General features: G+C 56.2%; 56 protein-coding genes and 1 tRNA gene (2 of these 57 running past the window's edge). 18 read left to right on the plus strand and 39 right to left on the minus strand.

The window, feature by feature from the left end; translation table 11 throughout:
* Positions 1-1,109: the 5' portion of a murein transglycosylase gene (gene sltY / locus ABLU96_RS17485; RefSeq protein ID WP_064406223.1), read on the minus strand. 829 nt of this gene lie to the left of the window's left edge; the window shows 1,109 of its 1,938 coding nt (coding positions 1-1,109); the start codon lies at positions 1,107-1,109; its stop codon lies beyond the left edge, outside the window.
* Positions 1,110-1,382: 273 nt separating this feature from the next.
* On the opposite strand from sltY, the gene ettA reads away from it, so the two are divergent.
* Positions 1,383-3,050, plus strand: coding sequence for an energy-dependent translational throttle protein EttA (gene ettA / locus ABLU96_RS17490; RefSeq protein ID WP_014227837.1), 1,668 nt, complete (start codon positions 1,383-1,385; stop codon positions 3,048-3,050).
* A gap of 108 nt (positions 3,051-3,158) precedes the next feature.
* Here ettA and nadR read toward each other — a convergent pair whose 3' ends face one another.
* Genes nadR through serB form a run of 3 tightly spaced genes read right to left on the minus strand, consistent with a single transcriptional unit; the run spans position 3,159 to position 6,776 of the window.
* Entirely contained in the window at positions 3,159-4,391 is a 1,233-nt protein-coding gene (gene nadR, locus ABLU96_RS17495; protein ID WP_004098414.1) for a multifunctional transcriptional regulator/nicotinamide-nucleotide adenylyltransferase/ribosylnicotinamide kinase NadR, read from the minus strand.
* Between the two features lie 21 nt (positions 4,392-4,412).
* The gene (radA, locus tag ABLU96_RS17500) at positions 4,413-5,795 is read right to left on the minus strand and encodes a DNA repair protein RadA (RefSeq protein WP_004098408.1); all 1,383 of its coding nucleotides are present in this window, start codon (positions 5,793-5,795) and stop codon (positions 4,413-4,415) included.
* A 9-nt stretch (positions 5,796-5,804) separates the two neighbouring features.
* A complete protein-coding gene (gene serB / locus ABLU96_RS17505) occupies positions 5,805-6,776 on the minus strand; it encodes a phosphoserine phosphatase (protein WP_014227836.1) in 972 nt (323 codons plus the stop codon).
* Positions 6,777-6,880: 104 nt separating this feature from the next.
* On the opposite strand from serB, the gene ABLU96_RS17510 reads away from it, so the two are divergent.
* Together ABLU96_RS17510 and lplA are read left to right on the plus strand one after the other, a co-directional pair.
* Positions 6,881-7,522, plus strand: coding sequence for a YtjB family periplasmic protein (locus tag ABLU96_RS17510; RefSeq protein WP_014227835.1), 642 nt, complete (start codon positions 6,881-6,883; stop codon positions 7,520-7,522).
* A gap of 10 nt (positions 7,523-7,532) precedes the next feature.
* Positions 7,533-8,549: a lipoate--protein ligase LplA gene (gene lplA, locus ABLU96_RS17515; RefSeq protein WP_014227834.1), complete on the plus strand. Its 1,017-nt coding sequence runs from the start codon at positions 7,533-7,535 to the stop codon at positions 8,547-8,549.
* 49 nt (positions 8,550-8,598) lie between these two features.
* On the opposite strand, the gene deoD is transcribed toward lplA, so the two are convergent.
* From deoD to ABLU96_RS17580, 13 genes are all read right to left on the minus strand, one after another.
* Positions 8,599-9,321, minus strand: a complete 723-nt coding sequence (gene deoD, locus ABLU96_RS17520; protein ID WP_004098401.1) for a purine-nucleoside phosphorylase — start codon at positions 9,319-9,321, stop codon at positions 8,599-8,601.
* Positions 9,322-9,414: 93 nt separating this feature from the next.
* Positions 9,415-10,638 carry a phosphopentomutase gene (gene deoB / locus ABLU96_RS17525; protein ID WP_014837353.1) on the minus strand — a complete coding sequence of 408 codons (1,224 nt, stop codon included), beginning with the start codon at positions 10,636-10,638 and terminating at the stop codon, positions 9,415-9,417.
* Positions 10,639-10,690: 52 nt separating this feature from the next.
* Positions 10,691-12,013: a thymidine phosphorylase gene (gene deoA, locus ABLU96_RS17530; protein WP_014227832.1), complete on the minus strand. Its 1,323-nt coding sequence runs from the start codon at positions 12,011-12,013 to the stop codon at positions 10,691-10,693.
* Positions 12,014-12,091: 78 nt separating this feature from the next.
* Positions 12,092-12,871, minus strand: a complete 780-nt coding sequence (gene deoC / locus ABLU96_RS17535) for a deoxyribose-phosphate aldolase (protein ID WP_014837351.1) — start codon at positions 12,869-12,871, stop codon at positions 12,092-12,094.
* 416 nt (positions 12,872-13,287) lie between these two features.
* Positions 13,288-14,565, minus strand: coding sequence for a NupC/NupG family nucleoside CNT transporter (locus tag ABLU96_RS17540; RefSeq protein WP_014837350.1), 1,278 nt, complete (start codon positions 14,563-14,565; stop codon positions 13,288-13,290).
* 146 nt (positions 14,566-14,711) lie between these two features.
* Positions 14,712-15,491 (minus strand): metal-dependent hydrolase, encoded by a 780-nt coding sequence (locus tag ABLU96_RS17545; protein WP_064406226.1) that lies wholly within the window; start codon positions 15,489-15,491, stop codon positions 14,712-14,714.
* Complete coding sequence (locus ABLU96_RS17550) at positions 15,488-16,561, minus strand: patatin family protein (RefSeq protein ID WP_004128693.1); 1,074 nt, start codon at positions 16,559-16,561, stop codon at positions 15,488-15,490. Before ABLU96_RS17550 ends, ABLU96_RS17545 begins: the two co-directional genes overlap by 4 nt.
* 129 nt (positions 16,562-16,690) lie before the next feature.
* Complete coding sequence (locus ABLU96_RS17555) at positions 16,691-16,852, minus strand: DUF1328 domain-containing protein (RefSeq protein WP_003856556.1); 162 nt, start codon at positions 16,850-16,852, stop codon at positions 16,691-16,693.
* A gap of 124 nt (positions 16,853-16,976) precedes the next feature.
* Positions 16,977-17,588: a molecular chaperone OsmY gene (gene osmY, locus ABLU96_RS17560; protein ID WP_064406228.1), complete on the minus strand. Its 612-nt coding sequence runs from the start codon at positions 17,586-17,588 to the stop codon at positions 16,977-16,979.
* Between the two features lie 217 nt (positions 17,589-17,805).
* On the minus strand, positions 17,806-19,395 hold the full coding sequence (prfC, locus tag ABLU96_RS17565; protein WP_064406231.1) for a peptide chain release factor 3: 1,590 nt from the start codon (positions 19,393-19,395) through the stop codon (positions 17,806-17,808).
* Positions 19,396-19,487: 92 nt separating this feature from the next.
* Positions 19,488-20,165 (minus strand): pyrimidine 5'-nucleotidase, encoded by a 678-nt coding sequence (yjjG, locus tag ABLU96_RS17570; protein WP_004098385.1) that lies wholly within the window; start codon positions 20,163-20,165, stop codon positions 19,488-19,490.
* A gap of 14 nt (positions 20,166-20,179) precedes the next feature.
* A complete protein-coding gene (gene rimI, locus ABLU96_RS17575; RefSeq protein WP_004098383.1) occupies positions 20,180-20,626 on the minus strand; it encodes a ribosomal protein S18-alanine N-acetyltransferase in 447 nt (148 codons plus the stop codon).
* Positions 20,595-21,008 carry a DNA polymerase III subunit psi gene (locus ABLU96_RS17580; RefSeq protein WP_014227827.1) on the minus strand — a complete coding sequence of 138 codons (414 nt, stop codon included), beginning with the start codon at positions 21,006-21,008 and terminating at the stop codon, positions 20,595-20,597. The genes rimI and ABLU96_RS17580 overlap by 32 nt, the downstream gene beginning before the upstream one ends.
* A 158-nt stretch (positions 21,009-21,166) precedes the next feature.
* On the opposite strand from ABLU96_RS17580, the gene rsmC reads away from it, so the two are divergent.
* Together rsmC and ABLU96_RS17590 are read left to right on the plus strand one after the other, a co-directional pair.
* Positions 21,167-22,195 (plus strand): 16S rRNA (guanine(1207)-N(2))-methyltransferase RsmC, encoded by a 1,029-nt coding sequence (gene rsmC, locus ABLU96_RS17585; RefSeq protein WP_064406233.1) that lies wholly within the window; start codon positions 21,167-21,169, stop codon positions 22,193-22,195.
* A gap of 168 nt (positions 22,196-22,363) precedes the next feature.
* A tRNA-Leu gene (locus ABLU96_RS17590) sits at positions 22,364-22,450 on the plus strand.
* Between the two features lie 19 nt (positions 22,451-22,469).
* Here ABLU96_RS17590 and ABLU96_RS17595 read toward each other — a convergent pair.
* A complete protein-coding gene (locus ABLU96_RS17595) occupies positions 22,470-22,709 on the minus strand; it encodes a DUF1435 domain-containing protein (protein WP_033836844.1) in 240 nt (79 codons plus the stop codon).
* A gap of 264 nt (positions 22,710-22,973) precedes the next feature.
* Between ABLU96_RS17595 and ABLU96_RS17600 the strand changes: the two genes are divergently transcribed.
* Together ABLU96_RS17600 and fhuF are read left to right on the plus strand one after the other, a co-directional pair.
* Positions 22,974-24,020, plus strand: a complete 1,047-nt coding sequence (locus ABLU96_RS17600) for a GGDEF domain-containing protein (RefSeq protein ID WP_014227824.1) — start codon at positions 22,974-22,976, stop codon at positions 24,018-24,020.
* A 108-nt stretch (positions 24,021-24,128) separates the two neighbouring features.
* Positions 24,129-24,917 carry a siderophore-iron reductase FhuF gene (gene fhuF / locus ABLU96_RS17605; RefSeq protein ID WP_025106870.1) on the plus strand — a complete coding sequence of 263 codons (789 nt, stop codon included), beginning with the start codon at positions 24,129-24,131 and terminating at the stop codon, positions 24,915-24,917.
* A gap of 46 nt (positions 24,918-24,963) precedes the next feature.
* Here the strand turns inward: fhuF and ABLU96_RS17610 are convergent, their stop codons facing one another.
* A complete protein-coding gene (locus ABLU96_RS17610) occupies positions 24,964-26,307 on the minus strand; it encodes a PTS sugar transporter subunit IIC (RefSeq protein WP_025106871.1) in 1,344 nt (447 codons plus the stop codon).
* Positions 26,308-26,647: 340 nt separating this feature from the next.
* Here ABLU96_RS17610 and ABLU96_RS17615 point away from each other — a divergent pair, with 340 nt between their 5' ends.
* Positions 26,648-27,106 (plus strand): YbaK/EbsC family protein, encoded by a 459-nt coding sequence (locus ABLU96_RS17615; protein ID WP_014227821.1) that lies wholly within the window; start codon positions 26,648-26,650, stop codon positions 27,104-27,106.
* A 13-nt stretch (positions 27,107-27,119) separates the two neighbouring features.
* On the opposite strand, the gene bglJ is transcribed toward ABLU96_RS17615, so the two are convergent.
* The 4 genes from bglJ to pobA all read right to left on the minus strand — a co-directional run bounded on the left by bglJ (position 27,120) and on the right by pobA (position 30,838).
* On the minus strand, positions 27,120-27,800 hold the full coding sequence (bglJ, locus tag ABLU96_RS17620; protein WP_025106872.1) for a DNA-binding transcriptional activator BglJ: 681 nt from the start codon (positions 27,798-27,800) through the stop codon (positions 27,120-27,122).
* Positions 27,761-28,483, minus strand: a complete 723-nt coding sequence (locus ABLU96_RS17625; RefSeq protein WP_014227819.1) for a LuxR C-terminal-related transcriptional regulator — start codon at positions 28,481-28,483, stop codon at positions 27,761-27,763. The genes bglJ and ABLU96_RS17625 overlap by 40 nt, the downstream gene beginning before the upstream one ends.
* A 278-nt stretch (positions 28,484-28,761) precedes the next feature.
* On the minus strand, positions 28,762-29,631 hold the full coding sequence (locus ABLU96_RS17630; RefSeq protein WP_064406235.1) for a helix-turn-helix domain-containing protein: 870 nt from the start codon (positions 29,629-29,631) through the stop codon (positions 28,762-28,764).
* Positions 29,632-29,653: 22 nt separating this feature from the next.
* A complete protein-coding gene (gene pobA / locus ABLU96_RS17635) occupies positions 29,654-30,838 on the minus strand; it encodes a 4-hydroxybenzoate 3-monooxygenase (protein ID WP_032747826.1) in 1,185 nt (394 codons plus the stop codon).
* Positions 30,839-31,121: 283 nt separating this feature from the next.
* On the opposite strand from pobA, the gene ABLU96_RS17640 reads away from it, so the two are divergent.
* From ABLU96_RS17640 to opgB, 6 genes are all read left to right on the plus strand, one after another.
* A complete protein-coding gene (locus tag ABLU96_RS17640; protein ID WP_048262650.1) occupies positions 31,122-31,898 on the plus strand; it encodes a threonine/serine exporter ThrE family protein in 777 nt (258 codons plus the stop codon).
* Entirely contained in the window at positions 31,889-32,362 is a 474-nt protein-coding gene (locus ABLU96_RS17645; protein ID WP_004098364.1) for a threonine/serine exporter, read from the plus strand. The genes ABLU96_RS17640 and ABLU96_RS17645 overlap by 10 nt, the downstream gene beginning before the upstream one ends.
* A 108-nt stretch (positions 32,363-32,470) precedes the next feature.
* Positions 32,471-33,010 carry a primosomal protein DnaT gene (dnaT, locus tag ABLU96_RS17650; protein ID WP_009652817.1) on the plus strand — a complete coding sequence of 180 codons (540 nt, stop codon included), beginning with the start codon at positions 32,471-32,473 and terminating at the stop codon, positions 33,008-33,010.
* Between the two features lie 2 nt (positions 33,011-33,012).
* Positions 33,013-33,750: a DNA replication protein DnaC gene (gene dnaC, locus ABLU96_RS17655; protein WP_014227813.1), complete on the plus strand. Its 738-nt coding sequence runs from the start codon at positions 33,013-33,015 to the stop codon at positions 33,748-33,750.
* 65 nt (positions 33,751-33,815) lie between these two features.
* Positions 33,816-34,310 carry a DUF2501 domain-containing protein gene (locus ABLU96_RS17660; protein WP_014227812.1) on the plus strand — a complete coding sequence of 165 codons (495 nt, stop codon included), beginning with the start codon at positions 33,816-33,818 and terminating at the stop codon, positions 34,308-34,310.
* A 257-nt stretch (positions 34,311-34,567) separates the two neighbouring features.
* The gene (gene opgB / locus ABLU96_RS17665; protein ID WP_064406237.1) at positions 34,568-36,859 is read left to right on the plus strand and encodes a phosphatidylglycerol--membrane-oligosaccharide glycerophosphotransferase; all 2,292 of its coding nucleotides are present in this window, start codon (positions 34,568-34,570) and stop codon (positions 36,857-36,859) included.
* A gap of 53 nt (positions 36,860-36,912) precedes the next feature.
* On the opposite strand, the gene ABLU96_RS17670 is transcribed toward opgB, so the two are convergent.
* The 10 genes from ABLU96_RS17670 to ABLU96_RS17715 form a co-directional block, all read right to left on the minus strand.
* Complete coding sequence (locus tag ABLU96_RS17670; protein WP_025106877.1) at positions 36,913-37,863, minus strand: Rpn family recombination-promoting nuclease/putative transposase; 951 nt, start codon at positions 37,861-37,863, stop codon at positions 36,913-36,915.
* 139 nt (positions 37,864-38,002) lie between these two features.
* Positions 38,003-39,013, minus strand: a complete 1,011-nt coding sequence (locus ABLU96_RS17675; RefSeq protein ID WP_047724575.1) for an SIS domain-containing protein — start codon at positions 39,011-39,013, stop codon at positions 38,003-38,005.
* 17 nt (positions 39,014-39,030) lie between these two features.
* Complete coding sequence (locus tag ABLU96_RS17680) at positions 39,031-40,092, minus strand: SIS domain-containing protein (protein WP_064406239.1); 1,062 nt, start codon at positions 40,090-40,092, stop codon at positions 39,031-39,033.
* A 12-nt stretch (positions 40,093-40,104) separates the two neighbouring features.
* A complete protein-coding gene (locus ABLU96_RS17685; protein ID WP_014227807.1) occupies positions 40,105-40,956 on the minus strand; it encodes a PTS system mannose/fructose/sorbose family transporter subunit IID in 852 nt (283 codons plus the stop codon).
* Positions 40,934-41,713 carry a PTS mannose/fructose/sorbose/N-acetylgalactosamine transporter subunit IIC gene (locus ABLU96_RS17690; protein ID WP_025106880.1) on the minus strand — a complete coding sequence of 260 codons (780 nt, stop codon included), beginning with the start codon at positions 41,711-41,713 and terminating at the stop codon, positions 40,934-40,936. The genes ABLU96_RS17685 and ABLU96_RS17690 overlap by 23 nt, the downstream gene beginning before the upstream one ends.
* 18 nt (positions 41,714-41,731) lie before the next feature.
* Positions 41,732-42,202, minus strand: a complete 471-nt coding sequence (locus ABLU96_RS17695) for a PTS sugar transporter subunit IIB (RefSeq protein ID WP_025106881.1) — start codon at positions 42,200-42,202, stop codon at positions 41,732-41,734.
* A 14-nt stretch (positions 42,203-42,216) separates the two neighbouring features.
* Positions 42,217-42,639 carry a PTS sugar transporter subunit IIA gene (locus ABLU96_RS17700; RefSeq protein WP_025106882.1) on the minus strand — a complete coding sequence of 141 codons (423 nt, stop codon included), beginning with the start codon at positions 42,637-42,639 and terminating at the stop codon, positions 42,217-42,219.
* Between the two features lie 99 nt (positions 42,640-42,738).
* Positions 42,739-45,504, minus strand: coding sequence for a sigma-54-dependent transcriptional regulator (locus ABLU96_RS17705; RefSeq protein WP_049083206.1), 2,766 nt, complete (start codon positions 45,502-45,504; stop codon positions 42,739-42,741).
* A gap of 343 nt (positions 45,505-45,847) precedes the next feature.
* Entirely contained in the window at positions 45,848-47,293 is a 1,446-nt protein-coding gene (locus tag ABLU96_RS17710; RefSeq protein ID WP_064406240.1) for a tagaturonate reductase, read from the minus strand.
* Between the two features lie 11 nt (positions 47,294-47,304).
* A complete protein-coding gene (locus ABLU96_RS17715) occupies positions 47,305-48,327 on the minus strand; it encodes a zinc-binding alcohol dehydrogenase family protein (RefSeq protein ID WP_025106885.1) in 1,023 nt (340 codons plus the stop codon).
* Positions 48,328-48,466: 139 nt separating this feature from the next.
* Here ABLU96_RS17715 and ABLU96_RS17720 point away from each other — a divergent pair, with 139 nt between their 5' ends.
* Positions 48,467-49,381 (plus strand): GntR family transcriptional regulator, encoded by a 915-nt coding sequence (locus ABLU96_RS17720; RefSeq protein ID WP_025106886.1) that lies wholly within the window; start codon positions 48,467-48,469, stop codon positions 49,379-49,381.
* A 179-nt stretch (positions 49,382-49,560) separates the two neighbouring features.
* Positions 49,561-50,922 carry an MFS transporter gene (locus tag ABLU96_RS17725; RefSeq protein WP_064406243.1) on the plus strand — a complete coding sequence of 454 codons (1,362 nt, stop codon included), beginning with the start codon at positions 49,561-49,563 and terminating at the stop codon, positions 50,920-50,922.
* A gap of 3 nt (positions 50,923-50,925) precedes the next feature.
* On the opposite strand, the gene ABLU96_RS17730 is transcribed toward ABLU96_RS17725, so the two are convergent.
* Entirely contained in the window at positions 50,926-51,756 is an 831-nt protein-coding gene (locus ABLU96_RS17730) for a GNAT family N-acetyltransferase (protein ID WP_348862672.1), read from the minus strand.
* Positions 51,757-51,788: 32 nt separating this feature from the next.
* Between ABLU96_RS17730 and ABLU96_RS17735 the strand changes: the two genes are divergently transcribed.
* Entirely contained in the window at positions 51,789-52,322 is a 534-nt protein-coding gene (locus ABLU96_RS17735; RefSeq protein ID WP_029946908.1) for a GNAT family N-acetyltransferase, read from the plus strand.
* 70 nt (positions 52,323-52,392) lie between these two features.
* Positions 52,393-53,256, plus strand: a complete 864-nt coding sequence (locus tag ABLU96_RS17740; protein WP_014227796.1) for a MurR/RpiR family transcriptional regulator — start codon at positions 52,393-52,395, stop codon at positions 53,254-53,256.
* On the opposite strand, the gene ABLU96_RS17745 is transcribed toward ABLU96_RS17740, so the two are convergent.
* The 5 genes from ABLU96_RS17745 to ABLU96_RS17765 all read right to left on the minus strand — a co-directional run.
* Positions 53,253-53,855 (minus strand): 2-dehydro-3-deoxy-6-phosphogalactonate aldolase, encoded by a 603-nt coding sequence (locus ABLU96_RS17745; protein WP_032747798.1) that lies wholly within the window; start codon positions 53,853-53,855, stop codon positions 53,253-53,255. The genes ABLU96_RS17740 and ABLU96_RS17745 overlap by 4 nt on opposite strands.
* A complete protein-coding gene (locus ABLU96_RS17750) occupies positions 53,842-54,714 on the minus strand; it encodes a 2-dehydro-3-deoxygalactonokinase (RefSeq protein WP_064406263.1) in 873 nt (290 codons plus the stop codon). Before ABLU96_RS17750 ends, ABLU96_RS17745 begins: the two co-directional genes overlap by 14 nt.
* 10 nt (positions 54,715-54,724) lie before the next feature.
* Positions 54,725-56,212, minus strand: coding sequence for a sodium:solute symporter family protein (locus ABLU96_RS17755; protein ID WP_348862674.1), 1,488 nt, complete (start codon positions 56,210-56,212; stop codon positions 54,725-54,727).
* Between the two features lie 184 nt (positions 56,213-56,396).
* The gene (locus tag ABLU96_RS17760; RefSeq protein ID WP_004098320.1) at positions 56,397-56,789 is read right to left on the minus strand and encodes a RidA family protein; all 393 of its coding nucleotides are present in this window, start codon (positions 56,787-56,789) and stop codon (positions 56,397-56,399) included.
* A 10-nt stretch (positions 56,790-56,799) separates the two neighbouring features.
* Positions 56,800-56,880: the 3' end of a D-aminoacylase gene (locus ABLU96_RS17765; RefSeq protein WP_025106893.1), read on the minus strand. It continues 1,359 nt past the right edge of the window; only the last 81 of its 1,440 coding nucleotides appear in the window; its start codon lies beyond the right edge, outside the window; its stop codon occupies positions 56,800-56,802.

Below are 56,880 nucleotides of genomic sequence, written 5' to 3' on the forward strand. Positions count from 1 at the left end.
CGGAGAATATCTTTCGCTTCGTCATCGCGCCCGCGCTCCAGCAGCAGATCGGCCTGCCAGTAGCGCCATTCGTCCTTCTCTTTCGCCTCCATCGGCAAGCGCGCCAGCCAGGTGTTCAGGCCCCGGCGGTCCCCAAGGCCCAGCGCCATACGAACCCGGCGCTCCACCAGCGAGGTGGATTGCGAACGCATGATGGCATCGTCGCGCCAGATGGCCTGCTCTTCGGTCACGTCGCTGCCCATCAGGCGCCAGGCGACGATGTCCCGCAGCTCCTGAATCTGATCTTCATTGAGCTGCTGCGCCTGCGCTAATGAGGGGATCATCAGGCGCGCATTTTCCACATCCTGCCGCGCAACGCTGGCAAACGCGACCGCCGCCATCTGGCGGGTAAAATCCGTCGCGCCGGTTGTCCGGGCGAACGTCATCACGCTATTGGGATCGTTAGCCAGCGCGATGACCGCCGTCGAAATCGTTTGATAATCGGCAGGCATCTGCTGGGCCAGGACCCGCACCAGGCTGGTATTGCCCGCTTTCATCGCCAGGCGAATGCGTTCAAGGTAGGCCAGCGGATCCTGCTGGCCGGAGGCGCGCCAGGCGCCAAACAGCTGGTCACAGGCGTTTGGCTGACTTTTGCCGCTCAGCCACAGCGCTTTGGCGCCGTCCCAGGCCTCCTGAGCCTGGCCGACGTTCCACTTCGCATAGTAGTAATTGCACTGCGCCTCGGTGCCGGTCGGCTTATCCGGGCTGAAGGCCAGCAGGCCGCGCCAGTCGCTACGGCGCGCCAGTTCATTGACGAACCGTGATTTCAGCGAGCGCGCGGGAGGCAGCGTCGGGTTGGCGGCGATAAAGTTGGTCACCACCAGCGCCGGCTGGTTCATCAGATCGTCGGTAATCTGCCGGTACTGGAGATAAGGATAGAGCGGATAGGTCGTCAGGGTGGGCATCAGCTGATTGACGACGTCCATTTGTCGACTGTCCCACGCCTGTTTAATTTGAGCATAGCGGCTGCGCTGTTCATCCAGTGAATCCGCATGCGCCAGTTGGCTTAACGTCAGCAGACTTACGCTGGCGGCCAGAAGACGCCACGTCACAGTTTTGGCTTTTTCCACAAGCTCTTCCTCTATTCAGATACACCACAGCAGCATCATGCCGCGGGCAAAAATTTCAGGTATTACGTAGATATGCTAATCAGACAACGCGAATCGCGCCACGTCCCGGACATTTTTTTACGCTTTTGTGAATCCCATCGCCTCGCTGGGATTAAAGCGCGAAAAAGGCTACACTTCGCCTTTGAAAACTATTCACTACCCTACTCAAAATCATTCTGGCTGCATCAAGCGAGCCTGAGGGATGAAGAGTATATAAAAGAGGCGAAGTCCAACGTGGCTCAATTCGTTTATACCATGCATCGTGTCGGCAAAGTGGTTCCGCCGAAACGTCATATTCTGAAAAATATCTCCCTGAGCTTTTTCCCTGGCGCAAAAATCGGCGTTCTCGGTCTGAACGGCGCCGGTAAGTCTACCCTGCTGCGCATCATGGCCGGCATCGATACCGATATCGAAGGCGAAGCCCGTCCGCAGCCGGGCCTGAAAATCGGCTATCTGCCGCAGGAGCCGCAGCTCAATCCGGAGCAGACCGTACGTGAGTCGGTTGAAGAAGCGGTGGCCGAAGTGGTCAACGCCCTGAAAGGTCTGGATGAGGTGTACGCCAAATACGCGGAGCCGGATGCCGACTTCGACAAGCTCGCCGCTCAGCAGGGCAAGTTCGAAGAGATTATCCAGGCGCACGATGGCCATAACCTGAACGTCCAGCTTGAGCGCGCGGCGGATGCCCTGCGTCTGCCGGACTGGGACGCGAAAATCGCCAACCTGTCCGGCGGTGAGCGCCGCCGCGTCGCGCTGTGCCGCCTGCTGCTGGAAAAACCAGACATGCTGCTGCTCGACGAACCGACTAACCACCTGGATGCAGAGTCCGTCGCGTGGCTGGAACGCTTCCTGCACGATTTCGAAGGCACCGTCGTGGCGATTACCCACGACCGCTACTTCCTCGATAACGTCGCCGGCTGGATCCTTGAGCTTGACCGCGGCGAAGGTATTCCGTGGGAAGGCAACTACTCCTCCTGGCTGGAGCAGAAAGATCAGCGTCTGGCGCAGGAAGCTTCTCAGGAAGCGGCGCGCCGTAAGTCAATCGAGAAAGAGCTGGAGTGGGTCCGTCAGGGCGCGAAAGGCCGTCAGTCTAAGGGCAAAGCCCGTCTGGCGCGCTTTGAAGAGCTTAACAACGTCGAGTACCAGAAGCGTAACGAGACTAACGAACTGTTTATTCCGCCAGGCGCACGTCTGGGCGATAAAGTGGTTGAAGTCAGCAACCTGCGTAAGTCCTACGGCGACCGTCTGCTGATTGACGACCTGAGCTTCTCGGTACCGAAAGGCGCTATCGTCGGCATCATCGGCCCGAACGGCGCGGGTAAATCCACCCTGTTCCGCATGATGTCCGGTCAGGAACAGCCTGATGCCGGTTCAATCACCCTGGGTGAAACCGTCAAGCTGGCCTCCGTCGATCAGTTCCGCGACGCGATGGACAACAGCAAAACCGTATGGGAAGAAGTTTCCGGCGGGCTGGATATCATGAAGATTGGCAACACCGAGATGCCGAGCCGCGCCTACGTGGGCCGCTTTAACTTCAAAGGCGTTGACCAGGGCAAGCGCGTTGGCGAGCTGTCCGGCGGTGAGCGCGGTCGTCTGCACCTGGCGAAGCTGCTGCAGGTGGGCGGTAACGTCCTGCTGCTCGATGAGCCCACCAACGACCTGGATATCGAAACCCTGCGCGCGCTGGAAAACGCCCTGCTGGAGTTCCCGGGCTGCGCGATGGTTATCTCGCACGACCGCTGGTTCCTCGACCGCATCGCGACCCACATTCTGGACTACCAGGATGAAGGTAAGGTGGAATTCTTCGAAGGTAACTTTACCGAATACGAAGAGTACAAGAAACGCACCCTCGGCGCCGATGCGCTGGAGCCGAAGCGTATTAAGTACAAACGTATCGCGAAGTAAAAGCAAAAGGGCAACGCAGGTTGCCCTTTTTCGTGTTTGCCCCCTCTCCCGCCGGGAAAGGGCTGTAGCCAGGCGCAGGCATTCATGCGGCATCAGGCCGCAGAAGGCCTATCCCTGCTCGCCCATCATCTCTTTCACCAGCTCCACGCAGCGCAGGAAGCGGGCATCGTAGTCGGCCTCTTTCACATGCACAAAATCTATCTCGTTTTCCTTGAGCAACGACACCAGCAGCGTCTGAAACTCTTTGCGGTCCACCGAGCTGCCAAGGCTACGCAAACCATCGGCCACCCACGGCGTGTTGTTTTCCAGCAGAATGACCAGGTCAAAACGATACTCGTCGATCAGCGCCTGCACAAAGGGGTGTTCCCGCCCTTCGTACTTGAGACAGAACGCCTGGGTGCTGACAAAGTCCGTGTCGATGAACGCCACCTTGTTGGCATACTTCACAGCGAAATCAATATATTGCGCGTGGCCGAGGGCAATCTTGTCGTAGTCGGAATATTGCAGCGCCATCTCATCGCCGCCGAGGTGCGAAAAGACGTAGTCGCGGCCATACTCCCAGGCGCTGGTGGTATTAAAGATATTGGATAGCTTATTCACCAGCGTCGACTTACCGCTCGATTCACCGCCCAGGATCGCCACCGTGCGCACGAAAAACGGCTTCACTTCGGTAGGAATATATTCCCAATAGCGGAACGGGTTTTCACGAATCTGCCCGCCGCTGATGTTCATAAAGGTGCGTTTAGGATCGATGAGTACGGTTTCAATTCCCAGATGATCCAGATACTGCGGCGCGTCGCCCTCTTCCGAGGTGTAGATCCAGTTAGGCTCAATGCCCTTCTCGTTCATAAAGGCGCGGATCCCGCGGCTCCAGACGTCCCAGCCGTGCGGATAAGGTTCCATCCCCTCTTCATTGAAGGCGTGGATGCGGATATTTTTCTGGTACTTGAAGGTCTGCAGCAGCCAGCGCAGGCGATCGGGCACGGTCGGCTGCTGCGACATCGCGCTCTTTTCAAACAGCTCGCGGTCGCGGGGATCGTCGTAGCCCATAATGATGTGCAGCTCATCGACCTGGCTACAGGCGCGCTGAATCAAATAGATATGTCCGGTATGCAGCGGGTAAAACTTACCAAATACCACGCCAACGCTTTTTTGCCGACGCGGAAACTCCAGCCCGAGAAACCGGTGCAGCGCTTCCAGCTTCTGCGCGCTGGGGCTTTTAATTTTCGCGTTCAGCAGCTGGCTCAGATAGCCTTTTGTCATCCCACTGGCGTCAGCTACCTGCTGTAGCGTACACCCCTTCTGCTTTATGGCGCTTTTTAAATAGTCAAATGACGACATCGCGAGTCTCCTTTTAACTTATTATAAGTCGTCAAAGACGCTAAGTGCGTCCGCAAGCTTTTTCACGCCAAAGATTTGCATCCCTTCCGGCACTTTTTTCGGCACATTGGCTGCCGGAACAATCGCCCGACGAAAACCATGCTTAGCCGCTTCTGAAATACGCTCCTGGCCGCTCGGCACCGGGCGAATTTCGCCTGCCAGACCCACTTCGCCGAAAACCACCAGGTCCTGGGGCAGCGGACGGTCGCGCAGGCTGGAAACCATCGCCAGCAGCAGCGCCAGATCGGCGCTGGTTTCGGTGACCTTCACGCCACCAACCACATTGACGAAGACGTCCTGGTCGGCCATCTGCAGACCGCCGTGACGATGCAGGACCGCCAGCAGGATCGCCAGACGGTTCTGCTCCAGCCCCACCGCCACGCGGCGCGGGTTGGACATCATCGAGTGATCGACCAGCGCCTGGATCTCCACCAGCAGCGGTCGCGTGCCTTCCCAGACCACCATCACCGAACTGCCGGAAGTCACTTCGTCACCGCGGCTCAGAAAGATAGCCGAGGGGTTGCTCACTTCACGTAGCCCCTGCTCGGTCATGGCGAATACGCCCAGCTCGTTGACCGCGCCGAAGCGGTTTTTATGACTGCGCAGGGTGCGGAAACGAGAATCGGCGTCGCCGTCGAGCAGCACGGAGCAGTCGATACAGTGCTCCAGCACTTTCGGCCCGGCCAGCGAGCCGTCTTTGGTCACGTGGCCGACCATGACGATAGCCACGCCGCGCGTCTTGGCAAAGCGCGTTAAATAGGCCGCCGTTTCGCGCACCTGGGCCACGCTGCCCGGCGACGACTGCACGTCGGCCATATGCATTACCTGGATGGAGTCGATAACCATCAGCTGCGGCTTTTCTTCATCGGCAATCTGGCAAATCTGCTCAATGCTGGTTTCTGACAGCATATTGAGGTTAGCCGTCGGCAGGCCTAAACGGTGAGCGCGCATCGCCACCTGCTGAAGCGACTCTTCCCCGGTGACGTAGAGCGTTTTCATACCTTCGGCGAGCTTACACAGGGTTTGCAGCAGCAGCGTCGACTTACCCGCGCCGGGGTTGCCGCCGATCAGAATCGCGCTCCCCGGCACCACGCCGCCGCCGAGCACGCGGTCAAACTCTTTAAAGCCGGTCGAAAAGCGCGGCAGCGCTTCGAGGCTAATATCGGAGAGCTTCTGCACTTTCGATACGCCGGCATTACCGGCATATCCTGACAGACGTTCGTTTCTTGCCACCTGGGGCGAAGCGGCAATGCGCATCTCGGTTATGGTATTCCAGGCATGACAGGCGCTGCACTGCCCCTGCCAGCGCGGATAATCCGCACCGCATTCATTACAGACAAATGCGCGTTTTGGAGCTTTCGCCACGTTAACCTCTTACTTTTGATTCATGCTGCCGGAGAGAATACAGAATACCCCCATCAGGTCAGCGTGGCGGATTGTCACTTCCGCCAGTTCATTAACTTTGGGCTTAGCATGATAGGCGATGCCGAGCCCTGCCGCTTTAATCATCGGCAGATCGTTTGCGCCATCGCCAATGGCGACGGTTTGCGCCGGCGGGATCTCATACTTTTCCGCCAGTTTACGCAGCGTATTGGCTTTATATTTCGCATCGACGATATCGCCGATAACGTTGCCGGTCAGCTTACCGTCCATGATCTCCAGTTCGTTGGCGACCACCGCGTCGAGATGCAGCTTGTCGCGCAGATACTCGGCAAAGAAGGTGAAGCCGCCGGAGGCGATCGCCACTTTCCAGCCGAGCGTTTCCAGCTTCAGCACCAGCTGGGTCAGGCCCGGCATCAGCGGCAGCGTTTCCCGCACCTGCAGCAGAATATTGGCATCGGCATCTTTCAGCGTCGCCACCCGCTGGCGCAGGCTGGCGGTAAAATCAAGTTCGCCGCGCATCGCGCGCTCGGTCACTTCAGAGACCAGCTCGCCGGTACCGGCCAGTTTGGCGATTTCATCAATGCACTCAATCTGAATCGCCGTCGAGTCCATATCCATGACCAGCAGCCCCGGCGTACGTAAATGCGGGATTTTACCCAGCGGCGCAACGTCAAAACCGGCCTCATGGGCCAGACGGGTCGCTCGTAGCGTCAAAGAACCAGCCAGCCGAATCACCTGATAGTCGTCGACCGCCCAGGAGGCAACAATCACCAGGGCCGCCCCCAGTTCGCGCTGCCACTCGGTCAGGCGACGCTTGTTAAGACCGCGACCATACAGCAGCCAGCCGCTGCGTCCGGCATGATAATCCAACGGCATGACCTCATCACCGCTCAGGGAAAGCGGCAATCCAGGCCACTGGGAAACATCTTCAGGCAGGTCGCACCAGGTCAAACTGTTTGGCATCACGGCTCCACATAACTTCATTCAGGCGAGGAAAATAACGCATGAGGCTACCTTGTAACCAGCGCTTCTGGCAACATTAAGCTGCAAATTTTCAAAGGTGGAATATGGTACGCGCAAAACTTAAATTCCGGCTGCATCGCGCGGTGATTGTTCTGATCTGTCTCGCGCTCCTCGTCGCCCTGATGCAGGGGGCCTCATGGTTCAGCCAGAACAGCCAGAAGCAGCGCAATCCGCAGCTGGAAGAACTGGCCCGCACGCTCGCCCAGCAGGTCACGCTCAACCTGGCGCCGCTGATGCGTAGCGAAACGCCCGACGAAAAGCGGATTAGCCAGCTACTGGATCAGCTTACCCATAAAAGCCGGATCCTCGACGCCGGCGTATATGACGAACAGGGCGACCTGGTGGCGCGTTCCGGCGAAAGCGTCGAGGTACGCGATCGGCTGGCGCTGGACGGTAAAAAAGCCGGCGGCTACTTCAACCAGCAAATCGTCGAACCTGTTCAGGGTAAAAACGGCCCGCTCGGCTACCTGCGCCTGACGCTGGATACCCATACCCTGGCCACCGAAGCGCAGCAGGTCGATAATACCACCAATATCCTGCGTCTGATGCTGCTGCTATCTCTGGCCATCGGCGTCGTCCTGACGCGCACCCTGCTGCAGGGTAAACGTACCCGCTGGCAGCAATCGCCTTTCCTGCTCACCGCCAATAAGCCGGTGCAGGATGAAGATAAAGATGAATCAGAATAAGGAAATCGCCATGTCAACGCTGCGCCTGCTGCTCTCCGACTCTTACGACCCCTGGTTCAATCTGGCGGTTGAGGAGTCTATTTTTCGCCAGATGCCCGCGACTCAACGGGTGCTGTTTCTGTGGCGCAATGCCGATACGGTGGTCATTGGCCGCGCGCAGAACCCGTGGAAAGAGTGCAACACCCGACGTATGGAAGAAGATAACGTGCGCCTGGCCCGTCGCAGCAGCGGCGGCGGCGCGGTATTCCACGATCTGGGCAATACCTGCTTTACCTTTATGGCCGGCAAACCGGAGTACGATAAAACCGTTTCCACAAATATCGTGCTGACGGCGCTGAATGCGCTGGGCGTAGCGGCGGAAGCCTCGGGCCGCAACGATCTGGTGGTCAAAACCGCCGAAGGCGACCGCAAGGTCTCCGGTTCCGCCTATCGCGAAACGATGGATCGCGGCTTTCACCACGGTACGCTGCTGCTGAACGCCGATTTAAGCCGCCTGGCCAACTACCTCAATCCCGATAAGAAGAAGCTGCAGGCCAAAGGCATTACCTCCGTGCGCGGACGGGTAGCCAATCTGGTCGAGCTGCTGCCGGGCATTACCCATCAGCAGGTTTGCGAAGCGATTCAGGAGGCGTTCTTCGCCCATTACGGCGAGCGCGTGGAGGCCGAAGTGATCTCTCCGGAGAAAATGCCGGACCTGCCGAATTTTGCCGCGACCTTTGCCCGCCAGAGCAGCTGGGAGTGGAACTTTGGCCAGGCTCCGGCCTTCAGCCATCTGCTGGATGAACGTTTTACCTGGGGCGGCGTAGAGCTCCATTTCGACGTCGAAAAAGGCCATATCACGCGCACGCAGATTTTTACCGATAGCCTCAACCCGGCGCCGCTGGAAGCGCTGGCCGCCAGGCTGCAGGGATGCCTCTACCGCGCGGATATGCTGCAGCAGGAGTGCGATGCATTACTCGTGGATTTCCCGGAGCAGGAGAAAGCGCTGCGGGAGCTCTCGGCATGGATTGCCGGCGCGGTACGCTAACGTGCGGTCACCCCGGCCCTCTCCCATAGGGAGAGGGCGGAAGAGATGATTACTCTTTATCGCCCAGCAGAACGGATTCCAGCGCGATTTTAATCATGTCGTTGAAGGTCGTCTGACGTTCAGCGGAGCTGGTCTGCTCGTGGGTACGGATGTGGTCGGAGACCGTGCAGATGGTCAGCGCTTTCGCACCAAATTCCGCCGCGACGCCGTAGATGCCAGCCGCTTCCATTTCCACGCCCAGAATGCCGTATTTTTCCATCACGTCGAACATTTCGCCGCCGTCCGGCGCATAGAACAGGTCAGCGGAGAAAATGTTGCCCACGCGAGCGTCAACGCCCAGCGCTTTTGCCGCGTCAACCGCGTTACGCACCATGCCAAAGTCGGCAATCGCCGCAAAGTCGTGGTCCTTAAAACGCATACGGTTAACTTTAGAGTCGGTGCAGGCACCCATGCCGATAACCACGTCGCGCAGCTTAACGTCCATACGCACCGCGCCGCAGGAGCCGACGCGAATGATTTTTTTGACGCCGAAGTCGGTGATCAGCTCTTTTGCGTAAATAGAGCAGGACGGGATCCCCATGCCGTGACCCATAACGGAAATTTTGCGGCCTTTGTAGGTACCGGTGAAGCCCAGCATACCGCGCACGTTATTCACTTCGCGGACATCTTCAAGGAACGTTTCTGCAATGTGCTTCGCGCGCAGCGGGTCGCCAGGCATCAGCACAACGTCAGCGAAATCGCCCATTTCTGCGTTAATGTGTGGAGTAGCCATCGTTAAATCCTTCTGAATGTTTTACCTGATGGCGGCTATGCCTAATCAGGTCGACAAAAAAGGCCCGGCGAGCGAGGCTCACCGGGCAAATAATCACAGCATGTTTTTGCCGTATTCCATCGGAGACGTACCGAAGTACGTTGCCAGGGTCTGGCCGATATCGGCGAAGGTTTCGCGGTGACCCAGCGAACCCGGCTTCACTTTCGGGCCATAGATCAGCACCGGAATGTGCTCGCGGGTATGGTCGGTACCGGTCCAGGTCGGGTCGCAGCCGTGGTCGGCGGTCAGGATCAGAATGTCATCTTCCCCGACCAGTTCCATCAGCTCCGGCAGACGGCGATCGAACAGCTCCAGCCCTGCGGCATAGCCTGCAACGTCGCGGCGGTGGCCCCAGGAAGAGTCGAAGTCCACGAAGTTGGTGAAGACGATGGTCTCGTCTCCCGCTTCTTTCATCTCTTTGATGGTGGCGTCAAACAGCGCATCCAGGCCGGTCGCCTTCACCTTTTTGGTTATACCGCAGTTGGCGTAGATATCGGCGATTTTACCCACCGATACAACCTGGCCCTTTTTCTCGTCGACCAGCTTCTGCAGCACCGTCGGCGCCGGCGGCTCAACGGCCAAATCGTGGCGGTTACCGGTGCGCTGGAAGTTGCCGGCTTTGTCGCCGATAAACGGACGCGCGATAACGCGACCGATGTTGTAGCCGCCTTCGGTCAGCTCTTCACGCGCGATTTCACACAGCTCGTACAGCTTATCGAGACCAAAGGTCTCTTCATGGCAGGCAATCTGGAATACCGAGTCAGCGGAGGTATAGAAAATCGGCTTGCCGGTTTTCATATGCTCTTCGCCCAGCTGGTCGAGGATAACGGTACCGGAAGAGTGGCAGTTGCCGAGGTAGCCCGGCAGGTTTGCGCGCTTAACCAGTTTATCCAGAAGTTCCTGCGGGAAGCTGTTTTCATGCTCGGGGAAGTAGCCCCAGTCAAACAGAACCGGCACGCCGGCGATTTCCCAGTGGCCTGACGGGGTGTCTTTACCGGAAGAGAGCTCATGCGCCCATGCGTAGGCGCCGATAACGTCCGCGCTGCCGTCCATACCGGCGGCAATTTTACCGGTAGAACCCTCATGGGCTTTAACCAGCCCCAGACGGGTCAGATTCGGTAGATTGAGCGGGCCTTTGCGGCCGTTGTCAGCCTCGCCTTTGGCACAGGCTTCTGCAATATGGCCCATGGTGTCTGAACCGACGTCGCCAAAGCGATCGGCGTCTTCAGTCGCACCGATGCCGAATGAGTCCAGCACCATAATAAATGCACGTTTCATATTATTCTCCGTACCTTTTGCGCTGCAAAAAAGCGATCAGATCAGTATATAACTATTCGGTGATACGACGATAGACCGTCGGCGTCATTTCAGGCGCTTTATCGTCAAGTTTAATGGCCGCTTTCACGGCTTTGGCCGCTTCCTGCCAGCTGTTTTCATCTTTAGCATGGATAACCGCCAGCGGCTGCTGCGCGTCGATACGCGCGCCGAGGCGAACCACGTCGGTGAAACCGACGCTGTAATCAATCAGATCCGATGCCTGACGGCGACCGCCGCCCATTGATACCACCGCCATGCCCAGCGCGCGGGTGTCCATTTCGGCGACAAACCCTTCGCCTTCGGCATAGACGGCTTTGCTCAACATCGCGGCCGGCAGATACTTATCGTAGTTTTCCACGAAGTCGTTCGGCCCTTTTTGCGCCGCCACCATCCGGCCAAAGACTTCTGCGGCTTTACCGTTATCCAGCACCGCCTGTAGCTTCGCCCGCGCGTCGGCGTCATTCTGCGCCAGCTTGCCGGAAATCAGCATCTCGACGCACAGCGCCATCGTCACCTCAAGCAGCCGCGGATTGCGGTACTCGCCGGTGAGGAACTGCACGGCTTCACGCACTTCCACCGCATTACCGGCGCTGGAAGCCAGCACCTGGTTCATATCGGTTAACAGCGCGGTCGTCCGCACGCCGGCGCCGTTGGATACCCCGACGATCGCTTCGGCCAGCGCGGCGGAAAGCTCATAAGTAGGCATAAAGGCGCCGCTGCCGACTTTGACATCCATCACCAGCGCGTCCAGGCCTTCCGCCAGCTTCTTGGCGAGAATGGAGGCGGTGATCAGCGGGATAGAGTCCACCGTTGCGGTGATATCGCGCGTGGCGTAAAAACGTTTGTCCGCCGGCGCCAGAGAGCTGGTCTGCCCGATAATCGCGACGCCGACATCTTTAATGATTTCACGGAAGCGGCTATCGTCCGGGAAAATATCGAACCCAGGAATCGCTTCCAGCTTGTCGAGCGTACCGCCGGTGTGCCCGAGACCGCGCCCCGAGATCATCGGGACATAGCCGCCGCAGGCCGCGACCATCGGCCCCAGCATCAGCGAGGTCACATCGCCTACGCCGCCGGTAGAGTGTTTATCGACGATCGGGCCATTGAGGTTAAGACTCTTCCAGTCGAGAACGGTCCCTGAATCCCGCATCGCCATGGTCAGCGAAACGCGTTCCGGCATAGACATATCGTGGAAAAAAATGGTCATCGCCAGCGCGGCGATCTGCCCTTCTGAGATGGTGTTGTCGCGGATGCCGTTGATGAAAAAACGAATCTCTTCATCGCTCAGCGCATGACCATCACGTTTTTTACGAATAATTTCTTGTGCGAGAAACAAGATAACCTCCCGAGGAAAGAGTCAAAGACCAACCACAGGCCGGACAGCATCCGGCCTTGAGGTCAGGCAAATTACGTATTAGTAGCTGCTGGCGCTCTTACCATCGCCGTGACCCAGCGCTTTCAGCAGGCTTGCCAGCAGGCTGGAAGCGCCAAAGCGGTAGTGACGAGAGTCGGCCCAGTCGGCACCGAACAGTTCATCGGCAATAGCGAGGAACTTTTGCGCGTCTTCTGCGCTACGCACGCCGCCCGCCGGTTTGAAGCCGACGCTCTGCTGAACGCCCATATCGCGGATGACTTCCAGCATGATGCGCGCGCTTTCCGGGGTCGCATTGACCGGAACTTTACCGGTAGACGTTTTGATAAAATCGGCACCGGCTTTGATGGCGATTTCAGATGCTTTACGAATCAGCGCTTCTTCTTTCAGCTCACCGGTTTCGATAATCACTTTCAGCAGCACGTTTGCCGCCGCGCAGGCTTCTTTACAGGCTTTCACCAGGTCAAAACCCACCTGTTCGTTGCCGGCAATCAGCGCGCGGTAAGGGAATACGACGTCAACTTCGTCTGCGCCGTAAGCTATCGCCGCGCGGGTTTCCGCCAGCGCAATAGCAATATCATCGTTACCGTGCGGGAAATTGGTCACCGTCGCGATCCGGATATCCGGAGTACCCTGCTCGTTCAGCGTTTTACGCGCGATCGGGATAAAGCGCGGGTAGATGCATACTGCGGCAGTATTCCCTACCGGTGTTTTGGCCTGGTGGCACAGCGCGATCACTTTTTCATTGGTGTCGTCATCGTTCAGGGTGGTCAGGTCCATCAGTTTCAACGCGCGCAGGCTGCTTGCCGTTAAATCAGTCATTTCATACTCCGACGGCGTATTGCCGTATTAAAGTTTGTTCACCTTGCGAGTCTGTTACTATTGTAACATCCCCTCGCCGTTACACTTCGATATACATCACAGTTAATGAAAACTAATTACTAATTTGCATTACTGTAGAGTGATATGAATCACATAACAAATCCCTGTGCATGCCCCCCGAAGGCCAGACTCTCTTCAAGCATAATCAGGAATCTCAGCGTCGAGGCAATGTTATTATTGTAACATACCCACGCGGTAAACCTCGATATCAGCGCGGACATTTTGTGCGAAAAAATGCCAGATGCATCATGAGTGATTGATAAACAGATAATTATTAAATGATAGGATTTTAACACACAGATGAGAGATCCCCGCGGCGGCGGTGCCGCGGGGTAGGGTCGTGATTAACGACGGCGCTATAGCGCGAGGAAGACGCCCGCTATCGTGGCGCTCATCAGGTTAGACAGCGTCCCCGCCGCCACGGCCCGCATGCCCAGCTGGGCAATTTCCTGGCGACGATTAGGCGCCATGCCGCCCAGTCCGCCAATCAGAATCGCAATGGATGACAGATTGGCAAAACCGCACAGGGCAAACGAGATGATGGCCTTGGTGTGGGTTGAAATCACCTGCAAACCGGCGGCTGCGACCTCGGCGTCGGCTTTCAGGTATTCACCGAAATTCATGTAGGCCACAAACTCGTTGATAATCAGCTTCTGGCCGATAAACGAGCCGGCAACGGTGGCCTCATTCCACGGAACGCCAATCACCCACGCCAGCGGTGAGAAGACCCAGCCGAGGATCATTTGCAGCGACAGGTCCGGATGGTTAAACCAGCCGCCCACGCCGGAGAGAATACCGTTAACCAGGGCAATCAGCGCGATAAACGCCAGCAGCATCGCCCCGACGTTAAGCGCCAGCTGCATCCCGGAAGCCGCGCCGGACGCGGCGGCATCCAGCACGTTCGCCGGCGCCTGCGGATCGGCGTCGTTTTTGTCCATCGCCGGGTTGTCCCGGGGCTGCTCGGTTTCGGGCACGATAATCTTCGCGAACAGCAGGCCGCCCGGCGCCGCCATAAACGAAGCGGCAATCAGGTATTCCAGCGGTACGCCCATCTGCGCGTAACCGGCCAGAACGGAGCCCGCAACCGAGGCCAGGCCCCCGCACATCACGGCGAAGAGCTCGGAACGGGTCATGGTGGCGATATATGGACGCACCACCAGCGGCGCTTCGGTCTGGCCAACGAAGATGTTCGCCGTGGCAGAGAGCGATTCCGTGCGCGAGGTTTTCAGTACCGCGCGCAGCGCCCCGCCGAGAATGCGGATAACAAACTGCATGATGCCGAGGTAATAAAGCACGGCGATCAGCGATGAGAAGAAGACGATGACCGGCAGGACGCGCAGGGCAAAAACAAACCCGCCGCCGCCGAAGACTTCAAACATCTTGTCGGAAACCAGCCCGCCAAAGATAAAGCCGATCCCTTCATTGCCGTAAGCAATCACGTTGGCAACGCCGTTCGACATGGCCAGCAGCGCGGTGCGCCCGGCCGGCACGTAGAGAATTAACGCGCCGATCCCCACCTGGATAATCCAGGCGCCGAGGACGGTACGCAGGTTGATGGCTTTTCGATTACTGGAGAGGAGCACAGCGATGGCTAACAGCACCACCATGCCGATAAGTCCCATGATAATTTGCATACAGAGTCCCTGTGTATTGAGAGTTCAGCCTTAAAACCCCGCGATTATAACGGCATGAAACCATCATGCTCATTTCAGCTCACACATTTTAAGCAAAACAATGAGATAAAAAGGCAGGAATGAGACACAGGTCACTCAGCAAAGCGCTACGGAAGCGCAAAAAGCGCATTTGTATTATCAATCAGGGTATTCGCTATCTCTTCCGCGGGCTCAGAGCGTAGCTCGCATAAGGTGGAGAAGACGCGAGCCACCCGTTCTGGCCTGTTCGGCTGCCCCTGGAAACCGTTCAACGGCATATCCGGCGCATCGGTCTCCAGCAGCAGCGCCGAAAGCGGCAGCTGCGCGATCACATCGCGGGTCTTACTGGCGCGCGGATAGGTAATGGTGCCGCCAACGCCAATCTTGTAGCCCAGTTGCACAAACCGCTCCGCCTGCTGAAGGCTACCGGCAAAACCGTGCACTACGCCGGTTCGCGGTAAAGCGTGCTTTTTCAGCAGCATCGCCAGCTTGTCGTGAGTGCGTCTGGAGTGGAGGATCGCCGGCAAATCGTAGCGTTTCGCCAGCCGCATCTGCGCCTCAAATACAGAAACCTGACGCGCAAACTGCGGATCTTCCCGATAGAGATCGAGACCGATTTCCCCAACCGCGACCAGCTTAGCGTCGCGTTTCGCCAGGCAGGCTTCAAGCCGTTCAAGACTCTCTGCGCTATGCCGTTCAATCGCTATCGGGTGGAGGCCTAAGGCGGCGTAGAGCGCATCATATTTCTCCGCCAGCGCTAACACGCGGGCAAAGTTATCCGCTTCTGTCGCAGGTACCACGATCTGCGTCACGCCAGCCTCCGCCGCCCGGGCAATGCTGGCGCTTTCGTCGCCGATGAAAGGGGGAAAATCGAAATGGCAGTGGGTATCAATAAATCGTATGGTCACGCCAGGTCCTCATTTTCAAAGCTGGCATCATTGGCCTGCACCGCCGCGATGACCGGCGCCTGAGGGATCTCATTGGCCACCGGCGCTGGCGGAATAACGACCGTTTTCGGTACCGCAATACGCGGCGCATGGCGCAGCAGCGGCGGTCTGTCGGCCAGCAGTTTACCGACGGTAGCGAGAAAGTAGCGCCCGCACTGGCGTCCGGTCTTGTAGTCCTCCAGCAACGCCGGAAGACGGCTGCCTAACGCCATACTCTTCAACGGCTTCTGCGGATAAATTTCCAGGATTCTCAGCTTACCCGGCGGTTTTTCAATGAACTCTTGCGTGGAGCGATAGGTGGTTTCGTGATGCTGCACCAGATTCACAAACGGCTGCAGACTACTTTCGCCAAGCCAGCGCTCCATCCGTTTAAACCACTGCGGCGTGTAGTACATCTGGGACGGAACGGTGCGGATCACTACGATGGTTTGCGCCCCTCGGCGGGCCGCTTCCTGTACGGGGATCGCATCGCTGACGCCGCCGTCAAGATAGCTCACGCCATCCAGCAGCACGCCGCTGCGGTAAAAACCGGGAATGGCGCTGGAGGCGCGAATCAGGTCAAGCCAGGTCTGCTGAGTGGGGGAAAAGTAGTTTGGCGTGTAATCATCGCCGCGACAGGCGCACATCCAGAACTCTTTTCCCTGAGCAAAACAATCTTCAGCATAGGCCATCGCCAGCGGCATCTTTTTCGAGGTGGTGTCGACCAGCCAGTCAAGATCGATAAGATTCCCGCCGCGCACAAAACGCATCGGGTCGAAAAACTCGCGGGCGGTGGTGTAGCGGGTGATCACTTTGCGGGCATAGCCGGGCTGGTTGCACAGATAGGCCGAGAGATTTTGCGCCCCGGCAGAGGTACCGAACATCATGTCGAACGGGTTGAATCCCGCGCGCATAAATTCGTCCAGTACCCCGGCGGTAAAAATCCCTCTCTGCCCCCCGCCTTCGCACACCAGTGCGAGCCTGCCCGGCTGGAAGGGTTTAACAGATAACGGCGTAATGTTGCCCAACGTAACGGGAATTCGCTGCCCCACCCTGCTTTCCTGTCTGGCTTATTATAAAAACAAAGGTAACGCAATTTTTAACGCCCTGAAACTGAGAAAGCCAGTCACATTGACTGGCTTTATGTAAGACGGTATTTCACGCGTTAACGTCTTTAACGTCTAGGGACGCCGACGGCCGGTGAACAGGCTGACCAGGAACAGGATAATACCGACAACGAAGACAATTTTCGCAGCCCAGGCAGCGGTACCCGCCAGGCCACCAAAGCCCAGAGCGGCGGCAATTAACGCGATCACCAGAAAAATAATGCCCCATCTAAACATACGTCTCTCCTTACCATAGTTAATGACGGTCGATTTTCTGCGCACTCAGGCCGCGCATACACAACCCTGTGGTGCTACACATCCTGCGGAAAGACCGCAGAATAAATTTTTTTAGTGAATAGATTTATTTGACGCTAAGGTCATTCTTCACGCTTTTGACGCCGGAAACGGCTTTCGCAATACCTTCCGCCCGCTCCGACTGCTTACTGGACTCTACCGTACCGGATAAATGTACAACGCCATCGGTGGTCTCCACCTTCACGTTACGCGACGGAACGATATCGTCAGCCAGTAATTTCGCTTTGATCTCGCTGGTCACCGCCGTGTCGCCGGCGTAGCCCTTCAGAGAAGCAGATTTTTCGTTCTGTACGCTAAGCTTGTCGTTAACGGAGGTCACGCCTTCAACCGCTTTCGCTACGCTAAGCGCCTGCTTATGCTGCTCTGAACTGTCAACCGTACCGCTTAACGTGACGACTTTGTTTTCAGTTTTCACAGAGATATCGGTGCTGCGAATATCTTTATGATCGATCAGCGCCGCTTTCACCCTGGCGGTGATGGTGCTGTCGTCCATAAAATTCCCGACTTTGTTCATCGAATTATCAACGGCTTGCCCGGCATTGCTTGCTGCAGATTTTGCGCTATCCGCGGCCGAGTTTTCCGCATACGCCGAAGCGCTGATTATTGCTGAGCCCAGGAAGAGGGCCAGGAGTGTCTTGCCGCTCTTAAGTTTTGTCATCGTTGTTCCTCGTTATATCTAAGCAGGTAAAGCAAAATAAGTAGTCTATTAAGCCAGGATTCCAAAAATTACTTATTAAATGTAGTAGATACGCGGAAGAGTGCGGCATGAACGGGTAAAAAAGCGCGCAAAACGGTAAGAATTAAGAACTTTCCAGAAAGGGCAATCCGAGGGGAAAATGGCGTGGAGCGCGGCGAAAACCGCGCTCCGGAGAGGATTAGTGCTCGCGGGTTTTACGGAACTGGACGTCAGGGTAACGTTCCTGCGTCAGGTTCAGGTTAACCATGGTCGGGGCGATATAAGTCAGGTTATCGCCGCCATCCAGCGCCAGCTGAATTTCGTTCTTACGCTTAAACTCTTCGAATTTCTTCGCGTCGCTGCATTCCACCCAGCGTGCGGTCGCGACGTTGACGGACTCGTAAATCGCCTCAACGTTGTACTCGCTCTTCAGGCGAGCAACAACCACATCAAACTGCAGCACACCCACCGCGCCAACGATCAGATCGTTATTGGCGATCGGACGGAACACCTGCACAGCCCCCTCTTCAGAGAGCTGAACCAGCCCTTTCAGCAGCTGTTTCTGCTTGAGCGGATCTTTCAGGCGAATGCGGCGGAACAGTTCCGGGGCGAAGTTCGGGATACCGGTGAACTTCATCATTTCACCCTGGGTGAAGGTATCGCCAATCTGAATGGTGCCGTGGTTATGCAGACCCAGGATATCGCCCGGATACGCCTCTTCCACATGCGAACGGTCGCCGGCCATAAAGGTCAGCGCGTCGGAGATCACCACGTCCTTGCCGATACGCACCTGGCGCATCTTCATACCCTTCTCGTACTTACCGGAAACCACGCGCATAAAGGCCACGCGGTCGCGGTGTTTCGGGTCCATGTTGGCCTGAATTTTAAAGACGAAGCCGGTGAACTTCTCCTCCGCGGCATCCACGGTGCGGGTGTCGGTTTTGCGCGGCATCGGCGCAGGCGCCCACTCCACTAAACCGTCCAGCATATGATCGACGCCAAAGTTACCCAGCGCGGTGCCGAAGAATACCGGCGTAATTTCGCCCGCCAGGAACAGCTCTTTATCGAATTCGTTAGACGCGCCCTGCACCAGCTCCAGCTCATCGCGCAGCTGCTGCGCCAGGTCTTCACCCACCGCGGCATCAAGCTCCGGGTTATCCAGCCCCTTCACGATGCGCACTTCCTGGATGGTGTGGCCTTTACCGGTCTGATACAGGTAGGTTTCATCTTTATAAAGATGGTAAACGCCCTTGAACAGTTTGCCGCAGCCAATCGGCCAGGTGATCGGCGCGCAGCCGATTTTCAGCTCGTTTTCCACTTCATCCAGCAGCTCCATCGGATCGCGGATGTCGCGGTCGAGTTTGTTCATGAACGTCAGGATCGGCGTATCGCGCAGACGGGTGACTTCCATCAGCTTACGGGTACGATCCTCGACGCCTTTCGCGGCATCGATAACCATCAGGCAGCAGTCCACCGCCGTCAGGGTACGGTAGGTATCCTCGGAGAAGTCTTCGTGGCCCGGGGTGTCGAGCAGGTTAACCAGGCAGTCGTGATACGGGAACTGCATCACGGACGTGGTGATGGAGATACCGCGCTGCTTTTCCATCTCCATCCAGTCAGATTTCGCATGCTGGCTGGAGCCGCGACCTTTCACCGTTCCGGCGGTCTGAATAGCCTGTCCGAATAACAGCACCTTTTCAGTAATGGTCGTTTTACCGGCATCCGGGTGAGAAATAATGGCAAAAGTGCGGCGCTTGGCCACCTCCTGCAAATAAGGAGACAACGTCATAATTCAATCTTCTTAGTAAACGCGGCAACGCGCCGCGCATGTTGAATACGAAAAAATTGCGGCTATTTTACCCATCAATGGGGGGGAGGCAATCAGTGTTTACACAGGAGTTGCTCCAGTTCGCTTAAAGAGGTGACCGTCCAGTCCGCGCGGAGGTCCGCGGGCAGTTCGCGCTGATGGGGATTGAACCAGCAGGTCGCCAGGCCGGCATTCACGCCGCCGCGAATATCCGATTCCGCCGTATCGCCAACCATCAGCACCCGCGAACGATCGGGATTGCCCGCCTGCGCCAGCGCATAGTCGAAAATACGCGCATCCGGCTTAGCCACCCCAACCTCTTCGGAAATAATGAGCAAATCAAAGTGATCGCGCAGTCCGGTACGTTCAAGACGCGTCTGCTGCAGTGAGGTAAAACCGTTGGTGATGATGCCCATTTTTACCTTCCCCTGCAGCGAATCAAGCAGCGATACCGCCCCCGGCAGCGGCGAGCAGATCTCCGCCATCGCGTTCATAAACGCGGCGTTCAGCTCGCCGGGAGGGACGTTCAGGCGTTCCGCCCAACCGTCAAAGCGCTGATGCTGCAGCTGAAGAGAGGTAATGGCACCGTTTTGATAATCCACCCATAGCGGCTTATTCACGGCCTGGTAGTCCTGAAAATCCTCTGCGGAGAACGTCACGCTATAGTCGAGAAACATCCGCTGTAGGCCGCTAAATGAGTCAAACGTAAATAACGTTTCGTCGGCATCAAAGAAAATCCAGTCCCACTTCATCGTATCACCTTGTCTTACATACTGATTGGCAGTGCCATTATGATGGCGTCCTCACGTCCGTCGACCGTGGGGTAATAGTTGCGGCGAATCGTCGCCTCGTTAAAGCCTAAGCTTTCATAGAGCGCGATGGCGGCGACGTTAGACGCGCGCACCTCCAGCCACAGCGTGACGACGCCGCGTTTTTCAACTTCATCAATCACCCGTTCCAGCAGCGCCCTGCCCAGACCGCGACGCTGGAAAGCGGGGTCGACGGCAATATTGAACAGCGTCGCTTCGTCGAGCACGATTTGCGTAATGGCAAAGGCCGCCATCACGCCGTCCACGGACAGTTGAAGATTCAGATAGCGCTCGCCCTGATTACTGGCAAACGTCTGTTCGCTCCACGGAAAAGCGTGGGCGCGCGTTTCAATTTGCCAGGCGCGGGGCAAATCAGCCGGATTGAGGGTAGAAATCGTGTTCATGTGCGCAAATCTGTTGCCAGAGCGCCATGCGAGCAGGCGTGCTGGTCTGAAGTTCATCGAAAGCGGGCGTGGAAAGCTGTGCGCCCGCCAGCAGCAGCGGCGCGTCGGTGCCCAGCCGCCAGCTATTACAGCGTGCGTCCTGAGGCAGCATCGCAACGCGTTCAGGCGTCAGCTGCATCACCTGCTCCGGCATCAGGGCCAGCGCGCGCAGAATATCGCTGATTAGCGGTTCGGTCAGCGATGGCGGTTCTTCCGCCACCATCACCAGACGAATGTGTCCAGGAAGCGAGATAGCGATTTCACCCTGTAACGCCCCAGGACGACGTAGCGACCACTGGGTGATGCCCAGCTGCTGTAATTGCCAGTCTCGTCGGGATGTCATAGCGAAACACTCCTGTTAATTAAGCGCGCAATATAGCAAATCCGTCGTATCTGCGCCAACAAACTACGCGGCGGTCGGAGCGCATCCCGCCGCCAACAAAGAGGCAGGCCGAAAGATAACGTGTATAATCGGCGCCAGTCTTAATGAAGGAGTGTTTCATGTCCGCTTTTACCCCGGCAAGTGAAGTCTTGCTGCGCCACAGTGATGATTTCGAGTCCGCCCGCGTTCTGTTTGCCGGTGACCTGCAGGATGACCTGCCCGCACGTCTGGACACGGCCGCCAGCCGCGCCCATACCCAGCAGTTCCACCACTGGCAGGTACTGAGCCGCCAGATGGGCGAAAATGCCCGCTATAGCCTGGTCGCAGAGGCCGGCGATGTCGCCGATTGCGATACGCTGATTTACTACTGGCCAAAGAACAAACCGGAAGCGCAGTTTCAGCTGATGAACCTGCTTTCGCTGCTGCCGACCGGTATTGATATTTTCGTGGTTGGCGAAAACCGCAGCGGCGTGCGCAGCGCCGAGCAGATGCTGGCGGAATATGCGCCGCTGAGCAAAGTCGACAGCGCGCGCCGCTGTGGGCTGTATCACGGTCGTCTGGAAAAACAGCCCGCGTTCAATCCAGAACAGTACTGGGGCGAGTATTCGCTGGATAATCTGACGATTAAAACGCTGCCGGGCGTCTTCAGCCGCGATGGCCTGGATGTCGGTAGCCAGCTGCTGCTTTCCACGCTGACGCCGCATACCAAAGGTAAAGTGCTTGATGTCGGCTGCGGCGCCGGCGTGCTGGCAACCGTGCTGGCCAGCCACTCGCCTAAAGTCCGCCTCTCGTTGTGCGACGTCAGCGCCCCGGCAGTTGAAGCCAGTCGCGCCACGCTGGCCGCTAACGGCATCGAAGGGGAAGTGTTCGCCAGCAACGTGTTCTCTGAAGTGAACGGCCGCTTCGACATGATTATCTCCAACCCGCCTTTCCACGATGGTCTACAAACCAGCCTGGAGGCCGCGCAAACGCTGATTCGCGGCGCCGTTCGTCATTTGAACAGCGGCGGCGAGCTGCGCATCGTCGCTAACGCCTTCCTGCCCTATCCGAACGTGCTGGATGAGATCTTCGGCTTCCATGAAGTGATTGCCCAAACGGGCCGCTTTAAGGTCTACCGGACGGTGATGACCCGTCAGGCGAAGAAATAATCCTGCGTTTTTTCGGCGCCAGCAGACGCTGGTCGCCGATGTTTTTCCTCTCTGACCGTCCATTTTTGCAACAATCAATCCAACTGATACAATTAACTATTGACGAATAGCTGAAAACCACTAGAATGCGCCTCCGTGGTAACGATACTTTCATAGTGTCGATGGTATGCGAAGGTGGCGGAATTGGTAGACGCGCTAGCTTCAGGTGTTAGTGTCCTTACGGACGTGGGGGTTCAAGTCCCCCCCCTCGCACCAATATTCTTACCCTTCCGTTTTATCCCATCAGCTTCAAATTCATTATTATCAGCATCATCCCACTGACCAGCGCCACGCATGATGGCAGCAGAACAAAGTGCCTTAGCTGACGGTGCCAAATCATCACCGCTGACATGAGCATTCCCAGCGTCACCAATCCGCGCCAGGCATCTACCGACAAATCGGCAAACCCGAGGACGGCAATCAGTACGCCAGGGATTAACACGCCCCATCCACTCCCTAAAGTTCGCTGCAACATGTTTTCGCCTCTCACAACGATAATGATAACCAATATCATATGGTAATTTTTATCATTTGTCATCCCGGGAAAATAGCGCGTCCTTATTCTTTACGTTTGTGGTAATGACATACATTCATGAAGGTGATAAATTAAGCGGCAAAAAAATAATATATTAAATTATCTGATTATTTCGTAAAAACCTTATTTTGCGCACTGTTTTTTATTATTCACTTCAAACTAACATCACATTGAATTTTAACGATTAATAATGACAACTCCGACATGACTGCACAATCCTGGCGCTCCCATTACGAACAGAAATATCAGTATTCCTTACGGCTATTTTTACTGCTTAATTTAGTTTCATCCGTCTTATCCCTTGTCAGCCCGCTCTTTACCGTCATCACTTTTACATTACCCTGTTTTCTGATAGTTGCCTGCAGCACGGTCCTGCTGCTATGGCACTGTAAATTCTCTCAGCACAAAATAAATATTCCGGTTATTTCTCTGCTATTTGGCCTGCTTTGGGCGTGGCACGTTGCGCTAAAAGCAATGGTGATGGGGCCGCCGCATTTTAACTACCTGGTGATCGCCTTATTAAGCGTGTTATTTATTGGCACCATTGCTTTTTCCAGCAATATCATTGGCTTTACTTTGCACTCTTTACCCACATACCTTATCTGCCTGATTCTTGGCGGAGGAGAACAATGGCTGCGCATGTCCTGGTGCTTTCTGTTGCCTATTGCCGGTATCACCCTGCAAAGCCTTATTCAGAAACGCAGCGATGTATTCACGCAGGGGCTCATGGATAAGCTGCTGAAGGAGCGCAATACCCTTAACGATCTCAGTATGTTGGATCCGCTTACCGGTTTGTATAATCGCCGGGGCTTACAAAACCGGCTGGACACCATTCTTTCTCTCGACGGCGCCGGGCATTACGTTCTGCTACTGGACATTGATCATTTCAAAGCCTACAACGACCACTACGGGCATATGATGGGCGACCAGGCTTTGATTCAGGTCTCCGCCGCCATTCGTAACGCCGTGCGCTCGCGCGACATCGTTGCCCGCTTTGGCGGCGAGGAGTTTATGGTGCTGTTGACCAGCAGCAGTGCGGAAAACGCCCTTCAGGCCGCAGAGCGCATCCGCCAGCGGGTCTACGATCTGAAAATCCCGCATATGTTTAATGAAAGCGTCGCGACCAACGTGACCATCAGTATCGGCATGACGCCGCTGATGGATGCGGATATCGACAGCGCGCTGAAACGGGCGGACAACGCGCTCTACGAAGCCAAAAATATGGGACGTAACATTATTCTCACCAGCTAGGCCTTTACCGCGCGGCAGGCGTCGCCGCGCGGACAAATTTCTTGCCAAGCCGGTGCCGCGGCATTAGTATCAGAAATCATTATCATTTAGATTTGTATCTGGCACCCGATGGCTTACCGTTCACTTGCATTCAACAATGAGATCATCTGGCGGGCTCCGCTCCCTTCGGCTGAGCGTGAACTGGCGAACGCAATACGGGACAAGATTACCGCGTTACGTCCGCATCTGCTGGATTTTATCCGTCTGAATGAAGAAGCCCCTCACCATGCACTCACCCTGGCTGAGTGGTCGCAGCCCGCGACGCTGAGTTCGTTAATCGCGACGTATTCTGACCATATTTATCGCAACCAGCCCGGGCAAGCCCGTGAGCAAAAACCGCTGCTATCCCTCTGGGCACAATGGTACATCGGTTTACTGGTGCCCCCGTTAATGCTGGCGCTATTGAGTGAAGAACGCGCCGTTAGCCTGGCGCCGGAGCATTTTCGCGTCGAGTTTCATGAAACAGGCCGTGCCGCCTGTTTCTGGATTGATATCCATTCAGCAGGTACTTCCTCGGCAGAATCCGCGCAGTCCCGGATGGAAAAGCTGGTCACCACCGCTTTGCAACCTGTGGTGCAGGCGCTTGAAGCCACTGGCGATATCAATGGCAAACTTATCTGGAGCAATACGGGTTATTTGATTAACTGGTATCTCGGGGAAATGAGAACCCTGGTCGGAGATGAAAAAGTGGCCGCGCTGCGTCAGCTCTTCTTCTTCAACAAACAGCTATCAGGCGGTGAGGATAACCCGCTGTGGCGTACGGTGGTTTTACGTGAAGGGCAGCTCGTGCGCCGCACCTGTTGCCAGCGCTATCGCCTGCCGGACGTACAGCAGTGCGGGGACTGTACGCTGAAATAATCGATGGTGAAAACAAACGGGCGGCTATTCAGCCGCCCGTTTGTTTTTATGCCGTTTGCTGACTCTCTTCCGCCATGCGCTGCGCCTCTTCGGCCTCCTGCGCGAGCAGCTGTTTCTCGTACACCTTGAAGAACGGGAAGTAGATAATCGCCGAAACGCAGGCCAGGACGACCACCAGAATCGCCGCCCGGAAATCCCACCCCAGCGCCCACGCGCCGCCAATCGGCGCCGGAGCAGTCCACGGAACAACCGAAATCACCCGGCCGATAAGATCCAGCTTCATTGCCGCCCAGGCCAGTACGGCGTTAACCATCGGCGCCAGCAGGAAGGGAATAAAGAACACCGGGTTCATCACGATAGGGGTGCCAAAAATAACCGGCTCGTTAATGTTAAACAGGCTTGGCACCACGCTCAGACGGCCAATCGAACGCAGATGCGCGGAGCGGCTGCGCAGATAGCAGAATACCAGCCCCATCGTCGCCCCTGAACCGCCAATCACAATAAAGAATGTCCAGAACGCTTCCATAAAGATATGCGGCAGCGGAGCCCCCTGAGCCAGGGCCTGCTGGTTCATGCCGAGGTTAGTGAGCCAGAACATTTGCAGCATGCCGGAAACAATGGCCGCACCGTGGATCCCCGCAAACCACAGCAGGTGGCCCACCAGAACCGCCAACAAAATTGCGGGTAAGGAGTCCGCTGCGGAAACCAGCGGCTTAAAGATAGCCATAATCGCCTGAGGGATCAGCATATCGAAATGATGCTGAATAAGCAGGCTCAGGGGATAGAGCGTCAGGACGACAACCAGTACCGGGATCAACAGATCAAACGAGTTTTTGATCATCGGCGGCACCTGATCCGGCAGGCGAATACCGATATTATGCGCCTTCAGGAAGCGCATCATTTCAACGCAGTAGACCGCCACCAGAATCGCCGTAAATATGCCCGTTCCTCCCAGGCTATCTACCGGCAGGTTGCCGTTCGTTTTTGGCGCCGCCACCAGCAGGAAGGCCATGATCGACAGCATGGCGCACATAAAGGGGTCGAGCTGATTGGTTTTTTCGTAATGCTTGCCGAGGTTATAGGCGATCGCGGCGCAAATGTAGATCGACATAATGCCCATCGTCATATCGAACGGCGTCAGAATTCGCCCTTCAAACTCTTTTGCCAGATCCAGCCAGGCGCGGGCAAATCCCCATGTGGTATCCGGTGAAAACGGCGGATACGCAAATACCAGCAGAAAAGAGCCGACAATCATAAACGGCATGGCGGAGATAAAACCGTCGCGGATTGCCATAACGTGGCGCTGAGACGAGATGCGTCCGGCGACAGGGCTGATGTAATTTTCTACGAAGCGAAATATCAGATTAAATGCAGCATGGTTAGCAGACATAGCAGCCCTCCTGACAGGCTAGATGAACAGGCCCAACAACGATTATCTTGCCGTTATGATGAACCCGCTTCGGCGAGAGGGTTACCCAATCGGATAGCCTGCTGGCCCGACTGCTCAACCAGGTTCGATTCATCTTCGGCTCTTTGTTATAGGTGACGCAGGGAAGTTACCTTGTCAGTATTCCTGTCTCTGTGAATAACCGCAACCGGTTACAGTAACCGGTTGCGGTGAATGTGAAGGAGATCCAGAAATTAAAAAGAATCTTGATTCTCTACCATGGATATTTACACTTTGCGAAGCTTGTGACAGATTTTTAACAAGCCTTAATCAGGAGATTCCAATGAGTCTGCAGTCCGTGCGGCAGTTTTTTACTGACCACGCCCCCGATATCGAAATCATCGAACTTACTCAGAGCACGGCCACGGTAGCGTTAGCCGCAGCGGCGCATAACGTTGAACCCGGGCAAATCGCCAAGACCCTGTCTTTAAAAATAAAAGAAAGGGTTGTTCTCGTTGTCGCGAAAGGCGATGCGCGCCTGGATAATAAAAAGCTAAAGGAAGCCTTTGGCGCTAAAGCCCGTATGCTAAGCAGCGATGAGGTCATTACGCTAACGGGACACCCCATTGGCGGCGTCTGCCCATTTGGCCTGGAAGTTCCGCTGGCTGTGTACTGCGATATCTCACTGAGGCAGTACCCGGAAGTGCTGCCAGCAGCAGGTTCAATATATAGCGCCGTTCGTATTTCACCTGAACGGTTGGCGCAGCTGACTGATGCTAAGTGGATTGACGTGTGTCTTTAACAGACCGCTGAGGTTACTGAGCAAGGCGCATCACCGTGGCATCATCATTATTCGCCGACAGGCGCATGAGTATGTCTGCCGCGCTCAGTAGTCCCATATCAGAACTGACGCCGAGCTTGGTCATGGCGTTAAACTTATGGGCCCGAATCGTTTTGATATTGCGTTCCAGCTGCGTCGCTATTTCCGGCAACGAGTAGCCATAAGACATATATCGCAGGATGGTATGTTCCGTTGGGCTCAAAAGTTGGCTATAGATACTCTGCTTTTGGCTTAACGAGCTCTCATTCGCCGGATAGCTACGATCGAGAAGCTGAAGCAAGCACTCCTGCAGCTGTAGCCGACAGGCCGATTTATTCAAAATACCGTGTAAGCGAGAAGGCGTCAGATGGCTGACCAAACGCATTTCCGCTTCATCATTAGCTAAGATAATTCTTTGCGTGTCGGGACAATAACGCGCGATCTCATGGAGAAAGAGCAAGCTTTCAAGTCGGGATCTGCGGTTACCTGAAAGTGAAAAAATAATCGCAGAAAAATCTCTCGCCTGAAACTCCCGTTTTAATGCCATCGTATCTTTAAAGAACTGAATACGATAATTCTTACCACTTTCATTAATTAATATGTGGCGAAGCGCCACTTCTGTCATCGCACATTTCTCTACGATAGCGACATATCTTGTTGTGAGGTCTTTTTCCATTCTGTTTGATCTCCATAGGCTGAATAAATATTCAGCTCCTTCATTCCCTGTGCACTATTAATCCAGGCATACATCTCTGCATTACTACGCAAAGATAAGCGGCGCATAGCACTATTTTTCTGCGCACTTATGGTTTTATTGCTCTTCTTCAATAAAGCAGCAATTTGATTAATTCCCCATCCTTTTGCAAGAAGCCTCAACACCTTACGCTCAGAAAGAGTCAGAATAACCAGCTTTTGCGGTTCTTCATCGATGCGTTCTACCTCAGGAGAGAACAACGTCTGGCTAATTCGTTCAGCGGCAAGTCCACCCGCGCGCACAACCTCAATGAGACGTTTTACCGGCTCGCTGTCCGAAATTAATGTACTTTCAGGACGCATTAATAATTGAACAGCTAACGGAAAACAGGCGTTGCCTACCATAAAGACCCAGTGTATATCCCTGTATTGAGTCATTAAAGAGTAGTAATGTTCGCAAATATTTCTTGGATGCTCTATTTCACCGGACAAGTCAGCAATGACTAACACTGCACGACGCAGCTGCAGCAGGGTTAGCTCATCCTGAGAACGACAAAAACTCAATTCATAATCAGGGAGATGCTCCCCAACGATGGCTTTTAAGCCGGACTGCATAACCGGTATTCTGCTGATAATAATGCCGAACTTACCTTGTCCTGGTAACATAAACCCTCCGCTTCCTGTCGAAGACTCACCGCCGGCGGAAAAACAATTGGATGCATAATTTAATAGTCATCGTAATTATTTTGCCCAAATGAATCTTTATCATCCCTGGCGGGTGCGCGATATCGCACCCTAAAGCCAACTTAATAATGAGGAGTAACATATTGCTGTTATCCATACCAATGATTAACATTAACACAGGTAGTTGTCATCAATAAATTAGAAATGGTTAACATCGTCGTTAGATACGCTAACTTAAGATATATTAAATAAAGATTTATTTATTTTATTTTTTTCCTAAATACTTTTGGTGATTCACCGCTATAGCGGCGAAAGAAGCGAGAAAAATAGGCCGCATCAGTAAACCCTAAGTAATCAGAAAGTTGAGCGATAGTCATGCTGGTGTACTGCAGGTTGCGACGCGCCTCAAGCATCAACCTTTGATGTAAAACTCCCAGTGCGCTGCAGCCATAAAATTCATGACACAAATAATTCAAATGAGTCGCAGACACCCCCACCTCCCTGGCATACCCGGCTAATGGCATATGTTCACGATAGTGGCTTTCGATAAGGCGCGAGAAATGACGCATGACGCTCCGCTTACGTTCCGCTTTGTCCTCCGTTATGAGCTGCGGTTGATATTGCCGATTCAGCCAGACCAACAGCGCTCCCAGCAGTGAATGAAGCATCATTTCGCGCGCATCGTAATCTTCGCGGTACTCCTCTTGCAAAGCGGTAAACAGCGCCCGGATATGGCCCCGGGAGCTCTTCACCGGCACGCAACGCGGTTGGCCGAGCACATCCAGCTGACTGCCAAACTGATTTTCAAGGCTTCCGAGCAGCGGCAGCGCCAGCGACAAAACGTAGCCCTCCGTACCCGGCGAAAAGCGAAATCCATGAATACATAGCGCCGGAACCACCTGAATACAGGACTCCGTCATCACGGTCGTCGCGCCTTCGATTTCAATCTCCGCCCGCCCTTTATGCAGATACAGTAGCTGCACCAGCTCTGCGTGCTGATGCACGCGGATATGCCATTCATAAAGATGGCTGCGCTGGAGTATGGACTCACAGTGCAGAAGATCGGGCGTTGGCCAGCCCTGATCTTCGCCATACAGTTTGAAAACGGGAATGGTACTCGCTGCCTGCATCACGACTCCAGAGCCTTTTCTATTACGCCACGCGTTCCATCGGCAGACCCACATAGTTTTCAGCGATAGTGGTTAACCCGGCGCGTGATTCAAGATAGTAGCGACGATCCGCCGCCTGCATTTTTCTGTCGAACTCGCTTTGTTGCGGAAAATCATGCAGCAGACGCGTCATAAACCAGCTGAATCGCTCACCTTTCCACACCCGATCCAGCGCCAAACGCGAGTAGCTGGCTAAGAGGTCAATACGGCCATGGTGATAATACTCACGCAGGATCCGCCAAAGATAGTTCACATCGGACGCCGCGAGATTCAGCCCCTTCGCCCCGGTAGGCGGTACGATATGCGCCGCATCTCCCAGCAGAAATAGCCTCCCGTACTGCATCGGCTCCACTACATAGCTGCGCAGCGGCGCGATACTCTTCTCAAGTGAGTGACCGGTTACTAACTTATTGGTCAGCTCATCAGGGAGACGCCGCTTGAGCTCAGTCCAGAAGCGTTCATCAGACCACTCCTCCACCTTTTCGCTAAGCGGTACCTGCAGATAATAGCGGCTTCGAGTTAGTGAGCGCTGACTACAGAGCACAAACCCCCGCTCGTGGTGGGCGTAAATCAGCTCCGGGTTCACCGGTGGCGTATCGGCCAGCAGCCCGAGCCAGCCAAACGGCCAGACGCTCTCGTACTCTTTCAGCACCCCTGCCGGGATGCTCTGGCGGGACACGCCGTGAAAGCCGTCGCAGCCGGCGATAAAGTCGCACTCAAGGCGGCAGTTTTCGCCATTGCTGATAAAAGAGACCGACGGTCGATCGCTTTTTGCCTCATTAATGGTGACATCGCTGACGCCATAAATCGTCGCTGCCCCGCATGCCTCCCTCGCCGCCATCAAATCCCGCGTCACTTCGGTCTGGCCATACACCATCACGCTTTTGCCTGCCGTCAGTTCCGTTAGCGGAACCGGTACGCGCTTGCCCTCAAACAAAAATTCGACGCCGTGATGGATCAGCCCTTCCGCATCCATTCGCCGGGCCGCCCCGGCTTCGCGCAGCAGTTCTACCGTTCCGCTTTCCAGAATTCCCGCGCGGATCCTCCCCAGCACATACTCAGGCGTCTGTCGCTCAAGGATGACGGTCTGAATCCCGGCGTGATGTAATAACTGCCCCAGCAGGAGTCCCGACGGGCCCGCTCCGATAATCGCCACCTGTGTTTTCATCGCATCGCCTCAGCATGGTTAATTATTTGTTTGTTTTTTGTTTATTAAAAGTTTGAATTTGCATTTTTGATAACTCTGATGGGAAAAAGAAGGGAGAAACGGGTGCAAAAATTGGACTTTTCACCAATCTTGCGGAAGTGTGGCAGAGTTCAAATTTCAGGGTTCCCGTAGAGCGGGTGGTTTTTTACACATTGTTTGATCCTGACCGCTCAGCTAAAACAAGACTTCAGGTAAAAGTATCGCCAGACACTACGGCAACGGGCATCACGGACAGCAGGTATTTATGCAAGCAGATCGGGCAACTCAGCGCGCTATCACGCGATTGTGTATTCAATGTGGTCTTTTCTTATTACAACACGGCGCGGAAAGCGCACTGGTTGAGGAGCTCTCAACCCGTCTGGGTCTGGCCTTAGGGATGGATAGCGTGGAAAGCGCCATCTCTTCGAATGCGATTGTTCTCACCACCATTAAGGACGGGGAGTGTCTGACCTCAACGCGAAAAAACACCGATCGCGGCATCAACATGCACGTCGTCACGGAGGTTCAGCATATTGTGATTATGGCAGAGCATAAGCTGCTGGATTATAAGGATGTCGAAAAACGATTTGCGCAAATCAAGCCGCTGCGCTATCCGCGCTGGCTGCTGGTTTTCATGGTCGGCCTCTCCTGCGCCTGCTTTTGCAAACTTAACAACGGCGGCTGGGACGGTGCGCTGATCACCTTCTGCGCCAGTACGGTAGCCATGTATATTCGCCAGGTACTCACCCATCGTTCAATGCATCCGCAAATCAACTTTTGCCTCACCGCCTTCGTCGCAACGACTATCTCCGGGCTGATGCTGCGCCTGCCGGCTTTCGCCAGCACGCCGACGATCGCGATGGCCGCCAGCGTGCTGCTGCTGGTACCCGGTTTTCCGCTGATCAACGCCGTTGCCGACATGTTTAAGGGGCATATCAACACCGGTCTGGCGCGCTGGGCCATTGCCAGCCTGCTGACGCTCGCCACCTGTATCGGCGTGGTGATGGCGATGACGATGTGGGGGCTACGCGGATGGGCATAATTTTCTATCTCTACGAACTGGCGCTGGATATGATGCTGGCAGCCATTCCCGCCGTCGGGTTCGCCATGGTGTTCAACGTCCCGCAGCGGGCGCTGCGCTGGTGCGCGCTGCTGGGCGCTATCGGCCACGGCTCGCGCATGGTCATGATGACGGCGGGTTTTAATATTGAGTGGGCGACGTTTATGGCGGCCCTGCTGGTTGGTAGCATCGGTATCCAGTGGTCCCGCTGGTATCTGGCGCACCCGAAGATTTTTACCGTAGCGGCGGTGATCCCGATGTTCCCCGGCATCTCCGCCTATACCGCGATGATTTCAGCGGTGAAAATCAGCCATTTCGGCTACTCGGAAGAGATGATGATTATGCTGCTGAGCAACTTCCTTAAGGCTTCATCGATCGTTGGCGCATTATCCATTGGCTTGTCTATCCCCGGGCTTTGGCTGTATCGCAAGCGTCCGCGCGTCTAGCTAATCGCGCCGCCGGGTCGCCCGCGGCGCTCCTTCCTGAGCGACCTCTATGCTACTATGTGTGCAGCTACCCCTCTCTTTTTAGTTGTTCAGAGTTGAGATTGATTTATGTCTTCACGAATATTAACTACCGATTTTAGCGGTCTGGATGACTTCATGCAGGATCACGCAGCGGTACTGGCAAAATCGGCCAGCGGCGCCGTCGCCGTATTTGCCAACAACGCCCCCGCATTCTATGCGCTGACGCCGGAGCGTCTGGCGCAGCTGCTGGAGCTGGAAGCAAAACTCGCGCGTCCTAACAGCGATATTGCGCTGGACGCGCAGTTTTTTGACGAGCCGACGGCGACCCCCGTTGCGGTTCCGATGGGGAAATTTCCGATGTACGCCGACTGGCAGCCGGATGCGGATTTTCAGCGCCTGGCCGCGCTGTGGGGCATCGCCCTGAGCCAGCCCGTTACGCCGGAAGAGCTGGCGGCATTTGTCGCTTACTGGCAGGCGGAAGGTAAAGTCTTTCATCATGTCCAGTGGCAGCAGAAGCTGGCGCGCAGCGTACAGATTGGCCGGGCCAGCAACGGCGGCCAGCCGCGCCGGGACGTCAACGCGATTAGCGAACCTGATAATCACATTCCACGAGGATTCCGAGGATGAGCATGAAAAATGTCGGCGATTTAATGAAGCGCCTGCAAAAGATGATGCCAGCCCATGTCGAACCCGCGTTTAAGACAGGTGAGGAGCTGCTGGCATGGCAAAAAGAACAGGGCAAGCTGCGTTCTGAGGCGCTGGAACGCGAAAACCGGGCCATGAAAATGCAGCGAACCTTTAACCGCTCCGGCATCCGCCCGCTGCATCAGAACTGCTCGCTGGATAACTACCGGGTGGAGTGTGAAGGCCAGATGATTGCGCTGTCCCGAGCGCGCCAGTACGTCGAGGAGTTCGACGGCAATATCGCCAGCTTTATCTTCTCCGGCAAACCGGGCACCGGAAAAAACCATCTCGCCGCCGCTATCTGCAACGAACTGCTGCTTCGGGGTAAGTCGGTGTTGATTATCACCGTCGCCGATATCATGTCAGCGATGAAAGATACCTTTGGCAACCGGGAAACCAGCGAAGAGCAGCTGCTCACCGACCTGAGCAAAGTGGACCTGCTGGTGATTGACGAAATCGGCATGCAAACGGAATCACGCTACGAAAAGGTGATTATTAACCAGATCGTCGATCGCCGCTCTTCGTCAAAGCGCCCTACCGGTATGTTAACCAACAGCACCATGGACGAGATGAACAAGCTGCTCGGCGAGCGCGTGATGGACCGGATGCGGCTGGGCAATAGCCTGTGGGTTAACTTCAACTGGGACAGCTACCGCGATCGCGTAACCGGAAAAGAGTATTAAGATATTTCCGAACCCCGCCGGCGTTATAATCAGGGGATTATTCAGTCACGGCGAAGAGTACGTCTATGAAATCTGCAAAAACGTTGTTCCGCACGGCAATGGTGGCCGGCGCATTATTGACCTTTGGCGCGCACGCCACCTCCTGGCAGGATTCGCTCTCCAGCGCCGCTAACCAGCTCAGCAGTCAGAGCGGAAGCCAGCAAAGCGGCGGTATGTCCCTCTCTTCGCTGACCGGTTTGCTCAACGGCGGCAGCCAGTCGTTGACTTCCAGCAGCATGAATAATGCCGCCGGGATTATGTCTTACTGCGCGAAACAGAAGCTGGCTTCGGTTACCAATACCGAAAACGTTAAAAATCAGGTTCTGGATAAGCTGGGTCTCAGCACGCCGGAAAAACAAAAAGAGGACACCAGCTATCTTGAGGGCCTTCAGGGCTTGCTGACCAGTAAAGACGGCCAGCAGCTGAATCTGAACACCCTTGGCAGCAGCCCGCTGGCGGAAAAAGTGAAAACCAAAGCCTGCGATCTGGTCTTAAAACAGGGCGTGAGCTTCCTCTCCTGATTTTATCCTCTTAATGCCGCGTTTGGCGCGTTACCCTTGCCTGCGCGGCGGCAACGTCTGTTTTTTAACATCTTTCCCCCAAATCCCCTGGCTGACTGGATGTGAGGCAGTTCAAAAACGGCGATTTCTAAACCAATTCTGAACCACAGCACAAATTCATGACGATACAATTGCGGCAATATTGCGCTGCAATTACAGTGTAGCGTGAAAAAAGATCTATCTGGCCAGCCGACAGCTGGCGTGAATGAGGATGAGCTGTGTCAGAGTTGTTATCCATCGCCCTGTTTCTTGCTTCGGTGATGATTTACGCATTAAAAGCCGGTCGTAATACCTGGTGGTTCGCCGCCACCCTCACGGTGCTGGGCCTGTTCGTTGTTCTGAATATTACCCTCTACGCCAGCAATTACTTCACCGGCGACGGTATCAATGACGCGGTACTTTATACGTTGACCAACAGCCTGACGGGCGCCGGCGTGGGCAAATATATTCTGCCGGGCGTGGGGCTGGTCGTCGCGCTGGTCGCGGTATTTGGCGCACTCGGCTGGGTGCTCCGCCGTCGCCGGCATCATCCTCATCACTTTGGTTACAGCCTGGTGGCGCTGGTTCTGGCGCTGGCGTCAGTGGATGCCAGCCCCGCCTTCCGCCAGATTAGCGAGTTGGTTAAATCCCAGTCCCGCGATGGCGATCCTGACTTTGCGGCTTACTACAAAGAGCCGTCAAAAAGCATCGCCAACCCGAAACTGAACCTGGTGTACATTTACGGCGAAAGCCTTGAGCGCACTTATTTTGATAACGATGCGTTCCCGAACCTGGCCCCAGAGCTCGGCAAACTGAAAAGCGAGGGGCTGGACTTTAGCAACACCGCCCAGCTCCCCGGTACCGACTACACGATTGCCGGAATGGTCGCCTCCCAGTGCGGGATCCCGCTGTTTGCGCCGTTTGAAGGCAACGCCTCGGCCTCGGTTTCCAGCTTTTTCCCGCAGAATATCTGCCTTGGAGATATCCTGAAAAACTCGGGTTATGAGAACTACTTTGTGCAGGGCGCTAATCTGCGCTTCGCCGGAAAAGACGTTTTCCTTAAATCTCACGGCTTCGATCATCTGTACGGCGCGGAAGAGCTAAAAACCACGGTCGCCGATCCGACCTATCGTAACGACTGGGGGTTCTACGATGATACGGTTCTTGATGAAACCTGGAAAAAATTCGAAGCGCTTTCGCAGTCAGGAAAACGCTTTTCGCTGTTTGCGCTGACGGTCGATACCCATCATCCGGATGGCTTTATCTCCCGCACCTGCCAGCGTAAAAGCTACGATATGGACGGTAAAAAGAATCTTTCGTTCAGCGCCGTCTCCTGTAGTCAGGAGCATATCGCGGCGTTAATCGAGAAGATTAAAGCTTCGCCGTGGTTCAAAAATACGGTCATCGTGGTGTCATCCGATCACCTGGCGATGAAAAACAGCGCCTGGGACTATCTGAATAAGCAGGATCGCAGCAACCTGTTTTTCGTTCTCCGCGGCGATGAGCCCCGGCAGGATACGCTGGCCATCAAGCGTAATACCATGGATAACGGCGCGACGGTGCTCGATATCCTCGGCGGCGATAACTTTATTGGCCTTGGCCGCAGCAGCCTTTCCGGCGAGTCGCTCTCCGCCGTGTTCCTCAATATGAAAGAAAAGGTGCTGGCGTGGAAGCCGGATATCATCCGCCTGTGGAATTTCCCCAAAGAGATGAAGAATTTCACCGTGGATTCACAGAAGAATATGATCTCCTTCTCCGGCAGCCATTTCCGCCTGCCGCTGCTGCTGCGTATCTCCGATAAGCGCGTTGAGCCGCTGCCGGAAAGCGAATACTCCGCGCCGCTGCGCTTCCAGCTGGCCGATTTCGCGCCGCGCGATAACTTCGTCTGGGTCGACCGCTGCTACAAGATGGGTCAGCTGTGGTCGCCGGAAGTGGCGCTCTCTACCGACTGGTGCGTCTCGCAGGGCCAACTGGGGGGCGAACAGAAAGTCCAGCGCGTCGACAAAGCCCAGTGGCAAGGTAAAACCGCGTTCAAAGATACCCTTATCGACATGGAGCGTTATAAAGGCAACGTCGATACGCTGAAGATCGTCGATAACGATATTCGCTATAAAGCCGACAGCTTCCTGTTTAACGTCGCCGGCGCGCCGGAAGAGGTGAAGCAGTTCAGCGGCATCTCCCGACCGGAAACCTGGGGGCGCTGGTCTAATGCCCAGCTCGGCAGTGAAGTGAAAATTGAATATAAAGAGCCGCTGCCGGAGAAATTCGATCTGGTGATTACCGCCAAAGCCTACGGGCCGAATGCCAATAAGCCGATTCCGGTACGGGTGGGCAACAGCGAACAAACGCTAACGCTGGCCAATGATGTCACCACCACCACCCTGCATTTCGATAATCCGTCGCGCAGCAGTACGTTGACGATTGCGCCGCCGGACCCGCAGTCCACGAACGAGGGCAATATTCTCGGCCACTCTCCGCGTCAGCTGGGCATCGGCATGGTTGAAATCAAAGTGGTGAAAAGCGAAGGATAAGCCATCGTGCCCGGCGGCTTTTTGCGCCGGGCCGTGGTGACGATGGGTAGAAATTAGCCATGCAGCGGCTTTAGCTCATCCGCCGACAGTCCGGTAATCCGCTGTACCGTCTCGGTATCTAAACCGTTCTGCAGCATACTGCCGGCAATGCGCAGCGCTTCCCGCCGGCTCCCTTCCTGCAGGCCTTCCTGTATCCCTTCCTGCCTCCCCTCCTGGCGACCTTCTTGCCTGCCCTCTTGCCGACCTTCCTGCTTGAGCTTTTGAGCGATAGACATCAACCTCTCCTCATAGTGTGGCAGACGGCGGGCCAACCGGCGGAGAAACACGCTCGGATCGGCGCTATTGCCGTACTGCAGCATATAATGAAACAGCACTCTTAACTGCCTGCGGTTAGTGTATCCCAGCATCACAAGGGTCGCCAACGACTCCGTAATCCCGCTGAGATCGCGCTGACGAATATGCTTTTGCATCAGCTCCAGCAGAGCGACCCGCCGGTGCTGAACGATTTCATCGTCCGGCATCACCGTTACGTCAACCAGCGGAAACGGGCAGGCGTACAGCGTCCTCGCCATCTGCGGGTCGGCAAATTCGTCCAGCCAGTTCAGGGAAAAGGGATAAGGACTGGTCGCGCCGTGATAAAAAAGCATCGGCACTACCAGCGGCAGCGTTTTGTGCCCGGCGTCGAGGTGCCGCTGCATCGCGGCAATCGCATAGCGCATCAGGCGAAAAGCCATATGGTTATCCGGCGAACTCTGGTGCTCTATCACCACATACACATATCCCAGGCCGCAGGGGGTTTGTACCGACCACAGTACGTCCGAATACCAGGCGCGCAGATCTTCATCAATAAAGCTCGCCGGCTCCAGCCGTAGGGTAGAAAAATCACACCGCTGGCGGATCGCTTCCGGCAGGTGCAGCGTGAGAAAATCATTCGCCGTCTCCGGGTGGCGAAGAAATCGCTTAAAGACCGCATCGTGCGGCGTTGAGGTCATCCGTTTTTTCATGGCCGTCCGCTTGCCTGAAAGAGAAGGAAAGCCGGACTCTACCATCGGTTTTTACTTCGTTGGTTTTGGCGATGATTTTATGGGAAGCGCCTCGGAGAATCGCGCAGCGGCCAGCCCGGCTGGCCGCCATCAGCAAAGCTTAGTAATCAAACTGACGATAGTAACGGCGGATATTAAGGTCGTGCCCGGTATGGTGTTCAAAATGGGCCGCCAGCCTGTCCACCAGCAGGGTGGAAACCACGCACGGCGCCATAATCCAGCGGAAAGCCTCATCAATGCCGTTCAGCGGATAGTCGCGCGGGTCAATCACCACCAGATGGTCGGTGATCTTCTCAGCGAAGCGCTCAACGCGCTCATCCAGCGCCCGGCATTTACCCTCGCCTTTGACCAGGAACAGCGGGACCTCTTTTTCCAGCAGCTCCAGGGTGCCGTGGAAAAACTCGGCTGAACTCACCGATTTGGTCCGCTTCCACTGCATCTCTTCGAGAATACACATTGAGAACAGATAGACCTCACCCCACATTTCCGCCCCGCCGATCCACATCATATAGTCGCAGCCGTGATACTGAGCGGCGATTTTATCCGCCTGCGGATCGAACTGGCGTTTGGCCTGCAGGAGATTCTCCGGCAGCAATTCCAGCTGGCGTGCAAAACGATCGTAATTCGCGAAATCACCGTGACGATAAATGACGCGGAAGAATAACCAGTAGAGCAGCATATATTCATATTCCACGCCGTTCTTGTGGCACATCGGAATATGCCAGCTCGCCGCCTCGGCTAATGGCGAATCGGCATTACGGGTAATGGCCACCACGCGAATCCCCTGCGCTTTGCACCATTCGGCAATGGCTACTGACTCTTTGGTATCGCCGGACTTGGATAGCGTCACCACCACCGCATCTTTATTTAATTTTTTATGTCCGCGATGAATTAATTCCGCCGCCTGCTCAAGGTAAACCGGCACGCTGGTTAATTCTTTTGCAAACTCATTTATTGCCATCATCGGCGCCAAAGAACCGCCCACCGAGGCGAAAAATAAGGCGCTACAGCCGCTGTGATAAATATCATCGGCAACGGTTTCCGCCTGTTTGCGCGCAGCGATGATCTCGCGAGCACTGGTCAGATACTCGTCCTGATTAAAACCCAACATAGTTTTCTCCTGAATAATCAGATTTTACTTTTTAAGACGCGATCAAAATCGTCAAAAATACGTTTAGCCAGATCGATGCCTTTCAGGCCGGCGGTATGCCAGGCCAGCATCTGGACGGGAACAATCAGCAGCAGCGGCGCCAGGTGATGTTCACACGGGCAGCTTAGCGCCAGCGTCTGCGCATCCTCTTCGTCGCTCAGCGTCAGCGTAAAGGCGCGGGCAATGGACGGCGCCATATAGTCCCGCAGCGCCCGGGTCCGCGCATCCGGCGCATCTTCAATAAACAGCATCACATGGCGGGCATTGGCTTCCAGATAGGGGCCGTGCATATAGGCCTCAAGTTCAAAACCACTGGAAGGCACGCGTACCGTTTCGGTAAATTTGGTTTCGAACTCCTTCGCGACGCCCACCAGCGCGCCATAGCCGGTGGCGACAAAGCGCTCGCCGCCCCGCAGCGCTTCGTCATGCCTGTCGATAAACCGCGAGGTGCGGTCAATGACATCCGGGATCGCCGCCGCCAGCCGCTGCAGTTCGGCAAGATAGCGCTGCTCCTCGGCCTCGCTGGCTTTCCCCTGGGCACGGGCAATCATCAGCGCCATCAGCAGCAAATTCAGCACCGTCGCGCTAAACCCGCGGGTGACAAACCCCACGCTCTCGATACCGGTATTGATATCCAGTATCCCATCGCAGGCCCGGGCGATCGGACTTTGCGGATCGGAGGTCAGCGCAAAAACCGGCAGGCTCAATGCCTGTACCTTACGCATCGCCGCCAGCGTCGAGGCGCTTTTACCGCTCTGCGAAATCGCCACCACCAGATCGGTATGCGGATCGACCGCCTCGTAGTGCGTAAAGTTGTACGGCTCTTTAATCTCAACCAGTACGCCGAAGCGCTGCTCAAAGAAATAGCGCGCGCACAGGGCGGCGTTCAGCGACGAGCCGGTCGCCAACAGCAGAATGCGGCGCACCGGGTGCTGGCGGGCAAAGGTCTCAATCGCCGCCAGCTTTTGCCGGTAGTCGCGCAGGATCTGCGTCAGACAGGCCGACTCTTCGCTGATATAGGTCATCATCGTTGGTACCATTTTCGACTCCCGTTAAAATAAACCTATCCACGACCCCAGAATGCCCACCAGCGCCATTCCGCCGATAATAGAAAGCGGTTTAACCTTGCGCCCCAGCAGCCAGTAAACGATGCCAAAACTCACCAGCGGCAGCATGCAGGGCAGGATGTCGTTGATAATGTCCTGCACCTGGGTTTTCGCCTCTCCGGCGCCGAATGAGAGGGGGATGGTGATATCAATCATTGAGGCGGTCATCGCCCCGACCACCATCAGGCCGATAATCGACGCGCCGTAGGTCAGGCTCTCCATCATTCCGCTCTTCTGGATCCGCTGCAGTACCCCGGTGCCCAGCACATAGCCCCAGCGGGTAAAGAACCAGCGCACCAGGATGTGCGGCACGTTGAACACCAGCAGAAACAGAATGGGACCGAGAATGTTGCCCTTTAACGCCAGGCTGGTGCCGATGCCGGTAGCGATCAGGCGCAGCGTGCCCCAGAAAAAGGAGTCCCCCAGCCCGGCCAGCGGCCCCATCAGCGACGCTTTGACGTTATCAATCGCGTTGGCGTCCATGTTCTTCTGCTGGCTATTCTTCTCCTCCATCGCCGTGGTGATCCCCAGCAGCAGGGTGACGATATGCGGCGTGGTATTGAAGAACACCAGATGCCGTTTCAACGCTCCGGCCAGCTCCTCTTTGCGCGGATAGAGCTTTTTCAGCACCGGAATCAGCGCGTAAACAAAGGCGAGATTCATCTGCCGCTCATAGTTCCACGAGAACTCCATCTGGAAGGAGCGCCAGAATACCCGGCGTAGATCGCGCGGCGTGATACGGGCCTCTTCCTGCGCCTGCGGTTGCAGAGTTTCTTCAGAAATCATCTTCGTCGTCATCGCTGACTCCTTGTTCTGTCGTCGTACGAGGTGAGCTCAGCGCGGTGACGTTAACCATCACCACCGCCACGATAGCGCCGAGAATAGCGATGCCGGTCACCGGGATTTTCAGGTAGGCCATCAGCACAAAGCCGAGGAAAAAGTACGGCGCGACTTTCTTATTAATCAGCAGCCTGGCGAGCATTGCGAAGCCGAGTGCCGGAATAATGCCGGTAGCGACGCTGAGCCCGTGTTTGATAAATTCCGGGATGGTATCGAGCAGGGATTTCACCGCATTGCTGCCGACCAGGAATGAGATGGTCACCACCGTGGCGAGCATCAGCGACAGCCCGAAGCCGGCAATCAGATGCATGCGCTCAATGCCGCCCGTATCCGCCCGCTCCGCGTAGCCGTCAGCCTTCTGGCTGAGCATCGGGATAAACATCCCCAGATAGACGTTTTTCAGGATCAGCGTCAGGGTGGCGATGGGCAGGCCAAGCAGCAGCGCCGTTTCCGTTCCCGCGCCGGAGGTAATGGCGAACGCCACGCCGAGAATACCGCCGGTTACCACATCAGGCGGGATCGATGCGCCGACGGAGAAAGAGCCGATAAACGCCAGCTCAAGCGTCGCGCCCATGATGACGCCGGTCTGGACATCCCCCAGCACCAGCCCGGTCAGCAGCCCGGTGACGATTGGCCGCGAAATCAGCGACGTCCCCAGGGCATATTCCGATTGCGCGATAAACGCCACCAGACCCAGTAAGAGAGCCTCTACCATAATCTGTCCTCCGCGGAGTTAAACGCATTGCGCAAAAAGCTGTTTGCGATCGTTAGGGACCTGGCGGATCTCAACTTCGACGCCTTTCCCGACCAGCTGCTGCAGTTGTTCAATTTCTTCCGGCAGTAAATTGATCGCCTTAGAAATATTTTTACTCCCCTCTTTGGCTTTTATTCCGCCGAGATTAATACTTTTTATCCCCTCGACGGCACTGGCAATACGCCAGGCGTCATTGACCGATTCCACGACGATAAAAAGATGATATTTATCCGTCACGCCGCTTTTTATCGATTCGATAGCGTCGTTAATATTTTTAATCACCAGTTTTACCGAAGGCGGTTTAGCGAGCTTAATTGTGGTTTTCCGCAGCTCATCTTCAGGGACATTATCGTTGGCGATTAAAATGCAATCGGCGCCGACATACTGGGTCCAGGAAAAGGCCACCTGGCCGTGAAGTAATCGATGGTCAACCCTTAATAGCGTAATCATGGTGTTCCCTCATTTCAGAAGTCTTTATCAATAGTCATCGCACTGGCAATCGTCTGATTGCAGTACTGAATGCTCTCTTTGGCGCTTGTTAATGCTTCAGAAATTAATTTCTCGGTATTTTCTTCGCCTGCGGAAATAAGTAAATCAATAATCAGCGGCAGGTTTAAACCGGACAATAAATGAAAATTAGGGCGCGATAAAAAACGCACAAACTCATTATTGACGCTACCGGCGAAAATATCCGTAATGACAATCAGCTCATCCTGGGTGGGGAAACGCGCCAGCAGCGTCTCCACCTGCTGCGTCAGATCGGCCTCCTCTTCGACGTAGGCGCAGAGAGTATAAATATCCGGCTGCTTACCGAGGATCAGCTCCACGGAGTTCAGCAAACCGTTAGCAAAGGTGCCATGGCTGGCAAAAATATAGTGTCGTTTCATCCTTACCTCGAAAGCGCATTCCACTGCTTTCTTAATTGCAACCGGCGTGCCAGAAACAGTGGCGTGCCGGTTAGCGCAAGGACGAACCGATGACGAGTCTTAAAACTCTTGATCTTCCTGAATAAATTCCGTTTCTCGCGTCAGGATATCGTGAATGTAATACAGCTCAACGGCGGGGATTTTGACACTATATCCGTTCTCAATGACACTAAAGGCCTCGCGCAGAATAACCAGCTCGCTCTCCGGACACTGTTTGCCGGAATAATGGGATGGCGAAGCGTTACGGATCAGGCGTTCTATCAGACAGCTGATATGCACGTACAGCGCCACCTTGCGATCGTTAGGCACATCGCAGCCGGCCAGATGCTCATAGCGCAGTAAAAACTGCTCGACCTGATTGATCACTTTTCCGGTATCGAGGATCGTCACCGACTCGATCACCCGGCGCAGCGAGAAATTTTTCAGGATCAGGTTATTGATCTCGCTGACCTGCTCAGCGGAGGCCAGTTCGCCGAAGATACGCATCAGCGGGCGGCTTCCTTCGCCGGAAATCAGCGAATCCAGCGAGATCCACGGCAGATCGGCGAGATGCGGATCGAGGGTGCCGACGATCGCCAGCACCTCATAGCGGCTGAGCATCGGCGCCCGCCGCGCGGGATCGGCGAGGGTTTCCACATCGCATGCCACAATATCGATGCCGAGCGTCTCAGGAATGCTGGCTTTTAACAGCGCCGACAGATTCGCCGCCGCCCCCAGACCGGTGGCGCAGGTTGTAAGAATCGCCCGCGGTTTGTCCGTTTGCGGGTAATAGAGCTGATGCTCAACCGCGAGGTCATTGCCTATCTCCCGGACGATATCTTCCAGCATATCGCCCTGCAAAACCCGCTCCCCGACGTACATCGCCATCCCGGTCGAGACGTTATTAATAATCGCCATCGGCGTGGACAGCCGGCGGTTGAAGTGGCTGTGAATGGCGTTCAGCGATCCCATGTCGACCAGGATGATCAGCCCGGAGGCCAGCGCGTGGCTCTCAATCCAGGCCATCACCTGATCGGCGATAGCCTCCGGCGTCACGTCGAGCGGCATATCGAATGACTCAAACAGCTGGCTTTTCAGCAACCGGTTCGCCACGTTGGCGATGCTGCTGGCGGTGGCGTAACCGTGGGCGAGGATAACTGCCCGGATCACCTGCTGCTGGCTAATGGCGCCATTTTTCTGTAACCACAGCACCAGCAGCAGCAGGTCAATGCGTCGGGGTTCAATATCCAGCTTCAGCGCCAGCGCGGCGAGGATCTCTTCACAAAAGCGATACAGCAGCGGGTATTTCTGCGCCAGGAAATCCTCCAGCTGGCGGCTTTTCTCATTGCTCATCGTCGACTGCGCCTGGCGAGAACGATGAATCAGGTAGTGGCTCAGGGCGTAGATACAGTTGCCGTTAAACTGAATATTGAAGCGCTTTTCAAGGCGATAAAACTCCTCCCGCACCTGATGGGTTATCAGCAGCAGCAGATGCGAGCTGTTGGCATCATGATTATCGAAAATCAGCCGATCGAAGAGGGTTTCCATTTCCTCGCCCATGCTTTTTTGCGCCTCTTCCCAGACCGTTTTTTTACTCAGCACCGCCTCATACAGCGCGAGAACGCGGCACTGAGCATCATAGATCAGCCCCTGAACCGGGTCGCGCGCGCGCAGCAGCCAGACCAGGCTGGTCTGCGGTTCAATAAGCAGCGGCTCCTGCTGGCCCATCGGTTCGCTAAGCGCCGGCGTCGCGGCCATGATATTTTCCGGCAGATCGTGCAGCGTGACGTTTAGCCTCTCGCTGCCCGGAGACCTGGCCCACGCCGACGCGACGGCGTACTTGACGACATTCTTCAGCTCACCGACGTTGCCGCGATAAACGTAGTGCGTCAGCACCTGTAAAAGCCGGGGCGTCAGCTGCAGCCGGGCGGACAGCGTGCGGGCCTCCTGCCAGAAAAACTGCAGCGTTAACGCTTCTTTCTCGCCGCGGCTGCGGTTTTGTAAATCAGGCAGGCTAATGAGGATCGGGATACGACGAATAAAGGTGGTCAGAAACGTGCTGTGAATATCTTCGGTGGTGGCAAACACCAGCCGCAGCGAAATCGGCATCCCCTGCGCCGTCTCTCCCACCCGATAGATCTCTTTGCGGTCCAGCCAGGTGAAGAGCTTCTCCTGGCCCTGCGCATCGAGGCGGTGGACTTCATCGAGAAACAGCACGCCGCCGTTTGCCGCTTCAAACGCCCCGGCCTTATCGCCCTGCGCGCCGGTAAACGCGCCTTTGACGTAGCCAAACAGGTTGGCGGCCAGCAGCTCCGGGTTGCTGGCGTACTGGGCGCAGTTGAAGCAGACAAAGGGCGCATCGGGCGCCAGCAGTCCCTGGGCGATAGCAAACTCGTGCATCAGCTCCGCCATATAGCTTTTGCCGGTTCCGCTGTCGCCGACGATCAGCAGCGGCAGCCCGCCGTTGGGATAAAACAGCGCGGTTTTCATCTGTTCGATAGGCTTGCGCAGGCTACCGTCATGGCCGGTAAGCAATGAAAAATGATCCGCCTGTTCCGGCTGCCGGTCGCTCTCCGCGAGCAGCTCCGCCATGCTGGCGTACTCGCTGCGGGAAAGGGGGAAAAACTGCTGGCAGAAGGCGGCCTTATGCAGGAAATAGACCGGACGGGTATTAATCTTCACCAGCACATCCTGGGCCACCAGCTGATTCAGATAGTGGCTGGCGGTGTTTCTTTGCATCGCAAAACGCCGGGCCAGGTAGCCGGCGGTGAAGACCTCGCTCAGGTTATCCGGATCAAAAAAATCGGTCTGATTTTGCAGAAAAGCCAACAGTTCCGTTTTACGCATCGCATCCCCCATCAATGCCATCATAGGTACTTAGAGCCTCTTCCAGTAGGCGTTATTGGCGCAGGCAGTTTGAACACGGCCAGCGCGGAAGAACCGGAGCGTACACGTAGTACGTGAGGATTATTCGCTACGCTCCCCCTCCAGGCCGCCCTGAGGGCGTTCAAAACTCTGCGAGTTTTGTCTGAGCACTGCCCAGGTTCAAAATGGCAAGCAAAATAGCCCTAATGGGATAGGCTCTTATGATGCGGGAAATCCACCAACCATTGGCGCTTAATTTATTTTTTGCGGTTCAGAGCACAAAAAAAACGGCGCCCAAATCCGCGGGCGCCGCACAACAAACCGACTACAGCCGCCTCAGGGCCTCCCGCATCCCCGCGCTCAAAATGACTTCCAGATACCGCGTGACCTGTTCGGCAAGACCCGGTATTGCCGTCAGATCTTCACCCCAGTGCCCGGTATCCTGCAGGACTTCGGTGACCAGTTCATGCAGCGGGCGGCCTTGCGCCACCTGCGCCCATCCTGCGGCAAAACGGCTTAGCCAGACATCATCATCCTGCAGCGGATACGCCTGCCCGTCGCGCTGCCCGCGATAGAAGGCGATGAGCGCCGCCAGGGCGAACGTTAGCCGCGGCGGGATTGCGCCGTGCTGGCGGATATGCGTCAGCAGCTGCGGCAGGATCCGGGTGCGAAATTTGGTCATGCCGTTCAGGGCGATAGAGAGCAGCTGATGGCGAATCCAGGGATTAAGAAAGCGCCCGGTCACGGCATCGGCAAACTGCCTCAGCTCATCGGCCGGTAAATCCAGCGCCGGAATAATCTCCTCGTCGATAGTTTGCTGCACATAATGGCGAATGGCTTCGTCCTGCATCGCTTCGCCAACGGTATCGACGCCGCACAGCCACGCCACCGGCACCAGCGCGGTGTGCGCGCCGTTAAGAATGGCGACTTTGCGCTCTTTATAGGGCCGGATATCCTCTACGAGACGGATATTGAGCGGGTAACGTTCGAGCCGCAGCGTCTTCGCCAGCGCCTGCGGCCCCTGGATAACGAACAGCCAGAAGTATTCGGCGGTATCCAGGAAAGCATCATGGTAGCCCAGCTCCGCTTCGAGCTTTTCCGCTTCCTCGCGCGGGTAGCCGGTGACGATGCGATCAACCAGCGTTGAACAAAACGTATTGGCGGTCTCAACCCAGTCGCGAAAAGCCGCGGGCAATTGCCACTCTTCGGCATAGCGCAGCACCAGCGCCTTCAGCGCTTCGCCGTTGTAGTCGATCAGCTCACAGGGGATAATCGTCCACCCCTTATCCGCTGCGCCGTTGAAATGGCGGAACCGTTCGAACAGCAGCTGGGTCAGCTTCGCCGGAAAGCTGACCGGCGGCTTATCGTCAGGCCGGTCTCCGGCGTGATAGCTGATGCCCGCTTCGGTGGTATTTGAAAATACGAACGCGATCGCCGGATTACGAGCCAGCGCCAGATAGCCGGCAAAATCCTGCCACGGGTTGATCTCGTTATTCACCGATCGAATAATCCGCGCCTCGCTCACCGCCTCGCCGCGTTCGTCCAGCCCGCGGATCGCCGTGGTGTAGAGTCCGTCCTGGATATTAAGCGACGGCGGAAACTCGGTGTTGATCGGGCGAATGATGGTCACGCCTGCCGCCAGATCGGTTTGCTCATTCAGCAGGTCCAGCTGCCAGTCGATAAACGCCCGCAGGAAGTTGCCTTCGCCGAACTGAATCACGCGCGTCGGGTACCGCGGCCCGGGAAAATCTTTTCTGTTTAACGATTTCATAGCCTTACCTGCTAAAAATGAATGACGCCTTTGATAAGCTGGCGATTGTTAATCACGTCGTTTTCGTAAATCTCAGCCAGCGACCTGAAATCGTAGCGGTGGGTCAGCATCATCCCGGCGGTGACTTTCCCCTCGGCCATCAGCCGCCCGACTTTGGCAAAATCCTCTTCCGTCGCATTACGGCTGCCCATCATGGTCGTCTCTTTCTTATGAAACTCCGGGTCCGGGATCTGCAGCTCACCTTTAAACAGGCCAACAAAGATGATGCTGCCGCCGTGGCGGATTAAATTCACCGTATTGTTCATCGCCTGCTGATTCCCCGTGGCGTCGATCACCTTCTGCGCCAGCGAACCACCAAACGCGGCACACAGCCGTTCGGTGAACTGCGGGTCGGAAGGGTCGAGCGTGGCCAGACCAAGGTGCTGCGCCACGTGGTCGCGCCGCGCCGGGCTGGTATCCGCCACCACCACCTGCGCCCCGTCGGCTTTGGCGATCGCCGCCGCCCCGAGACCAATGGGGCCCGCGCCGACCACCAGCACCTGCTCTCCCGGCTGGATAGCGGCGCGACGCACCGCGTGGGCGCTGATGGCAAAAGGCTCAATCAGCGCCGCGGCTTCCGGCTCGACGTCATCCACCACCAGCAGATTTTTTACCGGCACGCAGAGGTACTCGCTAAACCCGCCGTCCCGATGTACGCCGATCACGGAAATTTTCTCGCAGCAGTTTGTCCGGCCGCTCAGGCAGGCCGGACACTGACCGCAGGCGACGTAGGGTATGACGGCAACCTGCTGTCCGCTTTTCAGATTAAGAATATTTTTACCCAGACCGATAATCTCACCGCATATTTCATGACCGAGCACGCGCGGATAGCTAAAAAAAGGTTGATTCCCTCCCCAGGCATGAATATCCGTACCACAAATCCCCACCGTTTTTATTTTAATAAGCACTTCATCATCGCCGGGAATGGGAATCTGGCGTTTTTCCCAGCGCAATATTTTGGGTTCCTGACACACTAATGTATTCATCGACGTCATAATAATTTCCTCCGTATTTGTTGGTTTAGATATCGATGAAAAACAGAGGTGAGAATAAATTCATTGCAAAAACTGTGAAATCTCACGCACAAAACTGTTTTAAATCCGGCTTTAATAGCTAAAAAAATGGAGATGCATAATGAGCCGCTCGCAAAATCTTCGTCACAACGTCATTAACCAGGTCATTAACGATATGGCGCGCGGCTTTCTTCCGTCGCCGCTGCCCTCACAAAGCGCGCTGGCGGAGATGTACAACATCAGCCGCACCACCGTGCGCCATATCCTCAGCCACCTGTGCGAGCGCGGCGTGCTGCGCCAGAGCGGTCAGGACTACCAGATCCTTCGCCAGCCGGAGATGCAGGACGGCTTCGATGGCTCCAGCGCCTCGCTGGCCGAACAGAACCGTCTCTTCGAGCAGGCGTTTTACACCATGATTAACCAGCGCCAGCTGCGCGCCGGAGAGATATTTTCCGAGCTACAGCTGGCGCGTGCTGCCGGCGTCAGCCCGGTCGTGGTCAGGGAGTTTTTGTTGAAATTCAGCCGCTACAACCTGATTGAAAGCGAAAAGCGCGGCCAGTGGAATATGAAGAAGTTTGAGCAATCCTGGGCCGAGCAGCTGTTCGAACTGCGGGAAATGCTGGAAACCCACGCGCTACAGCACTTCCTCAACCTCCCGGACAACGACGCCCGCTGGCTGCAGGCGAAAACCCTGCTTGAGCGCCATCGCGCCCTGCGTGACAGCATCGGCGACAGCTTTCGTATGTTTTCCCAGCTCGATCGCGACTTTCATTCTCTGCTCCTGTCCGCGGCTGAGAATATATTTTTTAATCAATCACTTGAGATTATTTCCGTGATTTTTCACTTTCACTATCAGTGGGATGAGAGCGACCTTAAACAGCGCAATATCATCGCCATTGATGAACATATGACTATCCTGAGCGCGCTCATCTGCCGCAGCGATCTGGACGCCAACCTGGCGCTGCGTAACCACCTGAACTCGGCGAAGCAATCAATGATTAACTCGCTCAGGCAGAGCGAATCCCTGGCTTATTAAGTACCGATTAAAAACAGAAAATGATAATCAGCAGCACAGATCTCAAAACATAAACCAGCGCCAGAAAAAAGGTTATTTATGCTGAAAACAAGTCGACTTACTTTACTGTGAAATAGGTGGGTGGGGTTTAAACCATTCGATGTCACTTGTCGTTCAAATAGAATAACCAGGAGTCAGGCGTGGAATCACGAAATATCACTATCGACCCGCAGACAACCTTTGATAAAGGAAAGGCGGAGACGATGACTGTTCCGTTAGATAATACGTTAACGCGTAGTACTCGCATTAAAAAAATTCAGACAACGGCAATGATCCTGTTATTTCTGGCGGCGGTGATTAATTACCTCGACAGAAGTTCATTGTCCGTCGCGAACTTAACGATTCGCGAGGAGCTGGGGCTCAGCGCCACCGAAATCGGGGCGCTGCTGTCCGTTTTCTCGCTGGCCTACGGCATCGCCCAGCTCCCCTGCGGGCCGCTGCTGGACCGTAAAGGTCCGCGCATCATGCTGGGGCTGGGGATGTTTTTCTGGTCGCTGTTTCAGGCGGTCTCGGGGATGGTACACAGCTTTACCCAGTTCGTGCTGGTGCGTATCGGCATGGGGATCGGCGAAGCGCCGATGAACCCCTGCGGCGTCAAGGTGATCAACGACTGGTTTAATATCAAAGAGCGCGGCCGCCCGATGGGCTTCTTTAACGCCGCCTCGACCATTGGCGTCGCGATCAGCCCGCCGATCCTTGCCGCCATGATGCTGATGATGGGCTGGCGCGGGATGTTTATCACCATCGGCGTGCTGGGGATCTTCGTCGCTATCGGCTGGTATATGCTCTATCGCAACCGGGAAGATATCTCTCTCACCGCCGACGAGCAGGCCTACCTTAACGCCGGAAGCGTCAACGTTCGCCGCGACCCGCTGAGCTTTGCCGAATGGCGCAGCCTGTTTAAAAACAAAACCATGTGGGGAATGATGCTGGGCTTCAGCGGCATCAACTATACCGCGTGGCTGTATCTGGCCTGGCTGCCGGGCTACCTGCAAACGGCGTATAGCCTCGATCTGAAAAGTACCGGTTTTATGGCCGCCATTCCTTTTCTGTTCGGCGCCGCCGGTATGCTCATCAACGGTTACGTTACCGACTGGCTGGTTAAAGGCGGCATGGCGCCGATCAAAAGCCGTAAAATTTGTATTATTGCCGGGATGTTCTGCTCCGCCGCGTTTACGCTGATCGTGCCGCATGCCACCACCTCTATCGCTGCGGTGCTGTTAATCGGCATGGCGCTGTTCTGCATCCACTTTGCCGGTACTTCCTGCTGGGGTTTAATTCACGTCGCGGTGGCCTCGAGAATGACCGCGTCCGTCGGCAGCATCCAGAACTTCGCCAGCTTTATCTGCGCCTCCTTCGCGCCGGTGGTGACCGGGTTTATCGTCGATACCACCCACTCATTCCAGCTGGCGCTGATTATCTGCGGCTGCGTGACCGCCCTCGGCGCGCTGGCCTATATTTTCCTGGTTCGTCAGCCGATTAGCGACCCGCGTAACGGCTGAATCTCAACGCCCTGCTGGCGGCGGGGCGCTCAACGTTGCGCTCATTTCATACTGTTTTAATGCCATGGGCGTATAGCCGGCGGCGTGAAACAGCGGCGTAAAGCGCTCCGGGATGGTCACCGAGGTCCCGAGCCCCGGAAAGCGTTTGGCGAGCGCCATCAGCATTTCCCGCCCGCGCCCGCGGGCGGCGGGATCGACCCATAAAAACTGCAGCTGCGGCCTGCTGGTTAAGGTCGCCAGCACGGCGAAAGCCTGTTGATGTAGGCTCAGCGCCCGGCACGGCAGGGTGCTGAAGGTGAGCGGGTCCATCAGCCACGGCAGCTGGCCGTTAATCTCGGCGCCGGCCCTGCGCGTCAGCGCCAGCACGTCATACTCCTGCAATACGGATGACTCCTCGCTCGCGGCCTGCGCGCTCAGATAGCCGCACAGCCCGTGCCGCACCTCGAAGCCCAGCGATCGATACAGCGCCACTGCGGCGTGGTTGTCGCGGATAACCTCCAGCCACATCCGCCGTACGCCCTGCTCGCGCAGCGCTTCGATAAGCGGCGTCATCAGCCGGCGGCCAACGCCCTTTCCGCGATAGGCAGGCCGCACCGCGAACGCCGCCAGCCTGGCTTCATCGCCGCGGCGGGCGACGACCGCCATCGCCGAGGGGACATCTCCATCCAGCCAGACGCAGGAATCCAGCAGGCTCAGCCCTTCGGCGCTAAAACGCTGGACAAAAACCTCTACCGATAGCGTGACGGGAACCAGGTAATCTTCGAAACAGTCGCAAAGGATCGTCGTCAGCTGCGCGACGCTGAACTGGGTGGCGGAAACGGCGGTAAGCTCCATACATTTCTCCCGGAGGCTGCTATGCTGAGGTGATGAAAACTAACACTATAACCGCCGCCGCGACGTTACGCCTGACTGAGGAGAGAGACATCCCTCTTCTGCCCGCCATTGAGCGCTCGGCGGCCCAGGCTTTTCGCCAGATCCCGGCGCTGGCCTGGCTGGCGGAAAGCGAAGTGATAAGCCCCGAGCGCCACCGGCTGTTTCTTGAAACTGACCACAGCCTGCTGGCCGTGGCCGATGACCAACCGATAGGCTTCCTGCTGAGCGAACCGCTGGACGATGCGCTGTTTATCGTGGAGATCGCCGTTCATCAGGCGTGGCAGGGACGAGGCGTTGGCCGCATGATGCTGGAGCAGGTTATAGAGACAGCCCGCCAGGCGGCGTATCCGGCGGTCACGCTCACCACCTTCCGCGATGTGCCGTGGAACGCGCCGTTTTACACGCGCCTGGGGTTTTCAATGTTAAGCGAGCTAAGGCTACCGGCAGGGCTGGCGGCGAAAAGGGAGCTGGAAACGGAACACGGCCTGCCGCCGGAAACGCGCTGCGCCATGCGCTTAGCGCTGTAGCCTCCGGCGCTGATTTCAGCGGCGGAATATGGTACAAAGTACCATTCAAAACTTACCCGTTGATACCCGTATGTCCTGGTCAATCGATATCATTTCCTGCATTACCGATCGCTTTGTGGAACTCACGGCGACCGAAAAACGCATCGCGCAGTTCATTCTCGATGATGTCGCGGCGGCGGCGGAGCTGCCCATCGCGGAGATGGCGCGCCTGACCCACACCAGCCAGGCCTCGGTCACCCGCTTTGCCCGGGCGCTCGGCTGCAAAGACGTCCGCGAACTGAAGATGAAGCTCGCGCAATCCCTGGCGGTCGGGCAGCGATTTATCCTCGATGTTCCGGACCTTGAGGGCGTGCAGGGGATCTACGAGTCGATCATCGGCGTGCTGGAAACCAACCGCCGGGCGCTGGACATTGAAGCGCTGAAGCGCGCGGTGAGCTGGCTGAGCGACGCGCGGCAGATCCTGGCCCTCGGGATGGGCGGCGGCTCCACCATCTGCGCCCAGGAGATCCAGTACCGTCTGTTTCGCCTCGGCCTGCCGGTGGTCAGCCAGAACGACGGTCTGCTGGTGCGCATGATGAGCTCGGCGGTCACGCCAAAGGATGTGGTTATCGTGCTGTCCTTAGGCGGCTATACCCAGGAAATCATTGAAAGCGCGGCGATTGCCAGGCAGTACGGCGCAAAGGTCATTGCCATCACCCCCGCCGGAACGCCGCTGGCGGAGCAGGCGGATCTGGTGCTGCCGCTGCTGGTGCGCGAAAACGACTATATCTTCAAGCCCAGCACTTCACGCTATGCGATGCTGGCGATGGTTGACGTGCTGGCCACCGAACTGGCGATGGCCAACAAAACCCAGGCAAAGGGCAGGCTGCGCCGGATTAAGCTGGCGCTCGACAGCCATCGCGGCGGCGTCGACAGGCAGCCGCTGGGCGATTAACCGCTGCGGGCGGCGGCGATAAACCTCTCCGCCTGCTGACGGGTACGCTCCACGGCCTGCCCGGCGCGATACAGATCGCTTCCCAGACCGGCGCCGGCGCATCCCGCCTCGACCCAGCTCGCCAGATTCTCCGGCGTCACGCCGCCGACCGCCAGCACCGGCACCTCCGGCGGCAGCACCGCTTTCAGCGCCCGAATATAGTCCGGGCCGAAGGTGGAAGACGGGAAAATCTTCAGCCACTGCGCCCCGGCGTCCAGCGCGCTGAACGCCTCGGTCGCGGTAGCGCATCCTGCGCAGACCCGCATTCCGCGCGCCACCGCCCGGCGGATGGTCGCCGGCTGAGTATTCGGCGTCACGATAAGCTTCGCCCCGGCATCGGCCAGAAAATCGACCTGCTCCACCTTAAGCACCGTTCCCGCGCCAATCACCGCCTGCTCGCCAAAGCGCGCGGCCATCTGCGGAATGCTCTGCTGCCAGTCCGGTGAGTTAAGCGGAATTTCGATATAGCGAAATCCCGCCTTTATCAGCGTCTCAATATGCTCCGCCGCCTCAGCGGGGCGAATACCGCGTAAAATCGCTACCAGTTTAATCTTGTCCATGCATTATCCTCGCCATGCCACCCAGCAGCGCCTCATCGCCGCTGCAACTGTTAACCGTCATTCCGCGCGCCCTCATCGCCCGGCTGTAGCGGGCATTCAGCGCCGGGTCGCCAACCAGCGTGACGCCGGAGGTACGGTAACGCTGCCCGAGGGTCGCCACCTCCGCGCCAATCAGCAGCCCGGAGAGATAGTCGCTGACCGAGGTTGCCGCCAGCGCCCCGAGTACCCGGGCAGCTCTGGCAACAAACAGTTCGCTAATCAGCGACGGCTGCGCCAGCCCTTTTTCCAGCCCCTGTTCAAAGGCCGCCTCGTCCGCCTGCTGGGCCGGCAGCCCTTTGCCGATAAGCGATTGCGTCATCAGCAGATGGTGCAGTTCGCCGGTCATCGCCGTGGTAAAATGACGCACCATGCCGTCCGTCACCTGTACCCATTTGCAGTGGGTGCCCGGCAGCACGTAGCACTCCGCCGGCGCCAGCTCCATAGCCCCCAGCAGCTGCGTCTCTTCGCCGCGCATCACGTTGAACTCCCCGCCCTGGGCAATCTTGAGCCCGGGAATAATCCACACGCCTTCAGCCACGGCGCATCGCTGCTGCCCCGGCGCGTCGATCGCCGCCGGGCAGGCCACATACGGCACCGCTTGCCAGCCCGCATCGCTGCCGATCATCCCGGCCATCAGCACCGGCAGCATTTCGGCGCCGCGCCAGGGGGCCACATGCTCCGCGAATACGTCGGCGGGCGATCGTCCGTTCAGGCGGGTGATGCCCAGCGGCAGCTGCTTCGTCCCGACGCACTGGCCGTTGCGAATCAGCCAGCCGCGCAGCTGGGTAGAGCCCCAGTCGACGGCAATATAGTTTTTGATTCCCATCTGCTTAGCCCCGCGACGTATTGCGTTTGCCAATGGGTAGCGGCGGCGCAGAGGGTCGACTTTCACGTTCGCGGGTGATCGTCTCAAGCGCTTCTTCACGGCTCATGCTGCTGGCCGGCGTCACCAACGTCACCAGCACAGAGGCGACCAGGCTGGTCAGGACCGATGGAAAACACGGATTGCCCCAGAAAGCCAGCCAGTCGCTGTCCATCAGCACCACTACCGAGGCTCCTGCCCCACCGGCCAGCGCGGCAACCGCGCCCTGCCAGTTAAAGCGAATCCAGAAGCGGCCAAGCATGGTACAGATAAACATCCCCGACATGATCATCGAGATCATTTTGGTGATATAGCTGATGATGTCGTTGGAGGTCAGTGCGAACAGCAGCGCCAGGGCGATAACCAGCACGAGGAACATCCGGGACAGGCGAATCGCTTTTTCCGGCGCAGGCATATGTCCTGTCGTCAGGGTATAGAGGTCGCGAAGCATAATAGAGACCGCAGCAATGGCATCAGAGCTACCTGAAGACATATTGGCCGACATGCCGGCAATCAGAATCGCCATCGCCAGTACCGGTGGCAGCACCTGCGTGGCAAACAAGAAGGCGAAACCGCTATTTTCCAGATTGGCATTCATTGTCCACACCGCCATACCGATAATCGCCGGCAGGAAGGAGAAGCCGAGATACAGCAGACCCGTGATGGTGAAGGACTGACGTACCGAGGAGACGGTCTTCGCCGAATAGATTCGCTGGCGATAAGAAGGTGTCGCCAGCACGCCGACGCCAATCACCATCGCCAGGGAGAACGCGGGGAGTATGCCCAGCTTATCAACGGCAAATAAACTTTGTGCCGCCGGATCAACCGTCTGCTGAATATGGCTCCAGCCGCCGACGTGATGTACCGCCAGAATCGCCATCAGGATAAAACCGACGAACAGAACAATCGACTGAATAGTATCGATCCAGACGACCGCAGAGTAACCGCCGATACCGACATACACCACAAAGGCCAGCGCAATAATAATTTTGGCCATATTAATATCGATACCGCTGGCCCAAGCGAGATACAGACCGCCACCTAAAATATGCGCACCGAGCCACCCGATAGAGGCAATAAAAATAAGAATAGCGACCAGGTTTTTAATAATCTTACTGCCGCCGGTGTAATAAGACATTTCTTCGCTCATGGTCATGAAGCGAAATTTACGCACCGGCGCAAATAGCCACGCCACCAGCAGGATACCGATCGCACCGCCAAGGCCATATAGCATCCCCGCCCAGCCGTTAGTGTAGCCAAACCCGACGGCACCGACGCTGGAGCCGGTGCCCACCATGGTACCGACGGTTGATCCCAGAGTCAGAATCATCGGCAGTGAACGACCACCCAGTAAAAAATCTTCGCCGGTTTTTTGCTTACGCGATACATACCAACCTAACGTAATCATCGCGCAGGCATAAATCGAAAACCAAATCAGAAATGACATATTATTCATTGCTCACATCCAGACGTAATAAATAATACTCGTACTGCTGAATATTATAAGTTGATAGAAACAATGCCTGAAAAAAGGCAAAGCGACACCGCTGGCGTCATTCTGTTTATTCAGTCTGGCGCCAATATCACATTTTTTCTTATTCCCCTCCGGGCGGAGGGGATGCCATTTTTCGCGCTCGGATTTACACGCGAGCCGCGTTATAACAGGTCACATCTACTTCGACTTTACAATCCACCACCAGGTCTGCGACGCAGCAGATACGGGCGGGCGGGTTGTCGCCAAAGAACTCGCGGAACACTTTATTGAAAGACTGGAAATAGCGCGCATCGGTGAGGATCACCTTGACGTGCACCACGTCGGCCAGGGTGTAGCCCGCTTCGGTCATGATATCCACGCAGTTCTGAATCGCCAGACGCGCCTGGTCGACAATCCCGCCTTCCACCACTTCACCGTCCTTCATCGGCGTCTGGCCGGAAACGTACAGCCAGCCCCCCGCCTCCACCGCGCGCGCGAACGGCAGATGCTGCCCGCCGGTGCCGGTACCGCCTTCTACGCCATAACGTTTAATACTCATTTTGCACTCCTTAGTTCATTTGGCGGCGCAGGAAACGCCCCGCGCGCCCGATAATCTTTTTGTCGCTGCCGTAGCTCATCACGCCGTTGAC

The sequence above is a fragment of the Klebsiella sp. CN_Kp106 genome, assembly GCF_040064575.1.
GTDB lineage: Bacteria > Pseudomonadota > Gammaproteobacteria > Enterobacterales > Enterobacteriaceae > Klebsiella > Klebsiella michiganensis.

Excerpts from the sequence above, each read along its gene's own strand:
- ABLU96_RS17705 (WP_049083206.1), bottom strand. The coding sequence starts at position 45,504 with ATGCGTAAAACGGAACTGTTGGCTTTTCTGCAAAATCAGACCGATTTT.
- ABLU96_RS17670 (WP_025106877.1), bottom strand. The coding sequence starts at position 37,863 with ATGAAAAAACGGATGACCTCAACGCCGCACGATGCGGTCTTTAAGCGA.
- ABLU96_RS17760 (WP_004098320.1), bottom strand. The coding sequence starts at position 56,789 with ATGAGTATTAAACGTTATGGCGTAGAAGGCGGTACCGGCACCGGCGGG.
- bglJ (WP_025106872.1), bottom strand. The coding sequence starts at position 27,800 with ATGGAAAAAGACCTCACAACAAGATATGTCGCTATCGTAGAGAAATGT.
- ABLU96_RS17745 (WP_032747798.1), bottom strand. The coding sequence starts at position 53,855 with ATGGACAAGATTAAACTGGTAGCGATTTTACGCGGTATTCGCCCCGCT.
- ABLU96_RS17710 (WP_064406240.1), bottom strand. The coding sequence starts at position 47,293 with ATGAAATCGTTAAACAGAAAAGATTTTCCCGGGCCGCGGTACCCGACG.
- ABLU96_RS17695 (WP_025106881.1), bottom strand. The coding sequence starts at position 42,202 with ATGATTACGCTATTAAGGGTTGACCATCGATTACTTCACGGCCAGGTG.
- deoD (WP_004098401.1), bottom strand. The coding sequence starts at position 9,321 with ATGGCTACTCCACACATTAACGCAGAAATGGGCGATTTCGCTGACGTT.
- ABLU96_RS17675 (WP_047724575.1), bottom strand. The coding sequence starts at position 39,013 with ATGTTGGGTTTTAATCAGGACGAGTATCTGACCAGTGCTCGCGAGATC.
- ABLU96_RS17580 (WP_014227827.1), bottom strand. The coding sequence starts at position 21,008 with ATGACATCCCGACGAGACTGGCAATTACAGCAGCTGGGCATCACCCAG.
- ABLU96_RS17700 (WP_025106882.1), bottom strand. The coding sequence starts at position 42,639 with ATGAAACGACACTATATTTTTGCCAGCCATGGCACCTTTGCTAACGGT.
- ABLU96_RS17720 (WP_025106886.1), top strand. The coding sequence starts at position 48,467 with ATGAGCCGCTCGCAAAATCTTCGTCACAACGTCATTAACCAGGTCATT.
- dnaT (WP_009652817.1), top strand. The coding sequence starts at position 32,471 with ATGTCTTCACGAATATTAACTACCGATTTTAGCGGTCTGGATGACTTC.
- dnaC (WP_014227813.1), top strand. The coding sequence starts at position 33,013 with ATGAAAAATGTCGGCGATTTAATGAAGCGCCTGCAAAAGATGATGCCA.
- ABLU96_RS17510 (WP_014227835.1), top strand. The coding sequence starts at position 6,881 with ATGGTACGCGCAAAACTTAAATTCCGGCTGCATCGCGCGGTGATTGTT.
- rimI (WP_004098383.1), bottom strand. The coding sequence starts at position 20,626 with ATGAACACGATTTCTACCCTCAATCCGGCTGATTTGCCCCGCGCCTGG.
- rsmC (WP_064406233.1), top strand. The coding sequence starts at position 21,167 with ATGTCCGCTTTTACCCCGGCAAGTGAAGTCTTGCTGCGCCACAGTGAT.
- ABLU96_RS17595 (WP_033836844.1), bottom strand. The coding sequence starts at position 22,709 with ATGTTGCAGCGAACTTTAGGGAGTGGATGGGGCGTGTTAATCCCTGGC.
- fhuF (WP_025106870.1), top strand. The coding sequence starts at position 24,129 with ATGGCTTACCGTTCACTTGCATTCAACAATGAGATCATCTGGCGGGCT.
- ABLU96_RS17645 (WP_004098364.1), top strand. The coding sequence starts at position 31,889 with ATGGGCATAATTTTCTATCTCTACGAACTGGCGCTGGATATGATGCTG.
- ABLU96_RS17660 (WP_014227812.1), top strand. The coding sequence starts at position 33,816 with ATGAAATCTGCAAAAACGTTGTTCCGCACGGCAATGGTGGCCGGCGCA.
- yjjG (WP_004098385.1), bottom strand. The coding sequence starts at position 20,165 with ATGAAGTGGGACTGGATTTTCTTTGATGCCGACGAAACGTTATTTACG.
- serB (WP_014227836.1), bottom strand. The coding sequence starts at position 6,776 with ATGCCAAACAGTTTGACCTGGTGCGACCTGCCTGAAGATGTTTCCCAG.
- ABLU96_RS17730 (WP_348862672.1), bottom strand. The coding sequence starts at position 51,756 with ATGGAGCTTACCGCCGTTTCCGCCACCCAGTTCAGCGTCGCGCAGCTG.
- ABLU96_RS17640 (WP_048262650.1), top strand. The coding sequence starts at position 31,122 with ATGCAAGCAGATCGGGCAACTCAGCGCGCTATCACGCGATTGTGTATT.
- lplA (WP_014227834.1), top strand. The coding sequence starts at position 7,533 with ATGTCAACGCTGCGCCTGCTGCTCTCCGACTCTTACGACCCCTGGTTC.
- ABLU96_RS17715 (WP_025106885.1), bottom strand. The coding sequence starts at position 48,327 with ATGACGTCGATGAATACATTAGTGTGTCAGGAACCCAAAATATTGCGC.
- ABLU96_RS17555 (WP_003856556.1), bottom strand. The coding sequence starts at position 16,852 with ATGTTTAGATGGGGCATTATTTTTCTGGTGATCGCGTTAATTGCCGCC.
- ABLU96_RS17735 (WP_029946908.1), top strand. The coding sequence starts at position 51,789 with ATGAAAACTAACACTATAACCGCCGCCGCGACGTTACGCCTGACTGAG.
- ABLU96_RS17615 (WP_014227821.1), top strand. The coding sequence starts at position 26,648 with ATGAGTCTGCAGTCCGTGCGGCAGTTTTTTACTGACCACGCCCCCGAT.
- ABLU96_RS17690 (WP_025106880.1), bottom strand. The coding sequence starts at position 41,713 with ATGGTAGAGGCTCTCTTACTGGGTCTGGTGGCGTTTATCGCGCAATCG.
- prfC (WP_064406231.1), bottom strand. The coding sequence starts at position 19,395 with ATGACGTTGTCTCCTTATTTGCAGGAGGTGGCCAAGCGCCGCACTTTT.
- deoB (WP_014837353.1), bottom strand. The coding sequence starts at position 10,638 with ATGAAACGTGCATTTATTATGGTGCTGGACTCATTCGGCATCGGTGCG.
- ABLU96_RS17625 (WP_014227819.1), bottom strand. The coding sequence starts at position 28,483 with ATGTTACCAGGACAAGGTAAGTTCGGCATTATTATCAGCAGAATACCG.
- ABLU96_RS17680 (WP_064406239.1), bottom strand. The coding sequence starts at position 40,092 with ATGGTACCAACGATGATGACCTATATCAGCGAAGAGTCGGCCTGTCTG.
- pobA (WP_032747826.1), bottom strand. The coding sequence starts at position 30,838 with ATGAAAACACAGGTGGCGATTATCGGAGCGGGCCCGTCGGGACTCCTG.
- ABLU96_RS17630 (WP_064406235.1), bottom strand. The coding sequence starts at position 29,631 with ATGCAGGCAGCGAGTACCATTCCCGTTTTCAAACTGTATGGCGAAGAT.
- ABLU96_RS17685 (WP_014227807.1), bottom strand. The coding sequence starts at position 40,956 with ATGACGACGAAGATGATTTCTGAAGAAACTCTGCAACCGCAGGCGCAG.
- nadR (WP_004098414.1), bottom strand. The coding sequence starts at position 4,391 with ATGTCGTCATTTGACTATTTAAAAAGCGCCATAAAGCAGAAGGGGTGT.
- osmY (WP_064406228.1), bottom strand. The coding sequence starts at position 17,588 with ATGACAAAACTTAAGAGCGGCAAGACACTCCTGGCCCTCTTCCTGGGC.
- ABLU96_RS17600 (WP_014227824.1), top strand. The coding sequence starts at position 22,974 with ATGACTGCACAATCCTGGCGCTCCCATTACGAACAGAAATATCAGTAT.
- ABLU96_RS17540 (WP_014837350.1), bottom strand. The coding sequence starts at position 14,565 with ATGCAAATTATCATGGGACTTATCGGCATGGTGGTGCTGTTAGCCATC.
- ABLU96_RS17610 (WP_025106871.1), bottom strand. The coding sequence starts at position 26,307 with ATGTCTGCTAACCATGCTGCATTTAATCTGATATTTCGCTTCGTAGAA.
- deoC (WP_014837351.1), bottom strand. The coding sequence starts at position 12,871 with ATGACTGATTTAACGGCAAGCAGCCTGCGCGCGTTGAAACTGATGGAC.
- ABLU96_RS17755 (WP_348862674.1), bottom strand. The coding sequence starts at position 56,212 with ATGAATAATATGTCATTTCTGATTTGGTTTTCGATTTATGCCTGCGCG.
- ABLU96_RS17740 (WP_014227796.1), top strand. The coding sequence starts at position 52,393 with ATGTCCTGGTCAATCGATATCATTTCCTGCATTACCGATCGCTTTGTG.